Genomic DNA, 54002 nt, shown 5'->3' with positions numbered 1-54002 from the left:
CTGATCTTCAGGAAGACCGCAAAGGTCCCCCCGTGGCTCAAGCCTTCAAGGACGGCATTCCCGGCCCTGCGGCGATCGGTTTCGCGAAGCGTTGCGGTGTCGATCCCTCAGCGCTGGAACAGCGAGAGACGCCAAAGGGCCCCTGCGTCTTTGCAACGGTATTGACCCCTGGTCAAGCCAGTGCTGATCTCCTTCAGGCTCTGATCCCCCAATGGATCGATGCCCTCCAAGGGCGGCGGTTCATGCGCTGGGGAACGGGAGCCCAGCGCTTCAGTCGCCCCATCCGCTGGTTGCTCGCCCTTCAGGGCTCCAACGTCATTCCTGTGGTGCTGGATGGCGCTGACCCTGAGGTCCGCAGCGATCGCTTCAGCCGTGCCCACCGGCTTCATGGTGACGAGCCGCTCTCCATCGCATCGGCGGATGCGTTCGCTGAGACCCTCGACGCTGCCGGTGTTGTTGTTGACCGCACGGAGCGAGCTAAACGGATCCGTACCAGTCTTGATCAGTCGGCTGAGGCCGCCAATGGAACTCCCGACTGTCCAGAGTCCCTGTTCGAGGAACTCGTCGACCTTGTCGAGGATCCAAGGGTCCTCGAGGGAACCATCGCTGAGCGTTTCCTGCAGCTCCCCCCCGAAGTGATCAGCACGGTGATGCAGGCCCATCAGCGTTATGTTCCGCTGCAAGTGCCTGGCCTGGAGGCTGACCCGCTCCGACTGACCGCTGATGCGGTGCTTCGTCCTCAGTTCCTGTTGGTGGGCAACGGCTTGGCTCCGGCAGCCTCCCTGATTGTCCGCGGCAATGAGCGCGTTCTCGGAGCGCGTCTTGCGGATGCCGAATTTTTCCTGGACGTTGACCGACGTCAGTCCAGCGCATCTCGGCGTGAAGCCCTTGATCGAGTCACCTTCGCTGAAGGGCTGGGCAGTCTTCTCGACCGCTCCGAGCGGATCGAGCGGCTGACGGGGCTGCTGTTGAAGCAACTCGGTCTTAATCAAGCCGTTACGGATGCGGCCCAGCGAGCAGCTCATTTCTGCAAGAACGACCTGGTGAGTCAGATGGTGGGCGAGTTCCCGGAACTCCAGGGCCTGATGGGTGGTAAGTACCTCCTGGAGGAGGGAGAGCCCCGCGAGGTCGCCCTTGCTGTGGTGGAGCACTATCTGCCCCGAGGTGCCGGTGATGACCTGCCAGCAACGTCTGCGGGGGCTGTGGTGGCCGTGGCAGAACGGCTGGAGCTGCTGCTCAGCATCTTTGCCAAAGGCGAGCGCCCGACGGGATCCTCAGATCCGTATGCCCTGCGCCGTGCTGGCAACGGTGTTTTGCAGATTCTCTGGGGGATGGGTTGGCGGCTGGACCTCATGGCCTTCTTGACCAATGCCGTGGCCGAGTGGGCTGCCCTGTTCCCGGCCTTTGCGGTCGACTCCAGCCAATTGCACAACGACCTCTGTCAGCTGATGCGGCAGCGGATCGTGTCTCAGCTGGAAGACGACGGCTTTGCTCCGGATCTGGTGCAGGCTGTTGCTGGAGACGCCGTTTCCAACCAGCGTTTGCTTCGTGATCCTCTTGACGTGAAACAGCGGCTTCAGCTGTTGCGTGCTCTCCGGGATAGCGGCCAGCTGGATGCCGTGCAAGCGGTTGTTCAACGGGCCGCCAAGCTGGCCGAGAAGGGTGATCTGGCGCGGGATCAGCTTGTTGCTGGCGATGTGGTTCAGGCTGAACGCTTCGAGTCGGCCAGTGAGCAGGATCTGTTCGCCGCACTGGAGCAGCTGCAACCTTTGGCTCAGCAGCGGTCGTATCAAGCTCTAGCCGATGCGCTGGTGGCCGCAACCCCGATTCTTCAGGCCTTCTTCGACGGTGATACCAGCGTGATGGTGATGGTCGAAGACCCCGACTTGCGGCTCAATCGCCTCAATTTGTTGGCCGTTCTGCGGAATCAGGCTTCGGTGTTGGCTGAATTTGAATCGATTCAATCCAAATGAATGGCAGCTCCAGCCCCAGCGGCTAAGCAGGAGCGAGTCCATTCCTTTGGAATGCCTGATCAAGAGACCAACACCACCCAGCAGCCTGTCGTGATTCGCCAGGGAGGCAACGGCCTCGGAACCGTCATCGCGGCCGTCATCATCGCGGCCGCAGCCATCTACGCCGTCAACGTCTGGTCGACGACCAAGAAAGAAACCTCCCCGGCCAAGAACATCGAGCAGGGGATTGAGCGGATCAAAGATGCTGCTGGCAAAGCGATCGAGTCGCGCAACTAACCAGCAACTTCAGGGTTGTTTGGGGCCGGCCTCCTCAGGAGACGCCGGCCTTTTCTTTCGACTCCGTTTCCTTGGAGTTGGATCCTTTCGACTCAGTGGCCTGAGCCTTGATCTGCTGTGAAGCTTCCTCGGCAAGAAAATCGCCGTCTGAACGACCAACTGCTGAGGGAACAGGGTTGTACTTCGACGGAGCCAGGGCCTCGCCCCGGATCAAGCTGCCGACAGTGCGAAGGGTGAGCTTGATCTGCTGCCAGGGATTCATCATCACCACCCGCTTGTACAAATAGCTGTCGAAGGTCAGCTTCTGTACGTCCTTGTCGTCGCACATCTCGACGAAGGCCTCCCTGGCGGCGTCGTTGCGGTAGAAAATGCGCTGAAGGATGTCGAGAACCGCATAGGTGGCGCCGTACTTCCGGTCCCAGCGCTTGATGTAGGTCGACTTGATTTGTTTTTCCGTTGGGATGGAAGCACCGCTGTTGGAGATTTCCACGATCGCTTCAGCGCACATCCGGCCGCTCTTGGCAGCGAAATAAATCCCTTCTCCTGAACTCTTGGTGACGTAACCAGCTGCATCTCCCACTAGCGCCATTCGGCCTACAACCCGTCGCGGACGAGGGTGCTCAGGGATGGGATGGGCTTCCACCTTGATCACTTCGCCCTGGAACAGGCGCTTGTTGGCCCGTTCACGGATGCCCTTCTGCAGACCCTTGATCAGGCTCTGGTTCTGTTGCATGGTTCCGGTTCCTACAGCAACGTGGTCGTACTTGGGGAACACCCAGGCATAGAAATCAGGTGACACATCGGTGCCGACGTACATCTCCGCGAGATCCTCGTAGTAGGTCATCTCCTCGGCCGGAAGCTTGATCCGCTCCTGGAAGGCAATGGCCACGTTGTAATCACCGGCATCCATGGCTTTCGCCACCCGTGAGTTGGCGCCATCAGCACCGATGATTAGATCGACACCGAGGGTTTTCTGCTCTCCGGTGGGGCCGCCGCCGCTGTAGTCGGCGTAATGAATGGTGTATGGCCCCTGACGGTCAGTACCGGTGTCGATTTTCTGCACCAGACCATTGATCAGGGTTGTTCCTAGATCAGCGGCTCTGTTGCGGAGGAAGGCGTCGAAGACTTCCCGTCGGCACATGCCGATGTAGGCGTTGTCGTCGTAGCCGAGGGGATCAAGTTTGATGTCCACTTCCCTGTTGGAAGGGGAAATCATCTTCATGTTGCGCACTTTGCGGTCGATGATCTCGTCCGGAAGCTCGAACTCCTCAACCATGCAGAGAGGAATGGCACCTCCACAGGGTTTGGCGTTATCGAGTTTGCGCTCAAACAACCAGGTCTGAATTCCTGCCTTGGCCAGAATCTCTGCAGCACAGGAGCCGCTGGGGCCACCGCCGATCACCGCAACTCGCAACATCTCAGCCCGTCTCCGCTGGATTGTTTTTTGAAGCTATCACTGTCACAACGACCTTTGTGGGTCGAACTGGCCAGTGCCTTTACGATCGAAACAACACGCATCAGCGCTTTGGTTCGGGCCTCCTCTGCGCGACGCACCGAGCGGGAGGATATTCCGGTCGCCCGTCGGACACGACCGCCGCGTCAACGAAAGGGAAATGGCGCTGCTGGTCTGCTTTTCGGACTTGTACTTGTCTGCGCTGGAACCCTGGTAGCGGTGCTGGTCGCTCCCACCCTGTTGTCTCGACGGCAACCCACGCAGACCCTCGAGATTTCAGGCTTTCGTGAACGTCCCGATGCGGATGGACGCCTGTTGGGGCACTTCCCTTATCGCGAAGCGCAAGCGGATCAACTCATCGTGTTTCAACCGGGGATTGAACTGAATTTGGAGGCAGCCGATGCCCTCGACACGATGATGCGTTCCGCTGCGGCCGACGGTGTCGATCTCCGCTTGCTCAGCGGGTTTCGCTCGTTGGCCCTGCAGGAGTCTATTTTTTTTGATGTGGCCTCGGAACGTAATCAGACTGCAGAGGAACGTGCCCAGGTATCGGCTCCACCGGGCTACTCCGAGCACAGCACTGGTTATGCCGTTGATCTTGGTGATGGCCGGGTTCCTGAAACCAGCCTCTCCCAGAGCTTTCAAGACACCAACGCTTTTCGTTGGCTGCAGGACCATGCCGCTCGATATCACTTTGTTCTGTCCTTCCCTCAGGGAAATCAGCAGGGTGTGATGTACGAACCCTGGCATTGGCGCTATGAGGGCAATGCGGATGCATTGCGTCTCTTTGAGGCGGCCCGTCGCTTCTCTAGGCGCGATCCTTGACCGTCCCTGAGCTGCTGTCTCCTGCCGGCGACTGGGCTGCGATGCAGGCGGCCGTCGCCTCCGGCGCTGATGCGGTGTACTTCGGTGTTGATGCCTTCAATGCTCGGCAGCGGGCGGAAAATTTCAGACTTGATGACCTCCCTGAGCTGATGCAATGGCTGCATCAGCGCGATGTGAAGGGCTTCCTCACCTTCAACGTGCTGGTGTTCAGTGATGAACTCGCGGCAGCGGCACAGTTGCTGATTGCTGCCGACGAGGCGGCTGTTGATGCGGTGATCGTCCAGGACGTTGGGCTCTGTCGATTGGCTCAGCGCCTGGTGCCGAATCTCTGCGTGCATGGCTCCACCCAAATGTCGATTACGAGCTCAGCGGGGATTGCCCAGGCTGCAGCGCTTGGTTGTCAGCGGGTTGTGCTGGCCCGTGAACTTGCCCTTCGTGATCTCGAGCGCCTGCAGGCGCAACTAGCCCAGCGGAACCTCGTGATGCCGTTGGAGGTTTTCGTGCATGGCGCCCTTTGCGTCGCCTATTCCGGGCAGTGTTTGACGAGTGAATCCCTTGGCCAGCGCAGTGCTAACCGAGGCGAATGTGCTCAGGCTTGCCGTCTTCCCTACGAAATGGTGGTGGATGGTGAGCCCCGCGCTCTCGAAGATCAGCGCTATCTGCTGTCACCCCAGGATCTTGCTGCCTGGGAGCTCCTGCCGGAGTTGCAGCGGATCGGCGTGGCCAGTCTGAAGATCGAGGGGCGGTTAAAGGATGCGGCCTATGTGGCTGCCGTAACCGATGCCTATCGGCAACGCTTGGATCAGATCCCCGTCTCGGCTCCGCAGGTTCAACGCCAGCTGGAGCTGGCGTTTTCCAGGGGGCTCTCCACCGGTTGGCTGGAGGGGGTGAACCACCGTCGCCTTGTGCATGGCCGCTGGAGCAAAAAGCGTGGTCCCCTGCTGGGGCAGCTGCTTCGGGTTGAGCGGGGCGGTTGGTTGCACCTGCGCAGTCGAGAGCAGTTGCATCCTGGTCAGGGGATCGTGTTGGAACAACATTCGTCTGATCCCTTGCAACCACCACGGGAAATCGGTGGCCGGATCATGGTGTGTGAGCGGATGGGCGCCGAACGCTGGAAGCTGCGGCTGGGTCCGGATCGTGCGGATCTCTCTGGCTTGAGCCCTGGAGCGTCGGTGTGGCTCACCAGCGACCCCGACTGGCAGTCCCGTTGGCAGCGTGCTGCGCGCCGAACGGTGGAGGCCCGGTCCCGGGATCTGGCACTGCGGGTGTCCGGTCGGCTGGATGCACCGCTCGAACTGCAATTGCTGGCCCCGCAGGGCTTGGATCTCAAGCTCAGCAGCATGATGCCGCTGCAGCAAGCCTCCCAGCGCCCCCTCGATCGTGAACGGCTCCAGGAGCAACTGGGACGGCTGGGGGGGACGGGCTGGTTGCTTCAGTCTCTGGAAATCCAGCTGCAGGGAGATCTTTTCCTGCCTGTGGCTGAGCTGAACCGCATGCGCAGGGCTTTGCTTGAGCTTTTGGAGGCCTCGCTGGACGATACAACAGGCTCAGCTTCTATCCCGGCTGCTTCCGAACGGGCGGATGCCAAGCAGCTGCTGGCCAGGATGTGTCCCCAATCTCTCGCCCCGCAGAGCGAGACGGCGCCGGGTCTGGTTGTTCTGGTGCGCAGTCTTGAGCAGTTGCAGGCACTGGTGAATCTCTCCGACGAGGGCCTGCCGGTCCAGTCGGTGGTTGCGGACCTTGAGCAGCCCCGCGAGCTACGGGAAGCGGTGGCAATGGGGCGAGGCTGCTGGCCGGATGGACTCTGGCTGGCCGGGGCACGGATCACACGACCCGACGAACGCTGGAGCCTTGAGCCACTCATTCGCGCTCGCCCTGACGGTTTTCTCGTGCGCAATGCCGATCAGCTGGAGGTGTTGACCCCTTTGGCCCCCTGCATCGGCGACTTTTCCCTCAACACTGCCAATCCACTGAGTTTTCACTGGTATCGCGACCATTGGAAGCTGCAGCGCATTACCGCGAGTTACGACCTCAACCTTCAGCAGTTGCTGGATTTGGCGGCTGCTGTTGATCCAGCTTTGCTGGAGGTCACCCTGCATCAGCACATGCCTCTGTTCCACATGGAGCATTGCCTGTTCTGTGCCTTTTTGTCCGACGGAAAAGACCACACCGACTGCGGTCGTCCCTGCGAGAAGCACCACGTAACGCTGAGGGATCGCAGTGGCGTTGACCATCCCCTGCGTGCCGATTTGGGCTGTCGCAACACGCTCTTCAATGGGACTGCGCAATCCGGGGTGGAAGCGCTTCCGTCGCTGCTGCGGGCAGGCGTGCGCAGGATTCGGCTTGAACTCCTCGATGAGGATGCTGCCGCCACACGCCGTCGGATCAGCCTCTATGCCGAGGCTATGGCGGGTCGAATGGCCACCCAGGACGTGTGGTCTCAGGAGCGGATCCACCACCAGCTCGGGGTCACCCGCGGCAGTCTGCGGATCAGGGGTCCTGAGCGCACCAGTCGATTCTCACGTTGAGATAACCTGTCGCACTGCGCCTTTGGCGTTCTTCACAAATTCTTACGGTCAGCCCGCATGAGCGCCAACAACAAGGCGATCCGCAACATCGCGATCATCGCCCACGTTGACCACGGCAAGACGACTCTGGTCGACTCGCTGTTGGCGCAGTCAGGGATTTTCCGCGACAACGAAGCGGTGCCCACCTGTGTATTGGACTCCAACGATCTGGAGCGTGAGCGGGGCATCACTATCCTGTCGAAGAACACTGCGGTCACTTACAACGACACGCGGATCAACATCGTTGACACCCCGGGGCACGCCGACTTCGGTGGCGAAGTGGAGCGCGTGCTGGGCATGGTTGACGGCTGTCTGCTGATCGTGGACGCCAATGAAGGGCCGATGCCCCAGACCCGCTTCGTGCTGAAGAAGGCCCTTGAGCAAGGGCTCCGTCCGATCGTGTTCGTCAACAAGATCGACCGTGCCCGTGTTGATCCCGAGACTGCCGTCGACAAGGTTCTCGATCTATTCATCGAACTGGGGGCCGACGACGATCAGTGTGATTTCCCCTATCTGTTCGGCAGTGGTCTCGGAGGCTTCGCCAAGCCCGATATGAAGACCGACAGCGACAACATGCGTCCGCTGTTCGATGCCATCCTTCGCCACGTTCCGCCGCCGGTTGGTGACCCCGAGAAGCCCCTCCAGCTTCAAATCACCACCCTTGATTATTCCGACTTCCTCGGCCGGATCATCATTGGTCGCGTTCACAACGGAAAAATTAAACAGGGCCAGAATGCTGCTCTGATTAAGGACGACGGCTCCGTTAAGAAGGGTCGCATCAGCAAGCTGCTGGGCTTCGAAGGCCTTCAACGCATCGAGATCGAAGAGGCGTTCGCCGGAGACCTGGTGGCCGTGGCTGGTTTTGACGACGTCAATATCGGCGAAACGATCGCCTGCCCGGATGAACCCACGGCTCTGCCGCTGATCAAGGTGGATGAGCCCACCTTGCAGATGACCTTCGTCGTCAACGATTCCCCGTTTGCAGGTAAGGAAGGCAAGTTCGTCACCAGTCGTCAGGTGCGTGACCGCTTGCAGCGTGAGTTGCTCACCAATGTGGCCCTGCGTGTCGAAGACACCGATTCACCGGACCGTTTCTCCGTGAGTGGTCGCGGCGAGCTCCACCTCGGTATCCTGATCGAGACCATGCGTCGTGAGGGCTATGAGTTCCAGGTGTCTCAGCCTCAGGTGATCTACCGCACCATCGATGGCACCCCATGCGAGCCCGTTGAAACCCTGGTGATGGATGTTCCTGAACCAGCGGTTGGAAGCTGCATCGAAAAACTGGGCACCCGCAAGGGCGAAATGCAGAACATGGAAACAAGTGCTGACGGCCGCACCCAGCTGGAATTCATCGTTCCATCCCGCGGTCTGATTGGTTTCCGGGGTGAATTCATCCGGGCCACCCGCGGCGAAGGAATCATGAGCCATTCCTTCTATGAATACCGCCCGATGATGGGTGACTTCGACACCCGTCGGAACGGTGTTTTGATCGCCTTCGAAGAAGGAACGGCAACCTTCTATGCGCTGAAGAATGCCGAGGATCGTGGCCAGTTCTTCATCAGCCCGGGAACCAAGGTCTACAAAGGAATGATCATCGGTGAATACAACCGACCCCAGGATCTTGAGATCAACGTCTGCAAGACCAAGCAGCTCACCAACATGCGCTCCGCCGGTGCGGAGGAACTGGACACGCTGCAAGCGCCGGTTCAGATGACCCTGGAACGGGCCCTGGAATACATCGGACCTGATGAGATGCTCGAAGTGACGCCGGAGTCGATTCGTCTGCGCAAGCTTCCTGGCAAGAAGCCTGCGAAGGCCAAGCGCTGATGCCCCAAGCGGATCCCCGCTTTCAACAGGCCCTGGAGCTCTTCAACGCAGGTGAGTGGTACGCCGCCCACGATGTGTTTGAGGAGCTGTGGCATGAAACGGCTGATCCAGAGCGGCGCAGCCTGCAGGGAATCCTGCAGGTTGCTGTCGCGCAGTTGCATCTGCAACGGGGCAATCGGCGAGGTGCAACGATCCTGTACGGCGAAGCGCTTGGACGGCTGAAACGTCCAGGTACACCGGATCTGGGTCTTGATCTGGAGGCGTTGTGCGGTGCGGCGCAGCAACGTCTTGAAGCACTTCAGCTGGATGGGGATCCCGAGTCATGCACTGTCCCTGTTTTGCGGTTGCAGAGCTGAAGCGCCGGTAACCTCAACCAACTGTGGATTGATTGCGTGGCAGCCAAGGCGATGCTCCGTTCCGGGGGCCTTCTTCTCTTTCTGCCTCTTCTGGCTGCACTTTGCCCTCTGTTCCCTGCGCAGTCCCAGCAAGCTGCTGAAGCCGGTGTGATCACGATCGAATCCGACCTGCAATCGGCAGACAACAGCACGGGTGTGATCACTGCCAGTGGCAACGTTCGCTTGGTTCATGCCGACCGGGGCCTGGTGGCCACAAGCCGTCAGGCGCAGTACTTCACTGAAGAAGATCGGATTGTGCTGAGTGGTGATGTCGACGTGATCCAGACCGACGGCAATCTTCTCCGTGCCGATCGGTTCACCTACCTGTTGGAGGAAGGAAGGGCGATTGCCAATCCCCTTCCTGGCCAGCAGGTGTTCAGTCAATGGACACTTCAGCCCAGCCAGCCTGTGCTGGACGGCGCCCCCGCGACCACACCGGTGGCGCCATGACCCTGGAACTGTCAAACGTCTCCATCACATTGGGGGGGCGTCAGCTGGTGAAGGATCTGGATCTGGCTCTGTCTCCTGGCGAGGTGGTCGGGTTGCTCGGCCCCAACGGAGCCGGCAAAACCACCACCTTCAACCTGGTGATTGGTCTGCTCTGCCCTGATCAGGGTGAGGTGGTTATTGATGGTCGGCGTGTCACAGACCTTCCCATGCCGCAACGGGCCCGTCTCGGTGTGGGCTATCTGCCCCAGGAAGCCAGTGTCTTTCGCAATCTCACCGTGCGCGAAAATCTGGATATTGCCCTTGATCAGACCGATCTCAGCCCTGAACGACGGCGGGAGCGGCGCCAGCAGCTGATTGAAGACTTCCATCTCACGGCGTTCATGAACCGCCGTGGCTTCCAACTCTCCGGTGGGGAACGTCGTCGCTGTGAGGTTGCCCGAGCGCTGGCCTCCGGTGTCAATGGACCGCTTTATCTCCTCCTGGATGAACCCTTCGCTGGTGTCGATCCCCTGGCTGTCGCCGACCTTCAACTGCTGATTGAGGGATTGCGGTCAAGGGGCATGGGCATCCTGATCACCGATCACAACGTGCGCGAAACGCTGGCCACCACCGATCGTGCCTACATCCTTAACGATGGAGCGGTGTTGGCTGCAGGACGCTCCGATGAGGTCGCAGCCGATCCCCAGGTGCGGCGTTACTACCTCGGGGAGGGATTCCAGCTGTGATTTTGGAACGTTTTAAACGGGCCACCTGGATGCGGCTGGCTCTTCTTGACCGCTGGTTGCTCCAGGAACTCCTGGGTCCTCTGCTGTTCTTTATCGCGCTGTTCACCCTTCTGCTGCTTACCGGCGGGGTGATGTTTGAGCTGGTGCGGCAGATGGTCGACAAGAACCTGCCGATCACGATCGCGGTGCAGGTTCTGCTGTTCAGCATCCCGCGTTGGCTGGCCTTCTCCGTTCCGATCGGAACCCTGATGGCATCGCTGTTTGTATTCACCCGCCTTTCGGCGAACAGTGAACTCACCGCCCTGCGCAGCCTCGGTGTCACCACGGTGCGGATGATCAGTGCGGCCCTCGTTCTTTCGATGGTGATGACCCTGTTCACCTTCGTCCTCAACGACGTGGTGGTTCCCCGAAGCCAACGCTATGCAGAGGTCACCTTGAAGCGAGCCTTGGGGCGCTCACTCGCTAGTGAGACAGGTCGCGACATCATTTATCCACGTTTCGGCAGCCGCATCGATTCCCAGGGTGAGGAAGACGGCAAGGGCCTGAACCAACTGTTCTATTCCCGCAAGTTTCAGGACGGCGAAATGGTGGATGTGACGGTTCTGGATTTCTCTCGATCTGGTTTCACGCAGATGTTGCGTGCGGACAGAGCTATCTGGAATGAGGATCAGGCCAGCTGGGATTTCCTCGATGGGCAGATTCTGACCTTGGCGGCCAATGGCAGTTCGACCAAGGCCGATTTTGATCGTTATGTCTATCCCCTTGGCTCCGGACCCGTACGTCTGGCTGGGATTGAGCAAGATGCCGTCAACATGACCGTGGGCGAAGCCTTGCAGGCTCAGAGGGTCTATGAGGAGGCCGGAAGCATCAAAGAAGCTCGCAAGATCCGTGTTCGGATCCAGGAGAAGTTCACGGTTCCAATGGCTTGTCTGGTGTTCGGCCTGTTTGGAGCCACCCTCGGTGCTCAGCCCAGTTACCGCAGCAGCCGCAGCTTTTCGTTCGTGCTCACGCTTGGGATCATCGCCGTTTATTACGTGATCGGCTTCAGCTTCAGTTCGCTTGGAGTGAAGGGCACCCTTCCCCCCCTCCTGGCGGCATGGCTTCCTGTGGTTTTGTTTCTGGGTGCGGGTGGTCTGATGCTGAAACAGGCCAGTCGTTGATCTGCCGAGTCAGAATGGCATTTCTTCGTGAAATGGTGCGCTGAACACGCCTTTTGAGCTGGTGACCAGCCTTGGTTTTGCCGGCTTTGTATTGCTGCTGGTGGCCATGCCTTTGGCTTTCTGGGCGGTGTCGAGCCAGTCCCGTGGAGGTCTGGTGCGCCTGCTGGTTGCGATGGCCAACCTTCTGTTCACGGCCCAGTTGATTCTGCGCTGGTGGCAATCCGGGCACTTTCCCATCAGCAACCTCTACGAATCACTCTGCTTTTTGGCCTGGGCTTGCACACTCACCCAGCTGCTGGTGGAGCGTGCCTGGCCTTCCCCGATCGTTGCGGCAGCGGCCACACCGATGGGGCTCGGCTGCATTGCCTTTGCCAGCTTTGCTTTACCAGATCAATTGCAGTCAGCGGCTCCTCTGGTGCCTGCCCTGCGCTCGAGCTGGCTGGTGATGCATGTGAGCGTGATCATGGTGAGTTACGCCGCCTTGCTGGTGGGATCGCTTCTGTCCCTTGCGGTGCTGATCACGGATCGCGACCAGGCTCTGGAGCTGCGCAGCAGTTCAATCGGCAGTGGTGGCTTTCGGCAGGCGGCCTCGATAGGGAATGGTGGCTCTGTTCAGCTGCAATCTGTTCAGCTGAGCACCAATGAGCAACTCGACAGTCTCAGCTACCGCACCATCACGGTTGGCTTTCTGATGCTCACCGTGGGCATTGTCAGTGGCGCGGTTTGGGCGAACGAAGCCTGGGGAAGTTACTGGAGCTGGGATCCGAAGGAGACCTGGGCCTTGATCTGCTGGTTGGTCTATGCGGCTTATCTGCACACGCGTCTGAGCCGCGGCTGGCAGGGCCGGCGTCCTGCTTTTGTGGCTGTAGTGGGACTGGTGGTGATTGCTGTTTGCTACATCGGCGTCAATCTTCTAGGCATCGGTTTGCACAGTTATGGCTGGTTTTTTGGCGCGTAGTCTTGCCAATGATGGCGTTTGATACGGAGTGTTCTTCCTGAAGAGATTTCAATCTACGGAATACTCGACTTAAAATATTGGCTCCGAATGTTCTGGCTCATTCATGTGTTTTCGTGGTCAAGTAGTGTCTAAATACGATTCGCCTTGCCGTGAACTTTTGGCGATGCGTGATCGGCGTGAGTAATGTTCTTCTTGGATATTGATGATTTGCAGGCGTTTTCCGGGTCGAATATTATCCTCGTTGCTTTGCTGTAGTGGTCGTTATCTTCTTAAAAAAAGTCCTGTCAGTTCCGCGTTCAATGATCAAGTGATTCTTTGATGAGGGTGACCCGGCTTGCTCTGTTTTGACAGCGTTGTTGATTGTGCTGGTAATGGGGTGAAGTGTTCCCAGTGCGATATGACTTCCATGGGCTTTCGCCTTCCTGATGAGGACAAGCCTCTTGGTGTCTTTCGTTCCCCCGTGTGATCAGTTTGTTGAACCCCCTTCTTCTCCCATTTCTCCTGTGGTTCTGCTCCCGGTGCGAGAGCTAGAGGGATAGCCCCCATGGAAAGAAGGAATCTGATGGGGGATCCGAGGAGGAGGGTGTAATCAATGACACACCACTGCTTTATGGAAGATGTGGAGGGCCTGACGAAGTTGTTGAACAGAGATTTCTACGACCAAAATTATCGAGAATTTTTTTGCCATCAATGACTGCCGCCACGCGCTTGATCAAAAAACTCGACAAGGTCTTGGCCAACTACGACAGCTTTGGAGACAACCCTGGCGCTCACGTTGAAGAGGTTCTTGGCAAGATTGAGAAATCTCTGGACAACCTGCGCTCCAAGTCGAATCCAGATCACATGGCGAGGATCTACGTGGAACGAGACCGCGCCATGATCAAGCAGGTCATCCTGAACCGCGTCATGGCAGGTGATCTATCTGAACTGGCCTGAACACACCTCAGATCCCGCCCCCAGTAATGCCAGATGTCGCGTTGGATTTTGATGTCGATGAGCTGTTTTGACCGTCATGATGCACACAGCTAATCGCGCTCATCATGGTGATTAACGGGTGCTTATTCAATTCGGATCCCATCCAGAGCGATGTTTAACGAGGATGTGATTTGGGCTCAGTGCTAACTGGGCTTAATTCCTCTCTTCTCTAAAAAAATCCTGTTCCGTAACGGAATAGTCAATGTCTGTTGTCGAGTTGAGAGTGGGCAATCCATTCCCGATGCGGGCGGACCCCGGCTCCTTTTATCCCTCAGTCAGCCGCCATAGACATGCATCACTGCTTCTAGGGCACCAAGTCCAACGAGGAACGTGCCTGCGAGAAGGGCGAAGTCTTTTTTGGAGTTAGCCACAGAGACGACGGTTGCTCCGGCGAATGCCAACAGAAGAAACCTAAAGACAATTGGAAGGCCCAGCGTTGCGGATGGTGTATTTCTCTGATGAGTTTTGTAAACCCACTGCGGTGCATGGAGTTATCCGCTTGATACCAACTTTGAGTTACTTAATTGCTCTCAAGGGAGATATTAATGGCTTCTCCAAAACGGCCAAGATCTCTTTTAAGCAAGCCTGCGTCAAAAAGACGCGATTGCTAGCGATATTTTTTCTAGGGGTGAGATGGATGGCATGCATCAACTCTCCATAACGGTGCAGTGCTTTCTGCGACAGGTGTGATCAACCTTGCGTGTCGTCAGTCTGAAGAAAACCTGTGGTGTGGGCTAGCTCCTGCCGATGTTCACCATGGTGGATTTGTGGGTCTGGCAGCGAACGCGGCCGCCACAAGGGGATCGAGGCCTAACGGACTCTCCCCACCTCTGAGGGGGATCGAGGCCCACGTGGACTCTCCCCCACACCCTTCTTGTCTGCCCACTTCCAGTTGCCTTTGGGAACAAAGGTCAAAGTGACGCGAGAAGACACCGATAAAAGTGTGATTGTCGTGATCAATGACCGTCAACCCTTTAAGAAGGGCACGGTTATCAACCTTGGCCATGGAGCTGCTGATGCATTGGAACTTGATGAAAGCGGTGAAGCAGCCGTCGTCAGCCGTAAATTGCTGGTCTAATCCATCAAGACATGAACCTTGGAGAGATGAGATGTCTCCTGCTTTTGGTGGCGCTTCGTTAGAGCGATTTCACCTCAATTAGATGAGCGATGTCTGAGAGTTGTGATGGCTTTCTCTGCTTCCTCTGCTTCTGATCGGAGATAACGTTTCCGCTGTGCCGACTCCAAGCCAGATAGCTGGACGGGATGTCTGGAGGGTGCGATCCGTTGAGGCCGATCAAGACCCCTTAGAAGTGGATGGATTCCTCGCCTGCTCATTGTATCCTCCTTGGTTATGTGTGAATCTCGCGCCGTGATCTGTGGGTCATCGCGTTACTTCATGCTCCCATGATATCGATTTCTGTTTTGTGTTCAAGATCACTGATTGTGGTGATTGCCGTCCCTGAGATGTTCGGGTGATCCGGCATCCACTCCCTTGTGGTGTCTTGTTCTTGCTTTCAAGCGATCCTTAGATGCAAGGCAAACGCTTTGTTGAAAGTGCTGCCACTTGCCATTGATTTGAGCAAGCTATTTATAAGTCAGATGTTCAGAAAGGAATGCTACCACTGCCAGCAGGGATGGCCTGAACCATGTTGGCGTTCTTCGAAGCTCAACGAAGCGTCTGGCTGTGCGGCTTGTTAGGCCAGTCAGGCAGCTTCTAGATTCTGCTGAGTTGGACCGTCGTCACGCATTGGATGCCTCCGACTTCGACAGTTTCAGCATCGTTTAGGCGATTGGTTGAATCATCAGTATTTCAACTCCAGTGGAGACGCCGGAGAGCTGGACATTGTTTTCGGACCGGTGTTAACAACGAGAAGGCAGTGGTGGGCCACTGCCTTTTTTCATTTGGCTTATGAGCTCAAGTGTTGAAGCACGACACTGATGTTCATACCTCCCTTGGCATATCCAGCAACAGCTAGTGCAATCACACCAGCATTGAGGGCTAGGAATGCTGCAACCAGCTTGACTTCAACGTTCATAAAACAATTATCGGAGTCTCTTTTGCGGCACTGTGGCTCCAAATCTTTGGAGATGATGAAACTGTGGATCCCTCGATCCTTGAATCTTTTTGGGGCCTCAAGCCACCACTGGGCCTTGTTCTCTATGGCGTCAAGCCACCATCCCAGCTGAGCCCTCGCTTGAGCTCATGGTGTCTATCAGCCACAAAAAAGCCCGGCAATGGATGCCGGGCTTGGTGCTATTGACGCGAACGATCTGAGGATCAGGCGAGAACAGCTTCTTTGCTGCTGCTGTTCCGGATGCCTTTGATGGCTTCAGCGTAATCAGGTTGGTTGAACACCCCTGAGCCGGAAACAATTGCGTTGGCGCCAGCTTCAATGACTTTCCAGGCATTGGCACCCTTGATGCCGCCATCCACTTCGATCCAGGGATCAAGACCTTTTTCATCGCACATGCGGCGCAGGTCGCGAATTTTCTGTACCTGGCTTTCGATGAAGCTTTGGCCGCCGAAACCGGGGTTGACACTCATGATCAACACCAGATCGCAAAGCTCAAGGCAGTACTCGAGGGTGTCGAGGGAAGTCGAGGGATTGAGCACCGCGCCTGCTTTTTTGCCCAGGTCTTTGATCTGAGCGAGGTTGCGATGCAGGTGCGGACATGCTTCAACCTGCACCGAAATGATGTCTGCACCGGCCTTGGCGAAGTCGGGGACGTACTTCTCTGGCTCAACAATCATCAGGTGAACATCCAGCGGCTTCTGGGTCACGGGACGAAGCGCTTCGACGATCAGGGGGCCAATGGTGATGTTTGGGACAAAGCGCCCGTCCATCACATCCACATGGATCCAATCCGCACCTGCTTCGTCCACGGCTTTCACTTCTTCGCCGAGGCGTGCGAAGTCAGCCGACAGGATCGACGGTGAGATCACCAGGGGCTTGGTGCTCATGGATGTGGAGCGCGAAATGCCGAGTGATTTTAGGGACTCCTGCAACCACTGATACAGTGAGCCGCGCTCAGACGTCGAGATCCACTGCGGCGGCGGCAAACTGCCCGTCCAGGAGATCTCGCCAACCCGTACCACCCCATCCGGAGTCCCGTGGATCAGACCCTCATTCAGGAAATTCTCGAGATCGTCGAGCAAGCCGCCATCGCTTCCGCCACGCTCTCCGGCAAAGGTCTGAAGGATGAAGCGGATGCATTGGCTGTTGATGCCATGCGTAAGCGCATGAATCAAATTCAAATGCAAGGCCGCATCGTCATCGGTGAGGGAGAACGCGACGAAGCTCCCATGCTTTACATCGGAGAAGAGGTTGGTACTGGCAATGGTCCTGGCGTCGATTTCGCCGTTGACCCTTGCGAAGGCACCAATCTTTGTGCCTACAACCAGCGTGGCTCAATGGCCGTTCTTGCGGCATCCGACCGTGGCGGTCTGTTCAATGCTCCCGACTTCTATATGAAGAAGCTGGCTGCTCCCCCGGCAGCCAAGGGCAAGGTGGATATCCGCAAGTCGGCCACTGAAAACATCAAGATCCTCAGCGAATGCCTGGGTCTTGCCCCTGACGAACTGACCATCGTTGTGATGGATCGTGCCCGTCACAAGGATCTGATCGCTGAGATCCGCGCCACCGGTGCACGCATCCAACCCATCTCTGATGGTGACGTTCAGGCTGCGATCGCCTGTGGCTTTGCCGGCACTGGTACCCACTGCCTGATGGGCATTGGTGCAGCACCGGAGGGTGTGATCTCTGCCGCTGCCATGCGCGCTCTCGGTGGCCATTTCCAGGGCCAGCTGGTTTACGACCCGGCTGTGGCTCAAACTTCCGAATGGGCTGACATGACAAAAGAGGGCAACCTGGCGCGTCTGACTGAAATGGGCATCACTGATCCCGACAAGGTCTACGAAGCTGAGGAACTGGCCTGCGGTGAGCATGTTTGTTTCGCAGGAAGCGGCATCACTGATGGTCTGCTCTTCAATGGAGTTAAGTTCGAAACGGACTGCACCCGCACCAGCAGCTTGGTGATTAGCAACCTGGACAACACCTGCCGCTTCACCAACACCGTGCACATCAAAGACGGTGCCCAGAGCATTGCTCTGAGCTGATCGTCACTAACTGGTTGAGAGGAACGTCTCCATGCATATTGCCGTCGTCGGCCTCAGTCATCGCACGGCACCGGTGGAAATCCGGGAACGGCTCAGCATCCCTGAGCAGACCATGGAGACGTCGCTCCAATCGCTCCGCGGTAATGAGCAGGTGCTCGAGGCTTCGATCCTCAGCACCTGCAACCGTCTTGAGATTTACACCCTGGTTCGGAACCCCGACCTCGGCGTGTCTGCTGTCAGCGACTTCCTCAGCAGTCATTCCGGCCTTGAGACAGGTGAACTGACCCCTCACCTGTTCAGCTTTCACCACGAAGACGCTGTCGACCACCTGATGCGCGTGGCAGCAGGTCTCGACAGTCTTGTGCTGGGGGAAGGACAGATCCTCTCCCAAGTCAAGAAGATGATGCGGCTCGGGCAGGAGCACAAATCCCTGGGCCCGATTCTGAATCGCTTGCTGACCCAGGCTGTCACAACAGGCAAACGGGTCCGCAGTGAGACCAACCTTGGAACGGGAGCCGTTTCTATCAGTTCAGCGGCAGTTGAGCTTGCCCAGCTGAAGCTTGGGCAGTCCCGTGGTCTTGATCAACTGGTCACCCTGGAAAGTGAGCAGATCGCTGTAGTTGGTGCAGGGCGCATGAGCCGTCTGCTGCTTCAGCACTTGCAGGCCAAAGGTGCTTCAGGGGTGGTGCTGCTGAACCGCACTGTTGCCCGTGCCGAACAGCTGTCTGCCGATTTCCCTGATCTTCCGGTTCAGTGCAGGCCGCTCTCAGATCTGGATCAGTATCTGAGCACCTGTTCCCTGGTGTTTACCAGTACCGCTGCGGATGACCCGATCATTGATGCGTCCCGGCTGGCTCCACTGAACCGTCGCAGCAAGCTTCGCCTGATCGATATCGGGGTGCCCCGAAACATCGCTGCCGATGCTGCCGATGTTGACGGCGTTGAATCCCACGATGTGGATGATCTTCAGGAGGTCGTCGCCCGCAATCAGGAAGCTCGCCAAGCCATCGCTCGAGAGGCTGAGCAGTTGCTTCAGCAGGAAGCGCAGCAGTTCCTGGAATGGTGGGACAGCCTTGAGGCAGTGCCGACGATCAACCAGCTGCGTTCCTCCATGGAATCGATCCGTTCGGAGGAACTGCAGAAGGCCCTTAGCAGGATGGGGCCTGATTTTTCAGCCCGAGAGCGCAAGGTTGTTGAGGCCTTGAGCAAGGGGATCATCAATAAGATCCTCCATACCCCAGTCACTCAGCTGCGGGCTCCGCAGTCACGGCAGGATCGTCAACAGGCACTTCGGATCGTGGAAAGACTGTTCAATTTGGAGGCCTCTTGACCAGTCGAGCCGTTCAGTCGCGAACTGAATCCCAGTAATCTCGACTGATTCTTCCCGAAGACGGTTCTTAAGCCAAAAACTCCGGTAAGTTCTTGCGGCAACGCCGATTTGGGATAACGGCATGAAGCGGGTTTTGGCCATCATTCTGGGCGGAGGTGCTGGTACGCGCCTGTATCCACTCACCAAAATGCGTGCCAAGCCGGCTGTCCCTCTGGCTGGTAAATATCGTCTGATTGATATCCCTATCAGCAACTGCATCAATTCCGACATCAACAAGATGTACGTGATGACGCAGTTCAATAGCGCCTCGCTCAACCGCCATCTGAGCCAGACGTACAACCTCAGTAATTCATTCGGTGGAGGATTCGTTGAGGTTCTCGCCGCCCAGCAGACCCCCGATAGCCCTACATGGTTTGAGGGCACTGCAGATGCAGTTCGAAAATACCAATGGCTTTTTCAGGAGTGGGATGTTGATGAGTATTTGATCCTTTCCGGTGACCAGCTGTACCGGATGGATTACAGCCTTTTCATCGAGCATCACCGCCGCACTGGTGCTGATCTCACCGTTGCCGCCCTCCCTGTTGATCCCAAACAGGCTGAGGCCTTCGGCCTCATGCGTACTGATGAAAACGGCACGATCAAGGAGTTCCGCGAAAAGCCCAAGGGTGATTCTCTGCTGGAGATGGCTGTTGACACCTCTCGCTTTGGCTTGAGTGCAGATTCTGCCAAGGAGAGGCCCTACCTGGCCTCGATGGGCATCTATGTCTTTAGCCGTGAGACCCTGTTTGATCTGCTTGATAAGCATCCCGGCCACAAGGATTTCGGCAAAGAGATCATTCCCGAGGCCCTTGCAAGGGGCGACAACCTTCAGAGCTATGTGTTCGACGACTACTGGGAAGACATTGGGACGATCGGTGCTTTCTACGAAGCCAACCTTGCGTTGACCCAACAGCCCACACCCCCTTTCAGCTTCTACGACGAAAAATTCCCTATTTACACCCGTCCCCGGTATTTGCCTCCCAGCAAACTTGTTGACGCTCAGATCATCAATTCGATCGTTGGAGAAGGCTCGATTTTGAAGTCCTGCAGCATCCACCACTGTGTTCTTGGCGTACGCAGCCGGATCGAAAGTGACGTCGTTCTTCAGGACACGCTGGTGATGGGCTCTGATTTCTTCGAATCGAGCGATGAGCGTGCAGTTCTCAAGGAACGCGGTGGCATCCCCCTTGGTGTCGGTAAGGGCACCACTGTGAAACGAGCCATCCTCGACAAGAACACCCGCATTGGTTCTGGTGTCTCGATCATCAACAAGGACAACGTCGAAGAAGCTGATCGCTCGGATCAGGGTTTCTACATCCGCAACGGCATTGTGGTTGTTCAGAAAAACGCCACCATTCCCGATGGCACGGTGATCTGATCGTTGATTTGAACCCTTGTCAGGAAGGCCATCTGCCCCGAAATCTGATGGCCCATTCCTGACATAACTTGTGTGATTTGCGGTCGAAGCGGTCCGGCCTCAACACACTGAGTTCAGTTGTAAGTGGTCCTCCAGACCATGTCCAAGTCTCACTTCGGCCTCATCGGTCTCGGCGTGATGGGGGAAAACCTCGTCCTCAATGCGGAGCGCAATGGCTTCTCCAGCGTTGTTTACAACCGCACCTATGCGAAGACTGAAGACTTCCTGAATGGTCGCGGCAGGGAGAAGAACATCCAGGGAGCCACTGATCTAGAAGACTTCGTCGGCAAACTTGAACGCCCCCGCCGGATTCTGATGATGGTGAAGGCGGGCCCCGCAGTTGATGCTGTCGTTGATCAGCTTTCTCCCTATCTGGAAGAAGGAGATCTGCTGATTGATGGTGGCAACTCCGACTATCACGACACCGAACGCCGGGTGAAGCAGCTCGAAAGCAAGAGTTTTGGCTTCATTGGCATGGGTGTCTCCGGTGGTGCAAAAGGCGCCTTGGAGGGGCCAAGCATGATGCCCGGGGGGACGAAAGCCTCCTATGAGGCCATCGAGAGCCTCGTGAACAAGATGGCGGCACAGGTCGAGGATGGACCCTGTGTCACCTACATCGGTCCTGGTGGATCAGGTCATCTGGTCAAGACGGTCCACAACGGCATCGAGTACGGCATCGAGCAGATCCTGGCCGAGGGCTACGACCTGATGAAGCGGGTCAAGGGAATGACCGGTGTGCAGATGGCTGACGTTCTCGCTCAATGGAATGCCACTGAGGAGTTGTCGTCCTACCTGGTGGAGATCACGGAGGTGTGTCTGCGCACCAAGGATCCTGAAGATGGAACCGATCTGGTCGAGAAGATCACGGATCAGGCTGGCCAGAAGGGTACGGGCCTCTGGACTGTGGTGACGGCACTGCAGATGGGTGCCTCGGTGCCCACCATCTATGCATCGCTCAATGCGCGTGTGATGAGCTCCATGAGGCCCCAACGGATGGCTGCTGAATCCATCCTCAAGGGTCCCGCAATCAAGGACTTTGATCTGGGTACGTCTGACGATGCCATGGCTCCTTTGATGGATGCCACGGTGCTGAGCTGCATCGCCAGTTATGCCCAGGGCATGGAACTGCTCCGCATTGCGTCCCAGGATCTCGACTATGAGCTCCACATGCCTTCCATCGCTCAGATCTGGAAAGGCGGCTGCATCATTCGCTCGCGCCTGCTCAAGCGGATACAGGATGCCTTTGACGCTGATCCCCAACTGCCCAACCTGATGGTGGATCCTTGGTTCGCCGAGCAGATCAACCGCCGTCTCCCCGGCCTGGCCAAGGTGGTTGCCGGTGCTGCAGAAGCTGGCATTCCTGTTCCCTGCTTCAGCAGCACCCTCGACTACATCAACAGCTACCGCTCAGGTCGCCTTCCCCAGAACCTGGTTCAGGCGATGCGCGACTGTTTCGGGTCCCACACCTATCAACGGGTCGATAAGGAGGGAACGTTCCACACCGAATGGCTCAGCTGAGCGGTTCAGCCATGACGAACTACCGCGTCGAGCGGGCGAGGGATTCCCAGGACCTTGCCCGCCGGGCTGCCGAAACAATCGCTGCCCAGATCGATCTTGCCCTGGATCAAAGAGATCGATGCCAGATCGCACTCTCTGGTGGCAGCACCCCTGCCAATTCCTATTCACTGCTTGGTCAGGAGAGGCTGCCCTGGGATCGGGTGGATGTGGTGCTGGGTGACGAGCGTTGGGTCGCTGCTGAGGATGAATCCAGCAACGCTGGCATGTTGCGGCGCACCCTGCTCGCCCCTGGGCCTGGAGCTTCTGCCTCCTTCCACCCTGTGCCCACGGTGGAACTTGAGAGCCCGGAGGCCAGCGCTCACGCCTTTGCTGAACAGGTTTCCCGGCTTTGTTCGGGTGTTCCTCCCGTGTTCGATGTGATGCTGCTTGGGCTGGGCGACGACGGTCACACCGCCTCCCTTTTTCCCGGTACGGATGCTCCAGGGGTTGTGGATCGCTGGACAACCATTGGTCGTGGCAAGGGGTTGGATCGGATCACCTTGACGGCTCCTGTGCTCAGTGCCGCCCGACAAGTGATTTTTCTGGTGAGTGGGGCCGGCAAGCAAGAAGCCCTGCGGCGACTGCTGGATTCTTCCGAGTCGGCCGATCGCACTCCCGCACGGCTGGTTCAGCCTGCTAGTGATGTGCTGATCCTTGCTGATCAGGATGCAGCCGCCGGCCTCTGAACAGATTCTTTTCCAGGGCAGCGATTTCGCTGACTGGGCCAGTCTCAATGACACCATCATGGGCGGCCGATCCCGTGCGGGTTGTCATGTTTCCCCAGAAGGACTCGTTCTGGAGGGAGATTTGGTCGAAACCGGTGGCGGTTTTGTCAGCTGTCGCTCGCCCCGCATCCAACCCCCGCTCGACCTTTCTCCTTTCTCCGCTCTGCAGCTGGATGTGGAAGGGGAGGGTCGAACCCTGAAGATTGCCATCGGTTGCCGGGATGGGGCCATGGGACTCACCGAATTGATTCCTGGTGGTCTGCGCTGGGTGGTTGATGCAGTAACTGATCCCGTTGGGGTGACCCGCGTGGTGGTGCCTTTTACTGAGCTCAGGCCCACGGTGCGTGCCAAGCCAGTTGGTTTGCCGTTGCGCTTTGATCCCAGTGGCATCACGCGCATTCAGGTGCTGCACTCCAAGTTCGGCGATGCGGGCGATCTCAATCCAGGCTTTCGCCCCGGCTCCATACGAATGCTGATTCGATCCATCCGCGCCTTGCCCTGAACCGATGGACCTTCTGGTGTTGATCGCCAAGGCGGCCGACGTTTGTCTCAAGCCATGGAGCCATGCAGTGGTCTTGATTGACCCTTCTGCTCCCGAACAACTCGACGACCTTCATGTGCGGATTGAAAGCCGGGATGGCGATGGCCAGCGCCATCCCGATCGGGATCTTGAGCTGGAGATTTATCGGAGTGGTGATGAAATCAATCTGATGCTCAGCTGGTGGGATCAACCCGAACGCCCAATGCTCTGGCACGGGCGACATCCGGTTTGGATGGATGGGGCCTCGGGCCAACGTTGCTCGGCGCCGCAGGATGCCACTCCTTTGGAGGCGCTGGGTCGACGCTTAAGGGCTCTGGTGCAACCGGCCGTTTGAGTCAGTCGTCGTGATCGGTTGTTGCGCCTCGACTCGAGCTGGAGACGAGCCGTGCGTATTTGCCGAGAATTCCGTTCCGATAGCGCGGTTGCGGTTTGGTCCAACCCGCACGACGACGCTCCAGTTCGGCCTCATCCACGTTCAGTTGAAGCAGCAGTTGGTCGGCATCGACGGTGATGCTGTCGCCTTCCTGAACCAGACCGATTGTTCCTCCGACGGCGGCTTCCGGAGCGACATGGCCCACAACGAGGCCGTAGGTGCCACCGCTGAAGCGCCCATCGGTGATCAGAGCGACCTTGTCCCCAAGGCCTTGTCCCACGATCGCTGAGGTGGGAGCCAGCATTTCACGCATGCCAGGTCCACCGACGGGGCCCTCGTAGCGGACGACGACCACGTCACCGGCTTTGATCTGCTTGTCGAGGATGGCAGCCAAGCAGTCTTCCTCACTTTCGAAAACCCTGGCCGGCCCAGTGAGCACAGGCGTTTTTACACCGCTGATCTTGGCCACACTGCCTTCTATCGCCAGGTTGCCCTTAAGGATCGCCAGATGTCCCTTGACGTACATGGGGTCGCTTAGTGGACGGATCACGTCTTGCCCGGTGGGTGGTTCTCCAGGAACGTCCGCCAGAAGCTCCTTCAGGCTTTTTCCTTCCACCGTGCGGCAGTCCCCGTGGAGTAATCCGGCATCGAGCAAAAGCTTCATCACCTGGGGGATACCGCCGGCATTGTGCAGATCAACGGTTACGTAGCGACCGCTGGGCTTGAGATCGCAGATCACCGGCACCCTCTGACGGATTCGCTCGAAGTCGTCGATGCTCAGGTCGACGCCGGCAGTTCGGGCAATGGCTAGCAGGTGGAGCACCGCATTGGTGGAGCCACCTACCGCCATGATCACGCTGATGGCGTTTTCAAACGCTTCTTTGGTGAGCAGATCGAGGGGGCGGATATTGGCTTTCACCGCCTCGACAAGCACCTCAGCGGAGCGTGCTGCACTGTCGGCTTTTTCCTCGTCCTCCGCTGCCATCGTCGAGCTGTAGGGGAGGCTGAGCCCCATTGTTTCGATGGCGGCACTCATCGTGTTGGCGGTGAACATGCCGCCGCAACTGCCAGCACCCGGGCAGGCATTTTTCTCAACCGCGGTGAGCTGCGCTTCATCGATTTTGCCGCTGGTCAGCTGGCCGACGGCTTCAAAAGCGCTCACCACCGTGAGATCACAGCCGCCAAGCTTGCCCGGCTTGATCGTGCCGCCGTAGACGAAGACCGACGGAATATTCATCCGTGCCATGGCCAGCATCGCGCCGGGCATGTTCTTGTCGCAGCCGCCAACAGCCAGCACGCCGTCCATGCTCTGGCCGTTGCAGGCAGTTTCGATCGCATCGGCGATCACCTCCCGACTCACCAGGGAGTACTTCATCCCTTCGGTGCCCATGGAAATGCCATCACTCACCGTGATGGTTCCAAACATCTGAGGCATGCCTCCGGCCTGACGGGCTGCTTCCTCAGCCCTTTTTGACAGGTCATTCAGCCCCACATTGCATGGAGTGATGGTGCTGTAGCCGTTGGCAATACCCAGGATGGGCTTGCCAAAATCACTGTCTCCAAAACCGACGGCCCGCAGCATGGCTCGGTTGGGAGACCGCTGAATCCCCTTGGTGACGGCGTCAGAGCGAAGCATGGAACGGAGCGGACCAGTGGCGATCAAGCCAACCTACCGAGCGCTCATCCTTCGCTACCGAGACCTTCAAGTTGGGCGCGAACGCGGGCGATCTCAGCGTTCAGTTTTTCCACCCGTTCCTCGAGGTGACCGTTGGGTGAGCTGTCCAGCACTTCAGAGCCGTCTTGCATTCGCGGCGCATGCAACATCGACTTCTGCCCTCCATAGCGCCTACGCCTGTCGGCTTCATTCAAGAGCCACCAGGCCAGACCCGCGGCCCCGAGCACTGCTCCGGTGACCAGCGTTGCCAGGGTGCCTGAGCCCGTGTCGTGCTGCTGGGCCATGGGTGCAATCAACCTGACTGAAGGTTAGTCACGCTCTCAATGTCTGAGGTTGAGCCGTCGCACAGGGTCACCGATTCCCGGACGAATCTCGCCTTGTTCACCCAGACCTTCGTCGATGCAAGCAGTGTGCAGCGTCAGGTCGGGAACGGTTTCTCCCAATAGCTTCAGCCCCGGACTGGCACACAGCGAGGTGATTAAACGCAGACGTCGCCCATCAACACCCTTGTTTTGCAGCTCCTGCAGGAGCTTGAGTGTGGCTTGGCCATCGCGGATCTGATCAATAAACAGAATCACCCCAGCGTTCGCCTCAATCTCCTGCGGGCATGTCCCTAAACAAAGGGATGCATCAGGTAGTACGGATCGTCCTCCTTGCCACAGCTCGAGGCCACCAGGAAGAACTGGGATGGCGATCAGTGGCACAGAAGACTCAACGATGGTGCCTTCGGTGTCTCCGTCCATCCCGGGCACCGTGTCGCGACGATGGGGTAACCAGTCCCGCAGGGCTTCGTAGGTGAGCCAACGGCCCAATTCCTGCAGTGCAGTGGCATACAGGGCTGGAGGGGTTTCCCGGTGCCGCAGCATTGTCAGCCAATGACCGATTAGGGGATGGGGTGGAACCACCACCCGCAGGCTCATGGCCATAACGACTCGCTCCGCTGGTGTTTGCCATAACGTGATTGCTCAAATTACCGGTCTCATGGGCGCCCTTCGACGTACGGCCTCGCTGCTGGCGGTGATCCTGCTGGGTCTCAGCACCATCTTCTGGCCTGAGTCGGCCAAGGCCATCACGGCTCCGGAACTCCGCGGACAGTTTGCAGTTCAGGAGATCAGCTCCGACATGCACGGCCTCGATCTCAAGGAGAAAGAGTTTCTCAAGGCCGATCTGCGGGAGGTGAATCTGAGCGGCACAGATTTGCGGGGAGCTGTGATCAACACCTCTCAACTTCAGGGCGCCGATCTGCGTGACGCCAACCTCTCCGATGTCGTCGGCTTTGCCAGTCACTTCGAAGGCGCCGATCTGCGTGGTGCCAATTTCACCAACGCGATGATGATGCAGAGCCGTTTTACCGACGCGCAGATTGATGGTGCTGATTTCACCAACGCCGTGATCGATCTGCCTCAGCAGCGGGCCCTATGTGCAAGGGCTGATGGCTCCAACCCGATCAGCGGGGTGTCAACCCGTGAGAGCCTGGGCTGTCGCCCTTAATTCCCATGCCAAAACGTCTGCCGGTGACCGTGATCACTGGTTTCCTTGGGGCCGGTAAGACCACAGTGCTGCGCCATCTGCTCACGCGCGGCGGCCAGCGTTTGGCAGTGATGGTGAATGAATTTGGCAGTGTGGGCCTTGATGGTGATCTGATCCGCAGTTGTGGCTTTTGCCCTGAGGAGGATGTGGCCGGCCGCCTGGTGGAGCTGAACAACGGCTGCCTCTGCTGCACGGTTCAGGACGATTTCCTCCCGACGATGGAGACGTTGCTTGAACGGGCGGATCAGCTGGATGGGATTGTTGTTGAAACCAGCGGCTTGGCCTTGCCACGTCCCTTGCTTCAGGCCTTGGACTGGCCCGCCATTCGCAGCCGTGTTCATGTGAATGGTGTGGTGACGCTGGTGGATGGCGAGGCCCTTGCCCAGGGCAGCCCTGTGGCTGACGCCGATGCGCTTGAGCGTCAGCGCGCCGAGGATCCCAGCCTCGATCACCTCACAGCCATCGACGAGTTGTTTGAGGATCAACTCCAGGCCGCTGACCTGGTCTTGATCAGTCGTGCCGATCGTCTGGACGCTTCGGCGATGGCTGATGTGAAGGAGGGAATTAGGAACAAAGTCCGACCGGGAACTGCTCTGCTTCCGGTCTCTCAGGGACAGGTGGAGACGGCTGTTGTGCTGGGACTGGAGCACCAGGCCACGCATCAGAGCCATGAGCACGAGCACCACGACGATCACCATCACGATCACGATCACGATCACGACCACGATCATCACGACCACACCCACGTCGAGATGGTCGGTAGCAACGTTCGCGTGGAAGGCGCCCTGGATCGGCAGGCTTTCGAGCAGCTGCTGCCCAACCTCGTTCGTGATCAGCAGGTGCTTCGTCTAAAAGGGCGCGTCTGGTTGCAGGGCAAAGCGCTTCCGCTTCAAGTTCAGATGGTGGGGCCACGGCTGAACAGCTGGTTTGAAGCTGCCCCCAGCCATGCCTGGCGTCCTGAGGTTGGCTGCGGTGCTGATCTCGTGGTGCTGGCGTTGAACAACACTGCAGCTTCGGTCGTGGAAACCGCTCTTCAGAGGCTTGTGCAGGCCACACCGGCCAAGGCCAGCACTGCAGCAGCAGCTCCGGGGAGCTGAATCGGATCACCTTCCATTCGGCCAATAAAAAGAGCCATCACCGGAGCCGTAGCCATCAGCGTGACGCCTGGTCCAACGGGCATGGTTTGCAACACGACCTGTTGCAACAGGATGCCCCCGTTGGTGCCGATCAGCGTGGCGACCACAAGCTTCCACTGCTCCTGCCGTGTCATTGCTGATCTTCTCCAGGCCCCCTTCATCACGGGGATCAGACCAAGCCATCCCCCCAGCAACCGAATTGCTGCTGTCTGCAGTGGCGTCAGTTCTGAGCTGATCAAGACATAACGGGCAAGAAAGGCTCCGCTCAGACCACAGATCACAGCGACGAGGGCGAACATCAGACCGCTGCTCAGTTCGGTGCCGATTTCACCCTCTTGTCGATGGCTTGCTTCCTTGCCCTGTAAAGCGATCAGCACAACCGCTCCCGACACCAGGATGGCGCCAAGCCAGTTCCTCGAACTCAAGCTGTCCCCCATCACAAGCACTCCAGCGATGCTTGCCAGCACCGGACCGCTTGCCTCGACGGTGAGGGTTCGACGGGTGCCGAGTCGTCGTAAAGCACCGAGGTAAAAGCTGTCTCCTGCTGCAATTCCGATCAAGCCGCTGATCAGCAGCAGCAACACCGCTTCTGCCTCGGTACCCCGCGGAAGCATGAGCAGTACCGGCAGAAACACCAGGCTGGCCAGGCCGTTTTTCAAAGCATTGAGCCGGATCGCCGTCACCCGACCCGATAGCGAACGCCAAAGAGCACTGGCTCCGGTCCAGGCCATGGCTGCTCCGAGGGCCGCCAGCACTCCCGTCATCTCGTGATGGTGATCGTCGTGAAGTCTGCTGTGTCGTTCAGAACTCTGTGCACATTTAGGAACGTGAGTTCTTGAGGGGCGAAAGGCTCTGGGGCACTTGCTTCAGAGCTTGTCGGGGCATTGGGCGGTGCATCTTGAAAGTCGTGTTCCGCGTACTGAGACTTACGAAGCACGGATCGCATCATCCAAGCCTTCGCGTGGCTTTTTCATTCTTCTGATCAGTTCAGCGGTGATCGCAACCCTTGGGTTGATCTCCAACAGCACGGCTGTCGTCATTGGAGCCATGATCGTCGCCCCGCTGATGGACCCCGTCCTCAGTTTGGTTTTTGGTTTAGCCGTCAGTGACGGGAAATTGATCCGACGTTCTGCCGTCACGATCAGCTTTGGGGTGATTGCGGTTGTTGGAACCGCATCCTTGATCAGTACTTCTGTTGTCTGTGTGTCTTTCTATGGGGCTGAACAACAGTTTTATGTTGAAAGCGTCGCCTTGATCAGTTTGGACGACAGCGTCCAGAGAGTCGTCGCTTTGTTGCTGTCGGATGCTTCTTCGGAAGGTTCAGTTGTGCTGAATTGATGTCGTCCGGGCCCCAGCAGCCCGTTGCTCCAGTAGGTGAATCCAGGCTGGTTGAGCTCTTCGTCGATGAGTCGCACCAAAAGACCTCCAGCCTGCTCAACGCTTTCCGTCAATCTCAATAGATCTCGGGCGACAAATCCAAACAAGGCCTGCCCCATGGGATTGGCTTGGCGACTGTTTCTGAAAAACCCCCCTGATGTCCGTGGAATCACCAGCCCCGGACTCCATGCCACCACGGGCACTCCAGGACTTTGGCGATGAATCTCCTGGGCCATCAGCAGATTGCAGAGCTTGCTGTCCTTGTAGGCCTTATCAGCATTGAAAGGGCTTATGCCGTCCACCATGGCCGCCCCTGGCCCCTGGTGAATGCCCTCCATCATGCCGAGGCCCGCAGGTTGGCCAACCCGCCCACCTCCAGTGGATGGGTTGTGCACCTCAGAGCCGGTGATGACGATGGCTCGGGCGTGCTCCTTCAATCTTTCAACCAGGAGTTGATGGGCCAAATGGTTCACCGCAAAGGTGAGTTCAATGCCTTGTTGACTCCAACGGGGTGAACGATGTCCGGCGTATTGCAACCCCGCATTGAGCACCATCGCATCAAATGTTGTGTGGCTCTGACGGAGGTGGTCGATCGCCTTAGCGACGGACCCAAGGTCTGCCAGATCTGCAACACAGGTCTGAACAGATCCAGACAACGCTCCTTGGGTTTGACCGGCCCGTTCTGCATTACGACAAAGGATGGTCAGCTCATCTCCACGGGCCAGCAGGATCTTTGCTGCTTCAAGCCCGATCCCGCTGCTTGCACCAGTGATCAGGACTCTGCGCTGCTCAGCTGTCGTCATGGACTTTGAACACGTAGAGATCAGCGTCACGATCGCTCAAGACGTACATCCTGTTCCGTTGCGGATCGAAGGCAATGCCCTCGGGTTTGCGGATCTGCCTTTCCTTGGCTCCAGTGCTGATGGTGAGATCAAGGCGCTGAAGAACAACATCACGTGTCCAGTCGTATTGGAACAGGCACTGACCTTTGTCGCTGGCAATCCAGATCGTGTCATTCCTGCTGTCGTAACTCAGCCCGGAAAAATCAATTTTGTCGGACTTGAGCCTGGGGTGAGTGAACCCCTGGCCTGCTTGCAGCACCCTCGTTGAAAGAATGGTTGTGAGAGCGGGGTCGAGTTCGATCAACAGACCTGGTCGTTGCTCCTTGACCACAAACACATGGTCGTTGCTGCTGTTCACGGTGATTCCCTCCAATCCATTGTTGTCTGGAGAATCTGGGAAATAGTCAGCAATGGTGTCGTAGTTGTTCATGGCTGACAGGGGGCGTCGGCAGCGTTCACGCCGGGTGTAGAGATCCACCACCACAAGTGAATTTGTCGCCTCCTGCACCACGAGCAGTTCACGTTCGTCGCGGCAGATAGCAATCCCCTCTAAGTCGTCGAGTCCGATGAAGAACGAGTCGGCGATCGAAACCCTGCCCTTGAGGTCAAGGCTGAAAATCGCCTTGGTGTCATCACTGACGGTGTAGAGCGCTGATCCATCACGGTTCAATGTCAGCCCGGAGGGTTCATTGAGGCCGAGCCCTGGGTCACGAATCCGGTGGCGGCTCAGCAGTTCAAGGCGAGACGAGGTCATGGTCACAAGGTGCCATTGGTAGCGATTGTCTGCACTGATGTCGCTTCTGCCAGCCACTGCAGGAGAAGATGGACGGATCACGGCAAGGGCGTCATGCATCGGATCGCTGTGTATTGCGGCTCTCGGAGTGGCGAGTCTCTCTTGTTCAAGGCTGCCGCGAATGAGTTGGGCGCCTTGCTTGCCTCTGAGCACATCTCCCTGGTTTATGGCGGTGCCCGGATTGGTTTGATGGGTGCTGTTGCTAATGCCGCTCTGGCTTCTGGGGGGGAGGTGATCGGGGTGATCCCTGCGCCGTTGATGCTCGATGAGGTCGTGCACACCGGCTTGACTCGTCTGGATGTTGTGGGCTCGATGCATGAGCGCAAAGCGCGGATGATTGAGTTGGCTGATGCGGTAATTGCAATGCCTGGTGGTCTAGGAACGCTGGAGGAGTTGTTTGAGGCACTGACATGGGCTCAGCTTCGTTTTCATGCCAAACCGATCGGCATGCTCAACGTCAATGGCTACTTCGACACCTTGCTCAGGTTTCTGGATGACAGCGTCTCGACAGGATTCATGTCGATGCAAAATCGAGCTCTCCTTGTGGATGCATCGACGCCACAATCTCTTCTCAATCGACTCTTGAACGTGACCTGATGCAACGCACTGTCTTGCTCACCGGAGCCAGTCGGGGCATCGGTCGGTCCATCGCGAAGCGGCTCCTTGACGACGGCCATCGTCTCAGCCTCGGCTTGCGAGATCCAGATTCACTCAGGGGAACCGAACTTGATGTCGACGGTGTTGCACATCACCCCTACGACGCCAGGGATCCCGCGAGTGCTGAAGCCTGGGTGGAGTCCACCATTTACCAGTGGGGACAGATCGACACCCTGATCCACTGTGCTGGGATTTTGCGTCGCACCCCGCTGCTGTTTGCCAATGGCGAAGAGCGCGACCTGGATGAACTCTGGTCCGTCAATGTGATGGGGCCTTGGTGGTTGACTCGCGCGAGCTGGCCATTCTTGGCGTCCTGTGGACATGGGCGGATTCAGGTTCTGGTGTCGATGAGTGGCAAGCGCGTCAAGGGTCGAATGGCGGGATACCCCGTCAGCAAATACGCCTTGATGGCGCTTTGCCAAAGCATGCGCAATGAAGGCTGGGATCAGGGAATTCGCGTGACTGCGATCTGCCCCAGTTGGGTCAACACCGATATGGCTCGGGCGGTGACGGCGGTGCAACCGGCTGAAATGACCCAACCCGGTGACCTGGCGACGCTTTCCAGCACCCTTCTCTCGCTGCCGGAAGCTTCAGTTCCCTTCGAATTAGCGATGAATTGTTCCTTGGAAATCTGAATCTTCTGCTGGTGAGGCTGTCTTGCTCTGATGACGGAGCTATGGATGTCTCAGCGTCTTAACCGCGATGTGTCTTCTGGCGGCAATTGGCCTGCTTGCACCACGCCTTGTCTTGGTGTTGATGTGGTTGATCAACAGCAGCTTCGTGCTGCAGCCATTCAGTGGAACCAGCATCCCGAATCCAGTACTTCCCGTTCTTGGCCTGTTGTTTCTTCCCACAACAACTCTTGGGTATTGCTGGGCTGAGGCGTCGTTTGGAGGAGTCTCCTCTTTTAGTGGTCTGTTGGTGGTTTTGATCGGACTCATCATTGACTTCGGCTTGATCGGCAACGGTCGTGGAGCCGTGCGCCGTTGAACCGTCTACCGTTGAACACCAGCTCTTTGGAAACCTGTGCCATTTGTCAGCTGCATGCCGACCCTGCAGCCCGACAGCGATATGAAATTCAGCGATCTGAACTCTGGGTGTTGCGCCATCACCCTGACCCAGCTCCCCTCCCCGGCTGGCTGTTGCTTGATTCACTACGCCACTGTTCCGGACCTGTGGATTTCTCTGAAGCGGAGGCTTCAGACTGGGGTCGGGCAGTGAGAGATGCCAGCCATCTCGTGAAGCTGATCACCGGGTGCCAACGCGTTTATGCCATTGCCTTTGGCGAGGGAGCTCAGCACCTTCACTTGCATCTCATTCCTCGTCACCTTGACGAACCGGCCTCCAAGGCCTGGGCCGTTGCCGACCTGTATCGGGGCATGGACGCAGGTGATCGAGCTGCGTCCGATCCAGCTTCCGTGGCCTCGTTGGTTCAACGCTGTCGTTCTTTAATCAGCGCTCAGGGTTGAAACGTTTGCGCGTTTTGCTGTGGTTCACGCTCTGATTCAAGCGGCCAAGAGGCCAGCCAAGGTGTTTGAGATGACTCAATGTGTTGGCTGAAGCGATAAAGCAGTTCTCGCTATAGCTGCCAGAGATTCCAATTTCTTTGAGGGTGAGCAGCAGCAACCGCTGTTCACGACGCGTTCCTCTGCGACTGGCAAGGATCACAAAATCACGATCGCGGAGCTGTTGATCGATCGCGTCGATGTTGTCGCAATACCCCAAGGTGAGAGTCTGATCAATAGCGCGATAAGCGGTGAAGATTCGACCTTCGGGATTGACCTCAAGCGTTTGCACCCGTTCGCTCAGTGCAATCACCGCTTCCATCACCGGCGCTTGAAGAGCTTGTTCCATCCGATCGATTTGCACGATCAAAGACCTCCCACGGCCAAGCGTTCATCACAGGCGCCTTCGTAAGCACGGATGGCTGCACCTGGAATGGAGCCATTGCTCTTGAGTTGGCGCACCGAGAGCTCAACGCACTGAAGTACAACGCTGGTGAGCTCTCGGCCTTCACACAAGGCCCAGCTACGAAGCAAGACATGAAGGCTCGGCGGAACGGAGACCGTGAGCTTGACCTGGGTCTCGCGGGTGGAGGTTTTGATCATGACCCGTGTGCTGCCGAATCAATCCAAGAGTAGCTCAAGAGTTGCTCGCAAGCAACTGCTGGGTAACTTACAAGTGGCTTGTGAGCTGCTCTGGAGTGTTTTGGGTTTTGGTCGTGCCGCTTCGACCAAGACCGGCTCTGCCGTGTTGTGTCGTTGAGCAGGGGGGGACTCGCCCTTTAAGTGTCTCCGTGTCGATAAGGCTTTGAAGGCAAATTGCGCCCTGCTGTGAATGTCAAAAAATCTTCAAGTATGAATTCTTCAGCGTTATATGCAGTATTTCCAGGATTGAAGATGAGCTTGCCTCTGGATGGTATGAAAAGCCTGTGTGACAAATGATTGGATCGGCGTCTATGTTTTCACGTCAATGATGTTGCCGGAGTAATATGTCAATTGAAGAGCAAGATCAGGGAGTTCAGAATTCCAGTGGTTGCGATTGCTTTTGAGTTTAAGTTTAAGCTTGGGTTTGAGTGATGGATCAAGCTTGATTTGGCGATATTGGTCTGATTTGAGTTGACCGCAGCGATTCAAAGCCCTGCAAGCAATTAACAAGAAGGTTGTGTTACTTCTTCTTGTTAATTATTTGGCTTAAAGGATTGGAATTGATGACGAACCTGGTAGGTATCTCTCTTCCCAGAATATCGCTCTGGCGACGCAAGGGTAACGCCGGTTAATTTGTTTCGTTGCCTGAGAGGCTTAACAGGACAGATTCCGTTTTTAATCAGCAATTCGCAGTCGACTTTCTCGTTTTTCTTGTCTGACAAATGATCTCTGATTGTGCTCAGTTGGGTCTGCTTCCCAAAAGGAAATTGAACGCCAGCGTATCGTCGTTATAGTGTATTTGAAAGTCTTGGAGAGGCTATGGGTGCGGCTGGAATTCAGGCTGACAAGGTGGTCAACGTCAAAATGGCCGAATCAGAGCACACTTTGCTGAAAGCGTATTGCGCCTCGGTGAATCGCAGCATGCAAGATGTATTGAGGGATTTCACGTTGATGGAAATCCAAAAGCAACATTTCTGTTGTCGTCTGGTGCGCTCCTTGATGGAAGAGCATTGCGTCGATCAAGACCCCAGGGTAGAGAAACCCTGTGCTGGCTATGCCTGTTACTACTGCCGACACGCAGAAGCCTGCAAAGCCGGCAAGACTGAGTTGCTCTATATCCCCCGCCAGGAAATACGCGAATTGGTGACCGAGGATTCGGCTTACATCTTTGACTTTGACGGAAGCAGCATCGACCGTCCGGCCTTTTAGTGTTGAGCCAACTCATGGCTCAAAAACATAATCGTTCTGAATTTTGCCATGTTCAAGTTAACCGTTGGCATTATTCCTCTTTTTGAGTCCGCTACGGTCTAATCGCAAAAAGCGATTCCGGACCATGACTTCGGCAATCAGAAGTCGCACGGATGGCCTACCCATAAGCTTTATTTACCAGTCAGTTCTCCGTAGATCTTTTTCTGTTGTGATCCCCCCGCAAGGCTGATTATTCCTGCTGACGGATTGATTCTGCATACCGCCTAGTCCCTCTACTCAGTCGACCATGCCTAGGCCATCCAGGAGGGAATCATTTCGAGACTTGAACGGAATTTGTGAATGTCGAAAAAACTGTCCCCGTCTTCAACGAAATTCCGTACTCATCGGCTCAGCTTCGTTGCGCCATAGCTGCCAAGTGGGCTTGGAAGCAGGGTAGAGAGATGCCTGACGAGCTCTGAGATTTGACTTCTGTTTCTGCTGGAGTCAAGCCCGATCTTCCTTAAGAAATTTAGTGGTGTATCTCAAGTTACCTCGATGCATATCAAGGTGTGCTCGTGGTCGAATCGCTCCGGTGGTGCATCACCGTCGACCACAAACACTTCTTTGATGCTTCACCAGCATTTCGGTAGACCCCTTTCCCGAGGTCCGTTGGCTTTACGGCAGGCTTTCAATCCCTGCTCTGGTTGAAATTCTGCTCGCCGGGGACTCTCCTGATGGAAGGTTGAGCAAAGGTTGAGCAGTTGAATAACAGATGAGGCGGTGGCTTGTCTTGCCATCAACGGTGCCAGCGTCGTCTGAGTGGCGGGATCAGCAGAAAATCCTTAACTGCCTACGTGATCAGGCAGGGGAGGGAACCCTTCTCCACCAGATCGCAAACCCGCCTTTCCGGATCCCATTCGCAGAACGCCAACTCGAGCAACCAGATAAGCGCCACCTTGGCCGCAAATGACGTCAGTGCAAAACGCCATTCCGTTGCACTGAGACGCGATTCACCCAGCACAGCCAACCCATGCATCAGCAGGAGTCTGCAGGATCTCCTGAATTGCTGTTGAGGCCAATCCGTGGCGTGGCCATCAGTGTTTGGACACCGCGCATGGAAAGACCTCTTTCTCCGGTGGTCAATTTGCGGCTTCAGTTCATGCTCGCGGTCTCAATCCTGAACATTTCAAAGGGCTTGCCAGCCGTACATCACCAAGCACCACAGCGGCAAGGGCGTGAACTATCACCTCATCATCAATCAACCTCTGGCTGGTCGGAGAAGGCCCGTTTCTCGTGACCTCATGCCATGTGCTTTTCGTCAATGGGAGTGCTGCTAGGCCACCCATCCATCGACCAAATCACGTCCGTCACCTCGTCGGCATTGATCCACTTGATCATGCCTGTATCAACGTCAGCCACTTGGAACAGGGATGGGACCTTGGGGTGCCGAGCACTTCCCTCGCAGAAAATCACCTGTCCCATCCACCAATCACCCTGCTTGATGTGGTCACCGCCGACGATCACAAAGTGCCCAGGGCGGACAAACAGGAATGGAGCGTCAGCTTTAACGCTGAGGATGCTGTGATCAACTGACATTTCTCACCTATGTCGCAGTACATGTGTACTCATAGCTATGGAGCTGGTTGGTGGCAATAGCGGCTAAGCGGCCAAATTTCTTAGATGCGTGAAGTCGCCGCGGTGGGGATGATGAGCAGCGGACGTTCGTTCTGGCGATCAAGCAAGCGTTGCGGATGACCGCAAAAGGCGCTTCTGCACTTGCTGGGGTACTAGCACTAAAAAAGCCCAGTCAGTGACTGAGCTTTCTTGTGATTAGAGCGGAGAGGGTGGGATTCGAACCCACGGTGCCCGTGAAGACACGCTGGTTTTCAAGACCAGAGCCATAAACCACTCGACCACCTCTCCAGAGGGTGTCAGGTGCCCCGCAGGACACCTGACAACTGTATCGGGACGTGATGAGGTGTCAGCTCTTAGGCTTGGCCAGAGGAAGAAGACATTTGTCGGAATCACAGCCGGCCGGCCCGGCTTCGGTCAGTTCACCCTGGTCGTAACGCTGCAGCGCTTCGAAGAAATCATTGCTCACGCGACGCTTCACTACAGCTGATTGCAGCTCCTCATATGTTGCCAAATCGATTGGCTCAAAAGGCAAGCGGGGGAAGGTGGCATTGGCATCGAATCGGGCCAGGAGTGCCGCAGAGATGTAGCCCTCTCCGTTCTCCATCGCCTGATGCAGAGCGTCGGCCAAGGGTTCAATTTCGTGCTCCCTGAATTCGATCGTGGCTGAGGTGTTGTGAGCGGTGTAATTCCGCTGCACCTGCATGTAGAAATCGAATTGAGCCATGGCACTAAAGCCATTGATGTCCACGACATCAGCTCCAGGCAGATTCGCCCAGCTCACCTCGGTCGGGATCTCCACCAACCATTCGGTGCATCGGGGATCAAAGGGATCGTTCAGCAAACGACCGTCCTCGTCCTTGTCGGACTGAGACGGCACGACGGTGTAGCCGTAGTCCATGCAAGCCATGGCTACAGGATCGTTCTTACGGAAGGTGATCCGACGGATGAAGCGCTGAGCTTTGGGGGGATGCCAGCCAGGGGCTGCTCCGGTGAGCAGGCTCTTCGTGCCTGCAGGCTGAACGGTGGTGCAGCGGTTGGGACGCCGTAGGCCCTGGCGGTCGCAGTAGTCCCACACCGTTTGATTAACGATCTCTTTCCAGCGGCTCAGGTATGCGGCTTCCTGCTCCTTGAAGCGAAGGCCTTCCTCGGTCTCAGGGCGTCCGGCTTCCCACCAGCGCAGCCATTCAGATCCGAAGGCATGCACAAAGAAGTCGAACAGACCCGTGAAGCTGACACCCACGATCGGGTCCCACTCACGGCTCTGGCGATAACGGTCAACCTCGAAACGATGGTTGAGCAGACAGGCCACCGACAGGGCTCCAGCGCGGAAGGCGTCGGCCTGTCCTTCCTCATCACTGGGGTCGATCTGGTTGAGATGCACCTCGGCGAGGTTGCAGTGGAAGTCGGCACCGAGGATTTCACCGCAGGGGTTCAGCCCATAACGGCTGAGGCGGTGCTCTAGCTCCTCGGTTCCGATGGGGCCGTGGTTATCGGCTAGCCAGCGACCGGCCTCCTCGCGACCTTGGTCGCAGTAAATCTCGATGAACTCACTGCGCAGTTCAGGGGTACTGAGCAGATCGGCATTGGAGCGTGCAATGGCTTCAGGGGCGAACTGGATGGCGCCTTCCCCGGATTGGAACTGCTTGGTCACTGCCGCGTGAACCACCTCTTTGCTGGGACGGGTGTGGTAGACGCGGGTGTGATTGGCCATTCGGAGCGCATCACGCTCGGGATCGATCCGCCAGTTGCCGTCCTCGTCTTGCTGCCAGAGGTTGTCCTTGGAGGAAGCAGCGGCCAAGTCATCGGCAGAGAACTGACGCATGCCAGCACTGCGACGAATGTTGCCGGCCACGATTGTGACAGCGGCTTCGTCGATGAGTAGACAGCACTCCACCGAAGTCAGGCGGCGTCCCTTGGCCTTGTTGAGCAGGCGGGCCACACGAGCGTAGAGATCCTTCAACTTCACAGGATTGGCCATGCCGCCGAAGCCTTTCAGGGTTTCCCCGACGGGGCGCACATCGCTGAGATCGACAACGATCTGAATCGGATCGTCGTTGAAGCGTTCATCGCTGCTGAGCTCGAGCATCAGCTGATAGCTGTCCACCCAGCCGCGGCGAGTGTCGCCCACCTTGATGGTCACCTTGTTGCCATCAATGCTGTGGGTGCAGGCGTCCTGGCGCTCACCTGCTGGTGTAATACCGATGTCGCTGACGCTAAGGACTTCGAGGGTGTTGCGCACCACGGGAAGCCGATCGATCAGGTGCGGCTCAATGATGGCGCCAGTACCGCAGCCCATCATCGCCAGGTCCATCATCAGACTGAAGGCCTTCCAGTCCACGAGGTTGGTGGAGGTGCAGTTGTATGACCCGGAGAAGTTCTCGGGCTGTTCGATCCACCTGGTCCCACCGATCCATAGCCAACGGCCTGAGGGAAGGGCTTTCTTCTCGGCTTGCATGCGTGCCAAGAGGGCAACTTCCTCGGGATTGAGGTTGCCCAGCTCACGGAGACCTTCCAGGTTTCGGCTGCCGACCTGGCTCCAGCTCTCGCGGCCGCCAGGGGTTTTCCGGCTGTAGGTGCGGTAGAAGACCGGGTTGGCAGCGGGTGCCGTTGCGGGGAAGTCGCCGAATCCGGCGACAGGTCCCGCAGAGGTCTCCACACGGTTTGGGGTGAGAGTCACGTGCGGTGCTGGCTCAAAGGACAAGTAGCGAAACCCTAACGCCACCAATGGTGGGAGCAAGGTCTCTTCACCACCATCAACAGTGTCCCGTTCAAACTGGCCTCTGAATCGGCAGCAAATGATGCGGCGGTGTTTAGAGCCTGAGTTGATGAACGGTGAAGCGCAGGTTCAGGCCTATGCCGCCGCAGACTTCAGTTCAGGCGATCGCGCCACTGTTGAAGGGGTCCAGCAGCTCATCGATCGCACGTCACCTTTGCCGCCCGAGCCGCTGGTGGTTGATCTTGGTTGCGGACCGGGCAACATCACGCTTCGCCTTGCCGAACTCTTTCCTCATGCACGAATCATTGGCATTGATGGTGCAGAAGCCATGCTGGTCTTGGCCCGCGAACGGGCGCAGCGGCAAAGCGTGGACATTTCGTTCCTTTGTCTGACCCTGCAGGAGGTTCTGCAAGGAACACTTCTGGGGAAGGCTGATTTGGTTGTCAGCAACAGCCTGTTGCATCACTTGCATCAACCCGACCTTCTTTGGAAGGTCACCCGAGGCTTGGCTGCTCCTGGTTGCCGAGTTTTTCATCGAGATCTTCGGCGGCCGGCGTCGTCTGCTGAGGTCCAGCAACTGTTGTTGAAACACCTTCCGTCTGCTCCACCGGTGTTGCAGCACGACTTCGCCGCCTCTCTGGCAGCGGCCTTCGAACCTCAGGAGGTCACCGCGGAGCTCCGCACTGTGGGTCTCGACCAGTTGGCGGTGGTCGCGGAGGACGACCGTTATCTGGTGGTGTCAGGCTTAGTGGACTCCTGAAATCCGATGAGCGGCAGTCAAGTGACCACCGATGGCGATCTGACCGAAGTTCTGGCCTCGGCGGTGGATCGCCGTCGCAACTTTGCAATCATTTCCCACCCTGACGCGGGAAAAACGACACTCACCGAGAAATTGCTGCTCTATGGAGGTGCCATTCAGCAGGCCGGTGCCGTGAAAGCGCGGGGTGAACAGCGCAAGGTGACCTCCGACTGGATGGAACTGGAGAAACAACGAGGGATCTCCATCACCTCAACGGTGCTTCAGTTCGATTACGACGCCACCACCATCAATCTCCTGGATACCCCAGGTCACCAAGATTTTTCTGAAGACACGTATCGCACCCTGGCGGCGGCAGATAACGCCGTGATGCTTGAGGACGCTGCCAAAGGTCTCGAGCCTCAGACCCGGAAGTTGTTCGAGGTCTGCCGCATGCGTCAGATCCCGATTTTCACCTTCATCAACAAGATGGACCGACCGGGTCGGGAACCGCTCACCCTGCTCGATGAGATTGAGTCGGAGTTAGGTCTGACACCCTGGGCCGTGAACTGGCCCATCGGCAGTGGAGAGCAATTTCGCGGTGTGATCGACCGTCGCAGCCGTGAAGTGGTTCTGTTCACTCGCGCTGAGCGAGGTAAGCAAGCCAGCGAGCAACGCCTTTCTTTGGAGGATCCAGAACTGCGGGATCTGGTGGAAGCCGAGCTCCTTGACCTGGCCATTGAGGAGATGGAATTGCTGGATGCGGCTGGAGCCGAGCTTGATATTGAGATGGTGCATGCCGGTGAGCTCACTCCGGTGTTCTTTGGCTCAGCCATGACCAACTTTGGGGTTCGCCCTTTCCTCGATGCCTTTCTCGAGATGGCGCAACGACCCATCGCCCGATCCAGCAGCGACGGCCTGGTGGATCCGCTGCGGGAGGGTTTCAGCGGCTTCGTGTTCAAGCTCCAGGCCAACATGGACCCAAGGCATCGCGACCGTGTGGCCTTCGTCCGGGTCTGCAGTGGTCGTTTCGAAAAGGACATGACGGTGAAGCATGCCCGTACGGGCAAGGCCATTCGTCTCTCCCGACCCCAAAAGCTCTTTGGTCAAGACCGAGCCGTTGTCGAGGATGCTTATCCGGGAGACGTGATCGGTCTCAACAATCCCGGCATGTTTTCCATTGGAGACACACTTTATGTGGGGTCAAAAGTCGAATATGAAGGCATTCCCTGTTTCAGTCCGGAGATTTTTAGCTGGCTGCGTAACCCCAATCCTTCGGCATTCAAAAATTTCCGTAAAGGGGTGAACGAGCTTCGGGAAGAGGGGGCCGTGCAGATCCTCTACGACACGGATGAGAGCAAGCGGGATCCGATTTTGGCCGCTGTCGGACAACTTCAACTCGAGGTTGTTCAGCACCGGCTCGAAAATGAATACGGCGTGGAAACTCGTCTGGAGCCAATGGGTTTCCAGGTCGCGCGTTGGATCAACGGAGGATGGACCGAACTCGACAAGGTGGGTCGGATTTTCAATTGCAAAGCCGTCCGCGATGCTTGGAATCGTCCTGTTCTGCTGTTCAAGAACGAGTGGAATCTCAACCAACTCAAGGAGGATCATCCCGACCTTGAACTCAGCAGTGTTGCCCCGGTGGTGAGTGGAGTGGAGCCGATCAGTCTTTGACCATTGCGTCGTTGTCCGCAGTGGGTCGCCTCACCCACACCTGCGCGTCCCGCTCGCCAGAATCGTGCTGCGACGACAACTCTCGTGAGTACGTTCTGGCTGCTGAAGAACAACGCTGACGGTGGCACGGAATACGTGTGTTTTCGCGGCGATGACGAATCAGTGGAAATGCTCGAGGGTTACCACCTGCCTCCACAAATGCCGTTGATCAAGCGTCGTTCCTGGTTGAACCGCGTGGATGCCCTCAGTTGCCGCAGCCGGCTAGAGCGAAGCGAAGGTTTTCGTCACGGTGCGCCCCTGTTCTGAACGGTCCCCGATACGCTCACTTGAAGAACCGGATCGACGCGATGGCAGCCCTTGGTGAATCTGGTCCCGACGCAAGCTCGGATGATCCTTTCGCCCGTCTCGGCCTGAGTCGTGATGCTGGTTTCGAGCAGGTTCAAGCAGCCAAGGTCCGATGTCTGGCCGAAGTCTCAGGAGATGATCAGGCCAGGGCCAAAATCGAAGCGGCCTATGACGCTGTCTTGATGGCACGTCTCCGCGACCGTCAGCAAGGTCAAGTCAGTGCAGCAGCAGCAACAGCATCTGAGCGGGAGGCATCCGCAGGATCGCTGCCCTCGCTGCCTGCCCAGGTTCCGATGACCAATGTCTTTGCGAACCTCCGCAACAAGTTGCCGGATCCCTCCCAATCTCTCTCTGGCCTCAAGCCTGACTGGGCCCTGGTGGAGGGGCAGGGACGTTCAGTGCGAATCATCGCCGGGATCATCGCCGTCGTTCTTCTGGTGATCTCTGCCGCCAGCATTCAGCTTGTCCTTGCTCTGGCCACGATCGGTGTGTTCCTCAGTCAGATCCGCCGTGGTCGTCGCCCGCTGGCATCCCTGGGATGGACGTTGCTCGTGCTGAGCATTGGTTTGGCTGCGGGCTCATTGCTGAATCTGGCGCTGTCTCCCACCGCTTTCGAGCAGCTGGCGCTTAGTCCTCTTCAGATCCAAGCACTGCCGGCTGGACTCTTGCTATGGGCTGCTGCTCTTTTTCTGGCTTAAGCCTCAGGCGGCTTCCGGTAACGCATCAATCAACTCCTGCAGTTCCTCAGCACTGACGTCATAGCGGTTGCTGCAGAAATGGCAGGTCAGCTCGGCTCCTCCATCCTTGTCACGCATATCAGAGAGCTCCTGCCTGCCCAGCAGCAGTAGAGCAGCCTTGCTGCGTTCACGGCTGCAGGGGCAGAAGAAACGAAGTTCCTGACTTGCTTCGGCGTCATCGAGGGGCTTGGGATCAAGGTCTGGAAAAACATCCCGAAGAAGGTCCTCAAGCTGGTCGCCACTTTCGGCAAGCCGCTGACTGAACCCTGAAATTTCGCGGCAACGCTGTTCAATCAGCTCAACCAACGCCGGCTCTTCGGCAGCTTTGGGAAGGATCTGAACCAGGAGCCCACCACTGGCATGGATGCCTTGGCTGTTGATCTGTTCCCCCACAAACACGGCGGAAGGGGTTTGTTCGGAGTGCAGCAGATAGGAGGCAACATCCTCGCCAATGCCACCACTCACCAGCTCAACCGTGCTGTTGAAGGGTTCACCCTTCCCGTCGTCACGCATGACATGGAGATAGCCGGTGCCAGCAGCCTCCTTGAAGTTGAAGCTGAAATGGCCTGTCTCGTCCTTGATGGGATCGAGTTCAAGAGCAGGCTCTCCGACGTAGCCGCGAACAGTTCCATTGCGACCGGCATCCACCATCAAGCCTTTGATCGGTCCGTCTGAGCCAAAACGAAGATTCACCCGTGCGTGGCGAACCTTCATCGAACTGGCCAGCATCAGGCCAGCAGTCATGGCCCGTCCGAGCATCACGCTGGTGAGGAACGACAGCCCATGGCGCTCCCTTGCCTCCCGCAGGATGTTTGTTGTTGAGACGGCGACCAACCGGATACCGCCTTCAGCGGCTGTTGCGCGTACCAGCCGGTCGGCCATGTCCTCTCGGAAGCTCAGGGCAATGTAGTCATCGGTTCGAGCCGACCGCCCTGCAAGCGCAGTCGCTGGCAGTCCCAGTCCTGGAAGAGCTCAGGTTCGTGGGTGACCACGATCAGCACTTGCTGATGGGCCAGGTTGGCGAGTAAATCGAGCACGTCGCGACGGACCGACCAATCCAAGCCTGCGGTGGGTTCGTCCAGCAGCAAAACTTCAGCTCCTCGGAGCATTTGAACGGCAAGGGCGAGCCGCCGTTGTTGACCGCCGCTCAGTCGTTCCGGAGCCGTCGTGGTTCCGATTTGGCTGAGTCCGACGCGTGCTAGCACGTTGTTTTCCTGCTCATGGCCGAGTCGGCGATGCCCTAGACGCAGTTCCTGAGCGACGCTCAGGCCGAGGAAATGGCGTTCCGGAAACTGGAAGACGATGCCGCAAAGCCAGCGAAGCTGCCGGCGTTTCATGGAACTGCCATTCCAGTGGATGCTGCCGGATGTTGGCGACGCCAGTCCGCTGATGATCTCCAACAGCGAGGTCTTGCCAGATCCACTGGCTCCAGCGATCAGAAGCGGTCGTCCCTTTTGCGTCTGAAAACTGACACCGTCCAGGATGCGAGCGCCAGCCGTCGCGGGTGCATAGGTGATGCCTGATAGCTCGAGCATTTGATCAGCTTGAACGATGATGCAGCTGTCGCGATGGCCCCATGGACATTCGTTTTCGTGAAGTCGATCCCTTCAATTGCTGGTTGTGGATTCGATTCTCGGAACCACCCAGTCAAGGGGAGCGGAATTATGTCGATGGTGTGTTCGATAGCTGGTATGTCATCGGACGTCTCGGTGGCTTCAATGCCGAGAACCTTCAGGTCCATGACGCAGGGGCTGATCTGAGTTGGATGACCTATGACGATGCTGCTGCTGAGTCGGCGATGCCGGCCCTGATGCACAACATGGGGCAACTGGAGTATCAGCAGGAATGGGGACGTTGCTGGGTGGATCTCGGGACCTCGGATGGTGTCGCGATTGACGTGCTGATCAATGCGCTACGCCAGTTGGATTCCGACGTGGTGCAGATCGAAGAGCTTGTCGTCGGTGGGATCAACGAAAATTGGCCCGTGGAAGAGCATCCCGATTCTGTCTTTCCAGGACAGGGTTCTTAGTAGTTACAGTAGTTAGACAAAAGTTAGACAAGCCCGACTCTGTTCAAGGTTTTGTCCATCAGTTGACCTTCTCATAGGCCGAACTCAGATCGCGGATCAGGCTTGGTGGAGCTTTGACTGAAGAAGCTCGTTGCGCCTCTTCTGACCCTGAGGACTTGGGACAGGAGTGGCAAGTGCAAGCTGAGTCAGTGACTTGTAGTCCAGTGTTGCTGCACCATCTTTAATCTTTACTTGTGGCTTGTAGTGGATGTACATTTCTAATTAGTTTAAATTGATAATTTTGTGATTGGCTGGAAAAGGAAAACTTGACAGATGTATGAGAAACATAAGGAGCAAGCGATAGCGGCGCTGACCCTGTTCAACCCTTTAAATGTGGCTCAATGAGCGATCTATCGCGCTACCCAGTTCTCTTGGAACCAGAGAAACCCAGTCATGGCCTTCCTATCAATTAGACCAGCAGTTAGACAGCCAGTCATTCTCAATAGGGTGGCCCAATCCCTGTTGAGCCATCACTACTCAAGACACGTGTTCACCTGTGCTGGGACGCTGCAGAACAGCTCTGGAAGGAGTTGCATCGCGTGGGCTGGCAACAAGTGGCCCCTTTCTGGAAGCTTCTGCTGAGCCCTAGAACGAAGGGGTATGGGGGGAATCAGCGTCCTGGTGTGTACGTAAAGCGGGTTCAGAGATTTCTGCTGAAAACCTGCCAGCACTTCACCTACGGCGTCGACCAGCACTGCCACACGATGGTTGGCTGCAACCTCAGGCAGAAACAGCTGCAGCAAGGACAGCACCTAAAGAAGCGGTGCAAGCTCTGGGCACCCACCTGGCAGAAGGAAATGGGCTGGGCTCCTGAGGCTGGGTAACAGCACTACGTGACGACTGACCACATCGACGGCATCATTTCCGGAATCGAACCTGTCCGATGCTCCGCCGTCTTTCCGTTGGGCTTCTGGCTTCTGCCATAGCTCTCGCTCCGTTGCCCACCAAGGCACAGGACGGCACCGCAGAAGACCTTGGGGATGTGATGAGTATCAGCCTCAAGGATGTGGTCAAGCCGACCATTGGCTTCCAGGGCGCACTGCAGGGAGCAGGAACACCGAACCAAGCAGGTATTGGCGGGTTCCTTCCCCTGTCTGTTGGAGACAACAGCGTTTGGTATCTCGATGCCTTGGTCAACGCCCACTTCGGTGACCGCGATGGTGAGAGCAGCATCATCAACACCGATGTCGCTGGTGGCTTCTCCACCTCCACACGCCTTGGCTAGCGCTGGCTGAATGGAGCCCGCAGCTGGATGTATGGGCTGAATGCTGGTTACGACAGTCGTTCACTGAAATCTGGCAATGCCGATACAGGCGTGAACGTCACCAACAAGAAAACCGTCGGCTTCCAGCAGATTGCACTGAATGCAGAAGCAGTCTCAAACAGCTGGACCTTGAACGGCTATGGACTGATCCCTGTGGGTGATGTCGAGCAGAGACTCAATAGCGTCTATTACGGTGGGGCAATGAACACCTATGGATTGGATGTTGGTTATTTCATTACTCCAGTTTTAAAAGCATCAGCTGGTTATTACTACCAACATCGTGATCAAGAAGAAGTTGATGGTTCTGGTGTGCGTGGACGCTTGGCCTATGAGATCAGCAACGGTTTAACGGCTGGTGTGAATGTCTCCTACGACGAAGCATTCGACACCAGAGTTTCAGCTGATATTAAAGTTCGCTTTGGTGGTGCAAGCACAACAACGCAGCGCAAAGCGGTTCAACAGCTACCCGTAATCAATGCCTTAACATCAACTCCAAGCAACAGAGATGTGAGGGTGCACGATTGTTGGAGTGGAGGAAAAGGCCACTGTCATGGTTTTATGTAAGGTTCTAAAGAATTAATGCCTGATTCGAATATTGAAGGCCACTGGGTAAAGAGTGGAGGGGGGTCTGAATGAAACATGTTGGGTGAACTTAACCTAAATGCCCATGCGACCACAGGGGCTTTTTATTTCTTCAGTCACACCAGTAAGCCAATAAATTAGCCTCCAATGCCTCGCACTATTTTGCATTTAGCCCCGTCAGCAATGGCGGGGTTTTTTATTGCCTTCCCAGTTGGGGGAGAAGATTGCCTTAACAAATCCCTCAGACGGGGGAGGTGTTTCCCAGCTGGAACGGCGATGGTGTGTTCACGGATCGAGAGTCCCACAACACACAGGAATCAAATGAACCTGAAACTCGAAAAGCTCGTGACTGCTGGCTTTGCTGCAGCGCTAGGTGCTTCGTTTGTTTCCGCCAATCCTGCAACAGCAGACCTCGGGGGTGCCGACATTACTGGTCCATCAGGTGAAACGACGACAGGTCGCACTTACAAAGCCAGATGTGGTGCTGATAAAGATAAATGCACAGTAAGCTTCAAAAATGGGAAGCTAGTTGTCAATAATATGGGTGGAATTTACAGGGATCAGTTTGTCAATGTTGTTAGAAATCGTGTATGCACTCAAAGGGCAATTTTGATGCCGTTTATTACTAGTTGCTTCGAAAATCAATATGATATTGCTTTCACGATAACTTACGATAATGATGAAGGTAGCAAGAGATCTGCGTTAATTACTTTCATGCCCAGATATTTGTCGACTGGTGCAACAGACAGGGCAAGAGAGTTTGAACGAGATTTGCAGGTATGGATTGAGGACGTTTTACGACCAATTGGTCCTTCAATAAAGATTGAGGCGCCAAGAGCACAGCCTCCATCCCGCCGACCAAAGCCTATACAACCAGTTATGGATTGCAAAGACCCTCTAACTGACTATGGCTGTAATTGGCAGGAATATCTAAAAGCAAATCCTAATGTAAAGGCTTGGGCAGAAGCAAACCCTGCTATGGCGGAGAAAGAACGCATTCGACTAGGAGGCTTTAAGTAAAACTATGTCGGGAAGCCTGAGGTCTTCGGACTGAAAGCCATACAAGACCCGCAGGGAAAAGCAGGGGGCGTTGTGATTGTCGCTATCCATCTCCCGACAAAACCTCACACACTTCACCCCGTCAGCAATGGCGGGGTTTTTTACATGGACCACCAAGGAAGCTGGCGAAAGTCACTGACTTGATCAAGCGAATCCAAGCTTTTACTTCTGGCCCCAGTTGAATCCGAACCGCTGCTGGGCAGATGCTTCCATCTCCTTGCGGATCTGCTGCATCGCTTCGCGAGCAAATGCCTTTTCATTCTCCTGTGCAGTAATGATCTGCTTCGTAAGAGCACGGAGCTTTTCAATGTCCTCGCAGCCATCGATCTCTCTAAAGGCTGCTTCCAAATGAAACCTTTGCTCAACTGACAAGTGATGATTGGTCATTAGAGATAAGTAAAGGAGTTACAGCCCTGCTGATATGGCAAGGCTGCTGATCAGTCGGTGATGACTCAGGCTGCAGAAATGCTGTATGGAGCTTCAGGGGCGCTGGTGGGCATGGGGTCGAGCTTGCCTTGTGCCAATGCTTTGGCGCGGACATACATCTGACTTGATGTGGCACCAGCTGCTTCCATTGCCTTGGCGACGATGGCCCAGTTACGAACTTCGGGAGACATTTGAGGCTGAATTGAAGACGAAACAACCATCGCCAGCCAACAGACCTGGCCGTGACGGTGAAAACCGCCAAGGGACCGAACACGCGAAACGAGAAGTTCGCTGCTATGTACCTGGTTTCTCCGAGTGTTCGTCTGGCTTTGGGCGGTAACGAGACATGGCACATAACAGGCCAAAACGCCTGTCTTGCGTTGCCACTGCATCACCAGCGCAACAGTGGGGAACACTCAAGGCAGCCACGACTGACCCATGACTCGCGACGCCCGCATTGCCCTGTTTCCTAGCGCAGCGGAGTCCTGGTGCGGTTGCGGCTGCCATCTGCCAGCTCGATTGGATGTGCGGGCTGGGGATCACTTACGCACGGGGCGCCGAGTCCACCGTTCGCGGCTGTGACGTAACTGACTTTGCGGGTCCTCCCGGCGGAACAGTGCACCCATTCCTGGCCCGTGCTGATTGGCACGGTCGCCGACGTATGCCCAGACCCCTGCTTGACGTTGATGGGTTGCAGAAGACTTTGCAGGGCTTATGCCAGTGGCGAGTAGACAGCGTTTTCCTTAGGCGCATCGTGATTGAGCTGGCTGAGGACAGCTAGCGCCTGCTCTTCGCCTGAGTTTTTAGGGCTCGATTGTTGTGCTTATTGCGGAACCACAATTACTCCTTGAGATTGGGGAGTTGTACTGGGAGAGGTTGAGTCAGAAGCAGTAGATGCTCCTAAGGGGTTCTCCACCGCAGTGGTCACAGGGGCCAGATCTTCAACGTCAGAGGCTGTTTTGTCAGTCGATTGATTTTCTGCGGGCTGGGATTGAGCTGGAGGTGCTGCGACCCTAGTGGCGCAGTCGCGTCTGATTTTTTGGACATCCACTGCGAACTGATTGGCTGCTCCACCTGCCAGTAAGGCTTGCTGCATATCTCCTAGTTCCTCCATCAGGACTGCAAATGCTCGGTATCGAGGAACAAGCAAATCCATCCCTGCGGTGATCCTGCCGCTGTTGGCGCACAAGCCATCAAGGTCAAGGTCTGCGACCTTCTCGAGGCTCTTGTCCACCTCTTCGAGAAGTTCGTTGATTTGCACTTGAAGCTTCTCTGCCACCTCAGCGGCTGTCGGTTCTGCGGCGGGTTCACAAGCAGCCAGCAAGAGCATCGGCAGGAGCAGCAAAAGCCGTTTCATCTCACAAGCCTCGGCATGCCACCCAGTCTGGCTACTACTTCAGGTATGCCAAACAAGGACCGCAGCTTTCACGAGTCGCCAGAAAAGGCTGGTGGTGAAGGGTGGCTGTATTCCGAGCAGCAGCAGAAGCTCTGCCACTTCAAGCCCGATACGGCGACCGTGCATGCGCAGTGGATAGCCATCAGGACCTACAGCTACGTTCCGCCCCGCCCACCACAGCCGATGACTGATGACTCGGCGGCGGATGCTGCGGCACAACGCGATTGAGGCTTGGCAGACGATGCAGAAGGCGGGCCGGAGGCGCTGTCCCCCGCCTGTGTGCTGAAGAGCAATCGATTTTCGCTAAGACAGACGGACCCAGCAGTTGCCGCTGACATGGGTCCGCGTCCCGTCCGGAGCCCATCCAGAACGGGACGCACCTCAAATACCCCAGTGACGCGAGTCGATTCAGAGCGATTCGATACCAACCTCAGCTTTCTGTTGCCAAAAGAAAAAAACGGCTGAAGGCGCTGCGCCCCGCCTGTGCGTTAGATCACCACTCAATGCAACTTCTCCTGTAAGGGTGACTGCAGATGCTTCCCTCTAGTGGCTGCTGCTTATCTCAACAACGTCGGTGTGCTTTGTAAGGAGGGTTGCGAGGAAAAATTCATCGCAGAGACTGAGGAATGGGTCAATCCAGAGGGTATGTTGGATGCCTATTGGGGAAAGACAGATAGCGTAGCTACTGCTTAGTAGGCCTATGGGAAAGCGAAGAAAGCTTGGTCATTGCCCGTCCTCAAATGATTGAGCGCCTGAACAAGGTCCGTGATTTCTTTGAGGAGCTATCTCCAGAGCTTGGTGTCACAGATCCTGTTTCTGGATCAGTGGTGACCCATAAAGGCTGATTGCCAGCTGGAGACGCTGCCCTCCTACTGTGCGTTGAAAGTCACTCAGAAGGATTCAAACAACAAAGTTAGTAGAGATAAGAAAAGTGCTACGACCAAGAGGGTTGCTCTCTTTGGTTTTTTATTCTTTGCCATCAGGGTCAGCCAGCAATTGAGCCTGAGAACAAGGTGAATAGCAGTAGGGACGCCCAGACAACAATCAGCAGGGTCTTTCTATTGAGCTTCTGATCAGTCCTGTCCACTGTCATCGGAGGATGTGGGGCTCTTGGCAGAGGCGGTCTACCACCAATTGCCACGACATAAGGTTCCGCAAGGCTTGTTCATATGCTTAGAATAGGCTGGCGATGCTGCCCTCCGCCTGTGCGGTGATCAGTCCAGTTCAGCAGGAATTGAATCTGGCCATGAGGTCATGAGCAACTGGAGGCGGTTGTAGAACTCACCTGCTGCAGTTGCGTTAGTGAAGATGAATTGGGCTGTTCCTCTTGCCCCATCGTCTTTTTGATAGGCCACATAGAAGTACGGGCCGCGTCCACTCAATAGGTAGTACCAAGTCTTGATCAGTTGATCCTTATAGACCTTGTGTTGTCCATCAACTATCAAGTGCTCGTCTGTGATTTCAACGGTGCATTTGTTCCTCCACTGAGCGCAGTAGGCATCAAGTACTGGGACTGTGTAGGCGGTGTAGCGATCAACAAAGGTTTCACCTTTGATTGGTGTGTCTGCTGGACCTAGGTCTGCCATCGCAGGTGTCGCGACCAGTAGTGACAGGAGCAACAGGAGTCGTTTCATCTCGTCAGTGTGGCGATCTGCTCCCCTCCAGTGCGCTGATCTGAAGGGCTTCCGTGGTCACTCCAACCACCACTACCGGCGTTGAGAAATCAGATCAGCTTGAGAGTCCCAGTAGATATCCCGCAACGAGGCCAGTAGCGGCCCTTTGAAATTGCGAAAGAAGGCCCCCAGATCCACTGGGGCGCAAGGGGCCGGTGAAGCGTCGTAATCAGGTTGCGACTGTCAAATCAGTTGCGTCGCCTTCCTGCTCCTCCCATCTGCCCTCGGCGATCTGGACTCCGTTTTAATTAATGCTGGTGCAAAGGTATCTTTCGTGCCGCATTAAATATTTTGATTTTGGTGGGCAGGAATCCTTATTATTGAAAACATTATATTGCATTACAGAATCCCTTGGGTCATCGAATTCAATTGAGAAATGCTCAAATTACCTCCAACATAAACCGCCTCCAAATAGCCTGATGCGAAGATTCCAATTCCGTCGAGAGTCTCGCCCAAATTGCTGGAATGAGACACATTTTGAAAACTAAGGGCGCCTGTTTCGACACCTTGAATGTAAATTTTATCAACTGCGTCAAGAATTTCAATTTTGTCAGCCTTCTCACCGTTTGGACTATTTCCAGCTTGATCATATAGCCAATTATAAGCCCATTGGTCACTCTTTAGATAAAGCGAATCTATTTCTCCATCAAGAGATTCTGCAAACGTATTAAGACCAAATCCACCGTAAAGCGAATCACTACCTTCGCCTCCTGTAAGCACATCGCGTCCGTTTCCTGCTCTTAACTCGTCATTACCACCACCGCCAAACAATTTATCCTTGCCTTGATTTCCGCGAAGATAATCGTTTCCATCATACGCGACCAAGAAATCATGGGTAGAAGATGATCCAATAAGTGAGTCATCAGAAGAATCGCCTTCTATTTCGTTAAAATTTTCATCATCCTCCAGCCCCCAAATATCAAAGAAAAGGTCCAAATCATTAGCTGAATACCATGTCCGATAATCACCTGGAAAGATAGAAGATGAATTGTAAGACATTAGCGAATCGACCTGATCGTATCGATTATCCCAGCCAATATCATCAAGCCCAAGATAATGCCCAAATTCATGTACAAAAGTATTTGTATTTGACTGGCTTGTTGCTGATGTGCTGATATAATTATCAATCCTTGCAAAAGTTGGTTCTGGAGAGAAAAGGCCCATATCAGGATTACCGGGCTGCTGAGTTGTAGTATAAATATTTAGAACTGATATCCCTAAATTATCAGTATATACAAAATCTAGGTCTATCAGTGCGTCAATTCTTTCAATAGTGCTTGTAATTATATTTCTATAATCCTCATAGCCCGAAGGAGGCGCGTAGGTGGGCATAGTCCAATAAACAGTTTCATTATCAGATTGAACTTGGAAATCTAAAACGTTATTTATTTGTTCGTCTGACCAGTCAGTAACTAAGCCATTATCGATAGACATGACAAATTACACATTTTCATTGTAGTAGTAGCAAATTTTGGCTTTGAGTCAAGAGTATTCTTAATGAAACTTAAGGGCCTCACAAATGAACGCCATTCGATCAAATAATAATCACAATGATTTGAATCTAATTCCTAATAGTTGACTCAATAGATTGTCAGTTCTGACCAAATCAACAGAGCAACTGCTCGTCTAGAGCCTTTTGATCTGGCTGGCGATATTCGCTGTTCTCGCCGGACTGGCAGCAGGAGAGCGTCCTGCATGTGGGACGACTCCCAGGGGTAAGGGAGGTTGGTGGACTGGTTTGGGATACCGAGGTGTTTGCCACGCAGCTTGAGCTGCATACGACCGTTGTTATTGGCCACGTTCCAACCAGGGCGCCCTGTCCTGACAGCGTTCTTGAATCCGGCTTCCCAGGAAGCAGCCAACCTGATCTAGACATTTCTTAGGACAAAACTACTGACGCGGGCTGTCGCAGTCAACCGCAGACTTTCGCTGACTACAGTGCTAACAATAGTTTTAGCGTAAACCTCTTGCCCCCACAGGGTCTGAATGGTTTACATCACCCAAATGACTCATGGGGGCTGGAAGGCCCCCTCAACCATTCCAGGACAGGTGATCTCAGCGATCGCCTTTCCTAATGCTCAGGGGTCCCTGGACATCCCGGTGGACATCCCGAGGCCGTGGACATCGTTGTGGACATCCAGCCGGGTGGTGGCCAACTCCACCCCATGCCGAATAAGGACCGCGCCACCAATCCCTAGCTGGAGCAATTGGGCAGTTGCCGCTGACCAAGCTTTATTGGCAAAAGTGGGTTTTGTGCTTAGAACACTTGGGTGAGCAAAACAAAGTAGATGAAATTGAAAATCAAAAAGGGCCTTATTGCGTCTGCTGCTTGTCTTGCACTTCCATTGGAGCTTCATTGGCAATGAGCGCCAATGCTCCTGTTTTGCAGGCAGTGCGCCTTCAAATTGCTCTGATATCAAGCCTGCCTTTAAAAAAGAAAGTTCAACAATAGCCGTTGTTAATACAGACAACTATGCATTTGCCGAAACGGAAGTAATCCTTGGTGATTACGTTGAAAAAAATTGCTAAAGCAACATGTTCAGATGGCATGGGTGTTTTCATGCATCTCCGCAAGGCTATGGATCCAAAAGATAAAACTATATTAAGAGCGAATTTCGATACGTTGTATTCAATGGTTGTTCTTGACTTGTCAATCCCAG

The 54002-nt window shown here is 56.1% G+C and carries 62 protein-coding genes, 1 tRNA gene and 2 pseudogenes (1 of these 65 running past the window's edge); 42 read left to right on the top strand and 23 right to left on the bottom strand.

What is annotated here, in order from left to right; translation table 11 throughout:
- Both glyS and FZZ88_RS06730 read left to right on the top strand, forming a co-directional pair.
- Positions 1 to 1973 carry the 3' portion of a glycine--tRNA ligase subunit beta gene (glyS, locus tag FZZ88_RS06735; RefSeq protein ID WP_166018279.1) on the top strand. 193 nt of this gene lie to the left of the window's left edge, so only the last 1973 of its 2166 coding nucleotides appear in the window; its start codon lies beyond the left edge, outside the window; it ends in the stop codon at positions 1971 to 1973.
- Positions 1974 to 2249 (top strand): hypothetical protein, encoded by a 276-nt coding sequence (locus tag FZZ88_RS06730; RefSeq protein WP_226423745.1) that lies wholly within the window; start codon positions 1974 to 1976, stop codon positions 2247 to 2249.
- 34 nt (positions 2250 to 2283) lie between these two features.
- Here FZZ88_RS06730 and chlP read toward each other — a convergent pair whose 3' ends face one another.
- Positions 2284 to 3666, bottom strand: a complete 1383-nt coding sequence (chlP, locus tag FZZ88_RS06725; RefSeq protein WP_115023276.1) for a geranylgeranyl reductase — start codon at positions 3664 to 3666, stop codon at positions 2284 to 2286.
- Between the two features lie 54 nt (positions 3667 to 3720).
- Here chlP and FZZ88_RS06720 point away from each other — a divergent pair, with 54 nt between their 5' ends.
- From FZZ88_RS06720 to FZZ88_RS06680, 9 genes are all read left to right on the top strand, one after another.
- A complete protein-coding gene (locus FZZ88_RS06720; protein WP_226423746.1) occupies positions 3721 to 4527 on the top strand; it encodes a D-alanyl-D-alanine carboxypeptidase family protein in 807 nt (268 codons plus the stop codon).
- Complete coding sequence (locus FZZ88_RS06715; RefSeq protein ID WP_166018281.1) at positions 4524 to 7055, top strand: U32 family peptidase; 2532 nt, start codon at positions 4524 to 4526, stop codon at positions 7053 to 7055. The genes FZZ88_RS06720 and FZZ88_RS06715 overlap by 4 nt, the downstream gene beginning before the upstream one ends.
- Positions 7056 to 7112: 57 nt before the next feature.
- Positions 7113 to 8921 carry a translational GTPase TypA gene (gene typA, locus FZZ88_RS06710; RefSeq protein WP_115023272.1) on the top strand — a complete coding sequence of 603 codons (1809 nt, stop codon included), beginning with the start codon at positions 7113 to 7115 and terminating at the stop codon, positions 8919 to 8921.
- Positions 8921 to 9277: a DUF309 domain-containing protein gene (locus tag FZZ88_RS06705; protein WP_166018308.1), complete on the top strand. Its 357-nt coding sequence runs from the start codon at positions 8921 to 8923 to the stop codon at positions 9275 to 9277. Before typA ends, FZZ88_RS06705 begins: the two co-directional genes overlap by 1 nt.
- Positions 9278 to 9328: 51 nt before the next feature.
- Positions 9329 to 9766 carry an LptA/OstA family protein gene (locus tag FZZ88_RS06700; protein WP_115024184.1) on the top strand — a complete coding sequence of 146 codons (438 nt, stop codon included), beginning with the start codon at positions 9329 to 9331 and terminating at the stop codon, positions 9764 to 9766.
- Positions 9763 to 10491 carry an LPS export ABC transporter ATP-binding protein gene (lptB, locus tag FZZ88_RS06695; RefSeq protein WP_166018401.1) on the top strand — a complete coding sequence of 243 codons (729 nt, stop codon included), beginning with the start codon at positions 9763 to 9765 and terminating at the stop codon, positions 10489 to 10491. Before FZZ88_RS06700 ends, lptB begins: the two co-directional genes overlap by 4 nt.
- Positions 10492 to 10520: 29 nt before the next feature.
- Positions 10521 to 11651 (top strand): LptF/LptG family permease, encoded by a 1131-nt coding sequence (locus tag FZZ88_RS06690; protein ID WP_166018403.1) that lies wholly within the window; start codon positions 10521 to 10523, stop codon positions 11649 to 11651.
- Between the two features lie 106 nt (positions 11652 to 11757).
- Positions 11758 to 12609: a c-type cytochrome biogenesis protein CcsB gene (gene ccsB, locus FZZ88_RS06685; RefSeq protein WP_226423751.1), complete on the top strand. Its 852-nt coding sequence runs from the start codon at positions 11758 to 11760 to the stop codon at positions 12607 to 12609.
- Positions 12610 to 13299: 690 nt separating this feature from the next.
- Positions 13300 to 13545, top strand: a complete 246-nt coding sequence (locus FZZ88_RS06680; RefSeq protein ID WP_166018310.1) for a hypothetical protein — start codon at positions 13300 to 13302, stop codon at positions 13543 to 13545.
- 314 nt (positions 13546 to 13859) lie between these two features.
- Here FZZ88_RS06680 and FZZ88_RS12150 read toward each other — a convergent pair whose 3' ends face one another.
- Positions 13860 to 13985, bottom strand: coding sequence for a hypothetical protein (locus tag FZZ88_RS12150; protein ID WP_255606444.1), 126 nt, complete (start codon positions 13983 to 13985; stop codon positions 13860 to 13862).
- Positions 13986 to 14458: 473 nt separating this feature from the next.
- Here FZZ88_RS12150 and FZZ88_RS06675 point away from each other — a divergent pair, with 473 nt between their 5' ends.
- Positions 14459 to 14662 (top strand): septal ring lytic transglycosylase RlpA family protein, encoded by a 204-nt coding sequence (locus FZZ88_RS06675; protein ID WP_166018312.1) that lies wholly within the window; start codon positions 14459 to 14461, stop codon positions 14660 to 14662.
- Between the two features lie 1200 nt (positions 14663 to 15862).
- Here the strand turns inward: FZZ88_RS06675 and rpe are convergent.
- Complete coding sequence (gene rpe, locus FZZ88_RS06670; protein ID WP_115023263.1) at positions 15863 to 16546, bottom strand: ribulose-phosphate 3-epimerase; 684 nt, start codon at positions 16544 to 16546, stop codon at positions 15863 to 15865.
- A gap of 150 nt (positions 16547 to 16696) precedes the next feature.
- On the opposite strand from rpe, the gene glpX reads away from it, so the two are divergent.
- The 7 genes from glpX (at position 16697) to FZZ88_RS06635 (ending at position 23644) form a co-directional block, all read left to right on the top strand.
- Positions 16697 to 17701: a class II fructose-bisphosphatase gene (gene glpX / locus FZZ88_RS06665; RefSeq protein WP_115023262.1), complete on the top strand. Its 1005-nt coding sequence runs from the start codon at positions 16697 to 16699 to the stop codon at positions 17699 to 17701.
- 31 nt (positions 17702 to 17732) lie between these two features.
- The gene (locus FZZ88_RS06660; protein WP_166018313.1) at positions 17733 to 19031 is read left to right on the top strand and encodes a glutamyl-tRNA reductase; all 1299 of its coding nucleotides are present in this window, start codon (positions 17733 to 17735) and stop codon (positions 19029 to 19031) included.
- 121 nt (positions 19032 to 19152) lie between these two features.
- Positions 19153 to 20448 (top strand): glucose-1-phosphate adenylyltransferase, encoded by a 1296-nt coding sequence (locus FZZ88_RS06655; protein WP_166018315.1) that lies wholly within the window; start codon positions 19153 to 19155, stop codon positions 20446 to 20448.
- A gap of 138 nt (positions 20449 to 20586) precedes the next feature.
- On the top strand, positions 20587 to 22005 hold the full coding sequence (gene gndA / locus FZZ88_RS06650; protein ID WP_166018317.1) for an NADP-dependent phosphogluconate dehydrogenase: 1419 nt from the start codon (positions 20587 to 20589) through the stop codon (positions 22003 to 22005).
- 11 nt (positions 22006 to 22016) lie between these two features.
- Positions 22017 to 22730 (top strand): 6-phosphogluconolactonase, encoded by a 714-nt coding sequence (gene pgl, locus FZZ88_RS06645; RefSeq protein ID WP_166018319.1) that lies wholly within the window; start codon positions 22017 to 22019, stop codon positions 22728 to 22730.
- Positions 22711 to 23271 (top strand): CIA30 family protein, encoded by a 561-nt coding sequence (locus tag FZZ88_RS06640; RefSeq protein ID WP_166018321.1) that lies wholly within the window; start codon positions 22711 to 22713, stop codon positions 23269 to 23271. Before pgl ends, FZZ88_RS06640 begins: the two co-directional genes overlap by 20 nt.
- A gap of 4 nt (positions 23272 to 23275) precedes the next feature.
- A complete protein-coding gene (locus FZZ88_RS06635; RefSeq protein ID WP_115093806.1) occupies positions 23276 to 23644 on the top strand; it encodes a hypothetical protein in 369 nt (122 codons plus the stop codon).
- A 1-nt stretch (position 23645) separates the two neighbouring features.
- On the opposite strand, the gene ilvD is transcribed toward FZZ88_RS06635, so the two are convergent.
- From ilvD to FZZ88_RS06620, 3 genes are read right to left on the bottom strand one after another with little or no spacing between them, the layout of a single operon-like run.
- Positions 23646 to 25319, bottom strand: coding sequence for a dihydroxy-acid dehydratase (gene ilvD, locus FZZ88_RS06630; protein WP_166018323.1), 1674 nt, complete (start codon positions 25317 to 25319; stop codon positions 23646 to 23648).
- A gap of 44 nt (positions 25320 to 25363) precedes the next feature.
- On the bottom strand, positions 25364 to 25642 hold the full coding sequence (locus FZZ88_RS06625) for a hypothetical protein (RefSeq protein WP_166018325.1): 279 nt from the start codon (positions 25640 to 25642) through the stop codon (positions 25364 to 25366).
- Between the two features lie 36 nt (positions 25643 to 25678).
- Positions 25679 to 26284 carry a uracil phosphoribosyltransferase gene (locus FZZ88_RS06620; protein ID WP_166018327.1) on the bottom strand — a complete coding sequence of 202 codons (606 nt, stop codon included), beginning with the start codon at positions 26282 to 26284 and terminating at the stop codon, positions 25679 to 25681.
- Between the two features lie 55 nt (positions 26285 to 26339).
- On the opposite strand from FZZ88_RS06620, the gene FZZ88_RS06615 reads away from it, so the two are divergent.
- Both FZZ88_RS06615 and cobW read left to right on the top strand, forming a co-directional pair.
- On the top strand, positions 26340 to 26849 hold the full coding sequence (locus FZZ88_RS06615) for a pentapeptide repeat-containing protein (RefSeq protein ID WP_166018329.1): 510 nt from the start codon (positions 26340 to 26342) through the stop codon (positions 26847 to 26849).
- Between the two features lie 5 nt (positions 26850 to 26854).
- On the top strand, positions 26855 to 27985 hold the full coding sequence (gene cobW / locus FZZ88_RS06610) for a cobalamin biosynthesis protein CobW (protein ID WP_166018331.1): 1131 nt from the start codon (positions 26855 to 26857) through the stop codon (positions 27983 to 27985).
- Here the strand turns inward: cobW and FZZ88_RS06605 are convergent.
- Together FZZ88_RS06605 and FZZ88_RS12255 are read right to left on the bottom strand one after the other, a co-directional pair.
- Positions 27922 to 28788, bottom strand: a complete 867-nt coding sequence (locus tag FZZ88_RS06605; protein WP_166018333.1) for a DMT family transporter — start codon at positions 28786 to 28788, stop codon at positions 27922 to 27924. The genes cobW and FZZ88_RS06605 overlap by 64 nt on opposite strands.
- Positions 28789 to 28950: 162 nt before the next feature.
- Positions 28951 to 29163, bottom strand: a complete 213-nt coding sequence (locus FZZ88_RS12255; RefSeq protein ID WP_370520039.1) for a hypothetical protein — start codon at positions 29161 to 29163, stop codon at positions 28951 to 28953.
- Between FZZ88_RS12255 and FZZ88_RS12250 the strand changes: the two genes are divergently transcribed.
- Positions 29072 to 29362: a DUF389 domain-containing protein gene (locus FZZ88_RS12250; RefSeq protein ID WP_370629772.1), complete on the top strand. Its 291-nt coding sequence runs from the start codon at positions 29072 to 29074 to the stop codon at positions 29360 to 29362. The two genes, FZZ88_RS12255 and FZZ88_RS12250, sit on opposite strands and share 92 nt — an antisense overlap.
- Here the strand turns inward: FZZ88_RS12250 and FZZ88_RS06595 are convergent.
- Positions 29257 to 30204: an SDR family NAD(P)-dependent oxidoreductase gene (locus FZZ88_RS06595; RefSeq protein ID WP_166018335.1), complete on the bottom strand. Its 948-nt coding sequence runs from the start codon at positions 30202 to 30204 to the stop codon at positions 29257 to 29259. The genes FZZ88_RS12250 and FZZ88_RS06595 overlap by 106 nt on opposite strands.
- Complete coding sequence (locus FZZ88_RS06590) at positions 30191 to 31096, bottom strand: SdiA-regulated domain-containing protein (protein WP_226423747.1); 906 nt, start codon at positions 31094 to 31096, stop codon at positions 30191 to 30193. The genes FZZ88_RS06595 and FZZ88_RS06590 overlap by 14 nt, the downstream gene beginning before the upstream one ends.
- Here FZZ88_RS06590 and FZZ88_RS06585 point away from each other — a divergent pair.
- From FZZ88_RS06585 to FZZ88_RS06570, 4 genes are all read left to right on the top strand, one after another.
- Positions 31091 to 31633, top strand: coding sequence for a TIGR00730 family Rossman fold protein (locus FZZ88_RS06585; RefSeq protein ID WP_166018337.1), 543 nt, complete (start codon positions 31091 to 31093; stop codon positions 31631 to 31633). The genes FZZ88_RS06590 and FZZ88_RS06585 overlap by 6 nt on opposite strands.
- Positions 31633 to 32328 (top strand): SDR family NAD(P)-dependent oxidoreductase, encoded by a 696-nt coding sequence (locus FZZ88_RS06580; RefSeq protein WP_166018339.1) that lies wholly within the window; start codon positions 31633 to 31635, stop codon positions 32326 to 32328. The genes FZZ88_RS06585 and FZZ88_RS06580 overlap by 1 nt, the downstream gene beginning before the upstream one ends.
- Before the next feature lie 67 nt (positions 32329 to 32395).
- Complete coding sequence (locus FZZ88_RS06575; RefSeq protein WP_166018341.1) at positions 32396 to 32683, top strand: hypothetical protein; 288 nt, start codon at positions 32396 to 32398, stop codon at positions 32681 to 32683.
- 11 nt (positions 32684 to 32694) lie between these two features.
- A complete protein-coding gene (locus FZZ88_RS06570) occupies positions 32695 to 33162 on the top strand; it encodes an HIT family protein (RefSeq protein WP_166018343.1) in 468 nt (155 codons plus the stop codon).
- On the opposite strand, the gene FZZ88_RS06565 is transcribed toward FZZ88_RS06570, so the two are convergent.
- Together FZZ88_RS06565 and FZZ88_RS06560 are read right to left on the bottom strand one after the other, a co-directional pair.
- Positions 33146 to 33547 (bottom strand): hypothetical protein, encoded by a 402-nt coding sequence (locus tag FZZ88_RS06565; protein WP_166018345.1) that lies wholly within the window; start codon positions 33545 to 33547, stop codon positions 33146 to 33148. The two genes, FZZ88_RS06570 and FZZ88_RS06565, sit on opposite strands and share 17 nt — an antisense overlap.
- A 17-nt stretch (positions 33548 to 33564) precedes the next feature.
- A complete protein-coding gene (locus FZZ88_RS06560) occupies positions 33565 to 33801 on the bottom strand; it encodes a hypothetical protein (protein WP_166018347.1) in 237 nt (78 codons plus the stop codon).
- Between the two features lie 858 nt (positions 33802 to 34659).
- Here FZZ88_RS06560 and FZZ88_RS06555 point away from each other — a divergent pair.
- Complete coding sequence (locus tag FZZ88_RS06555; RefSeq protein WP_166018349.1) at positions 34660 to 35049, top strand: hypothetical protein; 390 nt, start codon at positions 34660 to 34662, stop codon at positions 35047 to 35049.
- A gap of 829 nt (positions 35050 to 35878) precedes the next feature.
- Here the strand turns inward: FZZ88_RS06555 and FZZ88_RS06550 are convergent.
- Positions 35879 to 36064, bottom strand: a complete 186-nt coding sequence (locus tag FZZ88_RS06550; protein WP_166018116.1) for a hypothetical protein — start codon at positions 36062 to 36064, stop codon at positions 35879 to 35881.
- Here FZZ88_RS06550 and FZZ88_RS06545 point away from each other — a divergent pair.
- Positions 36059 to 36325: a hypothetical protein gene (locus tag FZZ88_RS06545; RefSeq protein WP_166018351.1), complete on the top strand. Its 267-nt coding sequence runs from the start codon at positions 36059 to 36061 to the stop codon at positions 36323 to 36325. The genes FZZ88_RS06550 and FZZ88_RS06545 overlap by 6 nt on opposite strands.
- A gap of 2 nt (positions 36326 to 36327) precedes the next feature.
- On the opposite strand, the gene FZZ88_RS06540 is transcribed toward FZZ88_RS06545, so the two are convergent.
- The 3 genes from FZZ88_RS06540 to nrdJ form a co-directional block, all read right to left on the bottom strand.
- A complete protein-coding gene (locus tag FZZ88_RS06540) occupies positions 36328 to 36624 on the bottom strand; it encodes a DUF3104 domain-containing protein (protein ID WP_166018353.1) in 297 nt (98 codons plus the stop codon).
- A gap of 240 nt (positions 36625 to 36864) precedes the next feature.
- A tRNA-Ser gene (locus tag FZZ88_RS06535) sits at positions 36865 to 36951 on the bottom strand.
- A gap of 58 nt (positions 36952 to 37009) precedes the next feature.
- The gene (nrdJ, locus tag FZZ88_RS06530) at positions 37010 to 39340 is read right to left on the bottom strand and encodes a ribonucleoside-triphosphate reductase, adenosylcobalamin-dependent (protein ID WP_166018355.1); all 2331 of its coding nucleotides are present in this window, start codon (positions 39338 to 39340) and stop codon (positions 37010 to 37012) included.
- 118 nt (positions 39341 to 39458) lie between these two features.
- On the opposite strand from nrdJ, the gene FZZ88_RS06525 reads away from it, so the two are divergent.
- The 4 genes from FZZ88_RS06525 to FZZ88_RS06510 all read left to right on the top strand — a co-directional run bounded on the left by FZZ88_RS06525 (position 39459) and on the right by FZZ88_RS06510 (position 42835).
- On the top strand, positions 39459 to 40139 hold the full coding sequence (locus tag FZZ88_RS06525) for a trans-aconitate 2-methyltransferase (protein WP_166018410.1): 681 nt from the start codon (positions 39459 to 39461) through the stop codon (positions 40137 to 40139).
- 6 nt (positions 40140 to 40145) lie between these two features.
- Positions 40146 to 41792 (top strand): peptide chain release factor 3, encoded by a 1647-nt coding sequence (locus FZZ88_RS06520; protein WP_166018357.1) that lies wholly within the window; start codon positions 40146 to 40148, stop codon positions 41790 to 41792.
- An 84-nt stretch (positions 41793 to 41876) separates the two neighbouring features.
- Positions 41877 to 42098, top strand: a complete 222-nt coding sequence (locus FZZ88_RS06515) for a hypothetical protein (RefSeq protein ID WP_166018412.1) — start codon at positions 41877 to 41879, stop codon at positions 42096 to 42098.
- Between the two features lie 41 nt (positions 42099 to 42139).
- Positions 42140 to 42835, top strand: a complete 696-nt coding sequence (locus FZZ88_RS06510; RefSeq protein ID WP_166018359.1) for a CPP1-like family protein — start codon at positions 42140 to 42142, stop codon at positions 42833 to 42835.
- Between the two features lie 3 nt (positions 42836 to 42838).
- Here the strand turns inward: FZZ88_RS06510 and hslO are convergent, their stop codons facing one another.
- Together hslO and FZZ88_RS06500 are read right to left on the bottom strand one after the other, a co-directional pair.
- Complete coding sequence (hslO, locus tag FZZ88_RS06505) at positions 42839 to 43756, bottom strand: Hsp33 family molecular chaperone HslO (protein ID WP_166018361.1); 918 nt, start codon at positions 43754 to 43756, stop codon at positions 42839 to 42841.
- Between the two features lie 14 nt (positions 43757 to 43770).
- Complete coding sequence (locus FZZ88_RS06500; RefSeq protein ID WP_166018363.1) at positions 43771 to 44409, bottom strand: ABC transporter ATP-binding protein; 639 nt, start codon at positions 44407 to 44409, stop codon at positions 43771 to 43773.
- A gap of 41 nt (positions 44410 to 44450) precedes the next feature.
- Between FZZ88_RS06500 and FZZ88_RS06495 the strand changes: the two genes are divergently transcribed.
- From FZZ88_RS06495 to FZZ88_RS06480, 5 genes and pseudogenes are all read left to right on the top strand, one after another.
- Positions 44451 to 44903 carry a DUF3531 family protein gene (locus tag FZZ88_RS06495; RefSeq protein WP_166018365.1) on the top strand — a complete coding sequence of 151 codons (453 nt, stop codon included), beginning with the start codon at positions 44451 to 44453 and terminating at the stop codon, positions 44901 to 44903.
- 494 nt (positions 44904 to 45397) lie between these two features.
- Positions 45398 to 45460 (top strand): annotated as a pseudogene (locus FZZ88_RS12245) (hypothetical protein); the annotation flags it as partial.
- 105 nt (positions 45461 to 45565) lie between these two features.
- On the top strand, positions 45566 to 45766 hold the full coding sequence (locus FZZ88_RS12240) for a hypothetical protein (RefSeq protein ID WP_166018414.1): 201 nt from the start codon (positions 45566 to 45568) through the stop codon (positions 45764 to 45766).
- A 59-nt stretch (positions 45767 to 45825) separates the two neighbouring features.
- Positions 45826 to 46770 (top strand): annotated as a pseudogene (locus FZZ88_RS06485) (carbamoyl-phosphate synthase).
- A 339-nt stretch (positions 46771 to 47109) separates the two neighbouring features.
- Positions 47110 to 47808, top strand: a complete 699-nt coding sequence (locus FZZ88_RS06480) for a hypothetical protein (RefSeq protein ID WP_166018367.1) — start codon at positions 47110 to 47112, stop codon at positions 47806 to 47808.
- 201 nt (positions 47809 to 48009) lie between these two features.
- Here the strand turns inward: FZZ88_RS06480 and FZZ88_RS06475 are convergent, their stop codons facing one another.
- Both FZZ88_RS06475 and FZZ88_RS06470 read right to left on the bottom strand, forming a co-directional pair.
- Positions 48010 to 48234 carry a hypothetical protein gene (locus tag FZZ88_RS06475; protein ID WP_166018369.1) on the bottom strand — a complete coding sequence of 75 codons (225 nt, stop codon included), beginning with the start codon at positions 48232 to 48234 and terminating at the stop codon, positions 48010 to 48012.
- Positions 48235 to 48299: 65 nt separating this feature from the next.
- Positions 48300 to 48464, bottom strand: coding sequence for a hypothetical protein (locus tag FZZ88_RS06470; RefSeq protein WP_166018371.1), 165 nt, complete (start codon positions 48462 to 48464; stop codon positions 48300 to 48302).
- Between the two features lie 247 nt (positions 48465 to 48711).
- On the opposite strand from FZZ88_RS06470, the gene FZZ88_RS06465 reads away from it, so the two are divergent.
- Positions 48712 to 48855: a hypothetical protein gene (locus FZZ88_RS06465; RefSeq protein WP_230332851.1), complete on the top strand. Its 144-nt coding sequence runs from the start codon at positions 48712 to 48714 to the stop codon at positions 48853 to 48855.
- 241 nt (positions 48856 to 49096) lie between these two features.
- Here the strand turns inward: FZZ88_RS06465 and FZZ88_RS06460 are convergent, their stop codons facing one another.
- Positions 49097 to 49630, bottom strand: a complete 534-nt coding sequence (locus FZZ88_RS06460; protein ID WP_230332850.1) for a hypothetical protein — start codon at positions 49628 to 49630, stop codon at positions 49097 to 49099.
- 15 nt (positions 49631 to 49645) lie between these two features.
- On the opposite strand from FZZ88_RS06460, the gene FZZ88_RS06455 reads away from it, so the two are divergent.
- Together FZZ88_RS06455 and FZZ88_RS12235 are read left to right on the top strand one after the other, a co-directional pair.
- Positions 49646 to 49897 carry a hypothetical protein gene (locus tag FZZ88_RS06455; RefSeq protein WP_370629773.1) on the top strand — a complete coding sequence of 84 codons (252 nt, stop codon included), beginning with the start codon at positions 49646 to 49648 and terminating at the stop codon, positions 49895 to 49897.
- A complete protein-coding gene (locus tag FZZ88_RS12235; RefSeq protein ID WP_370629769.1) occupies positions 49860 to 49955 on the top strand; it encodes a DUF1651 domain-containing protein in 96 nt (31 codons plus the stop codon). The genes FZZ88_RS06455 and FZZ88_RS12235 overlap by 38 nt, the downstream gene beginning before the upstream one ends.
- Before the next feature lie 928 nt (positions 49956 to 50883).
- On the opposite strand, the gene FZZ88_RS06450 is transcribed toward FZZ88_RS12235, so the two are convergent.
- Both FZZ88_RS06450 and FZZ88_RS06445 read right to left on the bottom strand, forming a co-directional pair.
- Positions 50884 to 51303, bottom strand: coding sequence for a hypothetical protein (locus FZZ88_RS06450; RefSeq protein ID WP_230332849.1), 420 nt, complete (start codon positions 51301 to 51303; stop codon positions 50884 to 50886).
- A gap of 378 nt (positions 51304 to 51681) precedes the next feature.
- A complete protein-coding gene (locus FZZ88_RS06445; protein ID WP_230332848.1) occupies positions 51682 to 52776 on the bottom strand; it encodes a hypothetical protein in 1095 nt (364 codons plus the stop codon).
- A gap of 781 nt (positions 52777 to 53557) precedes the next feature.
- Here FZZ88_RS06445 and FZZ88_RS06440 point away from each other — a divergent pair.
- Entirely contained in the window at positions 53558 to 53794 is a 237-nt protein-coding gene (locus tag FZZ88_RS06440; protein ID WP_230332854.1) for a hypothetical protein, read from the top strand.
- A 96-nt stretch (positions 53795 to 53890) separates the two neighbouring features.
- The coding region (locus FZZ88_RS12230) for a DUF1254 domain-containing protein (RefSeq protein WP_370629771.1) at positions 53891 to 54002 on the top strand (112 nt) is incomplete at its 3' end.

It is taken from the genome of Synechococcus sp. PH41509, assembly GCF_020514285.1.
Lineage (GTDB): Bacteria > Cyanobacteriota > Cyanobacteriia > PCC-6307 > Cyanobiaceae > Parasynechococcus.
This window is presented reverse-complemented; position numbering and strand designations above follow the sequence as displayed.

Excerpts from the sequence above, each read along its gene's own strand:
- FZZ88_RS06730 (WP_226423745.1), top strand. The coding sequence starts at position 1,974 with ATGGCAGCTCCAGCCCCAGCGGCTAAGCAGGAGCGAGTCCATTCCTTT.
- chlP (WP_115023276.1), bottom strand. The coding sequence starts at position 3,666 with ATGTTGCGAGTTGCGGTGATCGGCGGTGGCCCCAGCGGCTCCTGTGCT.
- typA (WP_115023272.1), top strand. The coding sequence starts at position 7,113 with ATGAGCGCCAACAACAAGGCGATCCGCAACATCGCGATCATCGCCCAC.
- FZZ88_RS06705 (WP_166018308.1), top strand. The coding sequence starts at position 8,921 with ATGCCCCAAGCGGATCCCCGCTTTCAACAGGCCCTGGAGCTCTTCAAC.
- FZZ88_RS06700 (WP_115024184.1), top strand. The coding sequence starts at position 9,329 with ATGCTCCGTTCCGGGGGCCTTCTTCTCTTTCTGCCTCTTCTGGCTGCA.
- lptB (WP_166018401.1), top strand. The coding sequence starts at position 9,763 with ATGACCCTGGAACTGTCAAACGTCTCCATCACATTGGGGGGGCGTCAG.
- FZZ88_RS06690 (WP_166018403.1), top strand. The coding sequence starts at position 10,521 with ATGCGGCTGGCTCTTCTTGACCGCTGGTTGCTCCAGGAACTCCTGGGT.
- ccsB (WP_226423751.1), top strand. The coding sequence starts at position 11,758 with ATGCCTTTGGCTTTCTGGGCGGTGTCGAGCCAGTCCCGTGGAGGTCTG.
- FZZ88_RS06680 (WP_166018310.1), top strand. The coding sequence starts at position 13,300 with ATGACTGCCGCCACGCGCTTGATCAAAAAACTCGACAAGGTCTTGGCC.
- rpe (WP_115023263.1), bottom strand. The coding sequence starts at position 16,546 with ATGAGCACCAAGCCCCTGGTGATCTCACCGTCGATCCTGTCGGCTGAC.
- FZZ88_RS06660 (WP_166018313.1), top strand. The coding sequence starts at position 17,733 with ATGCATATTGCCGTCGTCGGCCTCAGTCATCGCACGGCACCGGTGGAA.
- FZZ88_RS06655 (WP_166018315.1), top strand. The coding sequence starts at position 19,153 with ATGAAGCGGGTTTTGGCCATCATTCTGGGCGGAGGTGCTGGTACGCGC.
- gndA (WP_166018317.1), top strand. The coding sequence starts at position 20,587 with ATGTCCAAGTCTCACTTCGGCCTCATCGGTCTCGGCGTGATGGGGGAA.
- pgl (WP_166018319.1), top strand. The coding sequence starts at position 22,017 with ATGACGAACTACCGCGTCGAGCGGGCGAGGGATTCCCAGGACCTTGCC.
- FZZ88_RS06640 (WP_166018321.1), top strand. The coding sequence starts at position 22,711 with ATGCAGCCGCCGGCCTCTGAACAGATTCTTTTCCAGGGCAGCGATTTC.
- FZZ88_RS06635 (WP_115093806.1), top strand. The coding sequence starts at position 23,276 with ATGGACCTTCTGGTGTTGATCGCCAAGGCGGCCGACGTTTGTCTCAAG.
- ilvD (WP_166018323.1), bottom strand. The coding sequence starts at position 25,319 with ATGCTTCGCTCTGACGCCGTCACCAAGGGGATTCAGCGGTCTCCCAAC.
- FZZ88_RS06625 (WP_166018325.1), bottom strand. The coding sequence starts at position 25,642 with ATGGCCCAGCAGCACGACACGGGCTCAGGCACCCTGGCAACGCTGGTC.
- FZZ88_RS06620 (WP_166018327.1), bottom strand. The coding sequence starts at position 26,284 with ATGGCCATGAGCCTGCGGGTGGTGGTTCCACCCCATCCCCTAATCGGT.
- FZZ88_RS06615 (WP_166018329.1), top strand. The coding sequence starts at position 26,340 with ATGGGCGCCCTTCGACGTACGGCCTCGCTGCTGGCGGTGATCCTGCTG.
- cobW (WP_166018331.1), top strand. The coding sequence starts at position 26,855 with ATGCCAAAACGTCTGCCGGTGACCGTGATCACTGGTTTCCTTGGGGCC.
- FZZ88_RS06605 (WP_166018333.1), bottom strand. The coding sequence starts at position 28,788 with ATGACGGGAGTGCTGGCGGCCCTCGGAGCAGCCATGGCCTGGACCGGA.
- FZZ88_RS12250 (WP_370629772.1), top strand. The coding sequence starts at position 29,072 with ATGATCGTCGCCCCGCTGATGGACCCCGTCCTCAGTTTGGTTTTTGGT.
- FZZ88_RS06595 (WP_166018335.1), bottom strand. The coding sequence starts at position 30,204 with ATGACGACAGCTGAGCAGCGCAGAGTCCTGATCACTGGTGCAAGCAGC.
- FZZ88_RS06585 (WP_166018337.1), top strand. The coding sequence starts at position 31,091 with ATGCATCGGATCGCTGTGTATTGCGGCTCTCGGAGTGGCGAGTCTCTC.
- FZZ88_RS06590 (WP_226423747.1), bottom strand. The coding sequence starts at position 31,096 with ATGCATGACGCCCTTGCCGTGATCCGTCCATCTTCTCCTGCAGTGGCT.
- FZZ88_RS06580 (WP_166018339.1), top strand. The coding sequence starts at position 31,633 with ATGCAACGCACTGTCTTGCTCACCGGAGCCAGTCGGGGCATCGGTCGG.
- FZZ88_RS06575 (WP_166018341.1), top strand. The coding sequence starts at position 32,396 with ATGTGTCTTCTGGCGGCAATTGGCCTGCTTGCACCACGCCTTGTCTTG.
- FZZ88_RS06565 (WP_166018345.1), bottom strand. The coding sequence starts at position 33,547 with ATGGAACAAGCTCTTCAAGCGCCGGTGATGGAAGCGGTGATTGCACTG.
- FZZ88_RS06560 (WP_166018347.1), bottom strand. The coding sequence starts at position 33,801 with ATGATCAAAACCTCCACCCGCGAGACCCAGGTCAAGCTCACGGTCTCC.
- FZZ88_RS06555 (WP_166018349.1), top strand. The coding sequence starts at position 34,660 with ATGGGTGCGGCTGGAATTCAGGCTGACAAGGTGGTCAACGTCAAAATG.
- FZZ88_RS06545 (WP_166018351.1), top strand. The coding sequence starts at position 36,059 with ATGCATCAGCAGGAGTCTGCAGGATCTCCTGAATTGCTGTTGAGGCCA.
- FZZ88_RS06550 (WP_166018116.1), bottom strand. The coding sequence starts at position 36,064 with ATGCATGGGTTGGCTGTGCTGGGTGAATCGCGTCTCAGTGCAACGGAA.
- FZZ88_RS06540 (WP_166018353.1), bottom strand. The coding sequence starts at position 36,624 with ATGTCAGTTGATCACAGCATCCTCAGCGTTAAAGCTGACGCTCCATTC.
- FZZ88_RS06525 (WP_166018410.1), top strand. The coding sequence starts at position 39,459 with ATGATGCGGCGGTGTTTAGAGCCTGAGTTGATGAACGGTGAAGCGCAG.
- FZZ88_RS06520 (WP_166018357.1), top strand. The coding sequence starts at position 40,146 with ATGAGCGGCAGTCAAGTGACCACCGATGGCGATCTGACCGAAGTTCTG.
- FZZ88_RS06510 (WP_166018359.1), top strand. The coding sequence starts at position 42,140 with ATGGCAGCCCTTGGTGAATCTGGTCCCGACGCAAGCTCGGATGATCCT.
- hslO (WP_166018361.1), bottom strand. The coding sequence starts at position 43,756 with ATGGCCGACCGGCTGGTACGCGCAACAGCCGCTGAAGGCGGTATCCGG.
- FZZ88_RS06500 (WP_166018363.1), bottom strand. The coding sequence starts at position 44,409 with ATGCTCGAGCTATCAGGCATCACCTATGCACCCGCGACGGCTGGCGCT.
- FZZ88_RS06495 (WP_166018365.1), top strand. The coding sequence starts at position 44,451 with ATGGACATTCGTTTTCGTGAAGTCGATCCCTTCAATTGCTGGTTGTGG.
- FZZ88_RS06480 (WP_166018367.1), top strand. The coding sequence starts at position 47,110 with ATGAACCTGAAACTCGAAAAGCTCGTGACTGCTGGCTTTGCTGCAGCG.
- FZZ88_RS06475 (WP_166018369.1), bottom strand. The coding sequence starts at position 48,234 with ATGACCAATCATCACTTGTCAGTTGAGCAAAGGTTTCATTTGGAAGCA.
- FZZ88_RS06470 (WP_166018371.1), bottom strand. The coding sequence starts at position 48,464 with ATGTCTCCCGAAGTTCGTAACTGGGCCATCGTCGCCAAGGCAATGGAA.
- FZZ88_RS06465 (WP_230332851.1), top strand. The coding sequence starts at position 48,712 with ATGACTCGCGACGCCCGCATTGCCCTGTTTCCTAGCGCAGCGGAGTCC.
- FZZ88_RS06460 (WP_230332850.1), bottom strand. The coding sequence starts at position 49,630 with ATGAAACGGCTTTTGCTGCTCCTGCCGATGCTCTTGCTGGCTGCTTGT.
- FZZ88_RS06455 (WP_370629773.1), top strand. The coding sequence starts at position 49,646 with ATGCCACCCAGTCTGGCTACTACTTCAGGTATGCCAAACAAGGACCGC.
- FZZ88_RS12235 (WP_370629769.1), top strand. The coding sequence starts at position 49,860 with ATGACTCGGCGGCGGATGCTGCGGCACAACGCGATTGAGGCTTGGCAG.
- FZZ88_RS06450 (WP_230332849.1), bottom strand. The coding sequence starts at position 51,303 with ATGAAACGACTCCTGTTGCTCCTGTCACTACTGGTCGCGACACCTGCG.
- FZZ88_RS06445 (WP_230332848.1), bottom strand. The coding sequence starts at position 52,776 with ATGTCTATCGATAATGGCTTAGTTACTGACTGGTCAGACGAACAAATA.